Source organism: Pseudomonas sp. GW821-FHT09D08, assembly GCF_059416305.1.
In genome coordinates, this window is sequence record NZ_JBWKOX010000005.1 from 283,509 (window position 1) to 340,265 (window position 56,757).

The 56,757-nt window shown below is 61.0% G+C and carries 50 protein-coding genes (1 of these 50 cut by a window edge); 23 read left to right on the forward strand and 27 right to left on the reverse strand.

The window, feature by feature from the left end:
* Positions 1-402 precede the first annotated feature (402 nt).
* From tig to AC07OP_RS12785, 7 genes are all read left to right on the forward strand, one after another.
* Positions 403-1,713 (forward strand): trigger factor, encoded by a 1,311-nt coding sequence (gene tig / locus AC07OP_RS12755; protein ID WP_027606242.1) that lies wholly within the window; start codon positions 403-405, stop codon positions 1,711-1,713.
* A 91-nt stretch (positions 1,714-1,804) separates the two neighbouring features.
* Entirely contained in the window at positions 1,805-2,440 is a 636-nt protein-coding gene (gene clpP, locus AC07OP_RS12760) for an ATP-dependent Clp endopeptidase proteolytic subunit ClpP (RefSeq protein ID WP_003174822.1), read from the forward strand.
* 112 nt (positions 2,441-2,552) lie between these two features.
* A complete protein-coding gene (gene clpX / locus AC07OP_RS12765; protein ID WP_003238279.1) occupies positions 2,553-3,836 on the forward strand; it encodes an ATP-dependent Clp protease ATP-binding subunit ClpX in 1,284 nt (427 codons plus the stop codon).
* Positions 3,837-3,998: 162 nt separating this feature from the next.
* Positions 3,999-6,395: an endopeptidase La gene (gene lon / locus AC07OP_RS12770; protein WP_065940151.1), complete on the forward strand. Its 2,397-nt coding sequence runs from the start codon at positions 3,999-4,001 to the stop codon at positions 6,393-6,395.
* Positions 6,396-6,544: 149 nt separating this feature from the next.
* A complete protein-coding gene (locus AC07OP_RS12775; protein WP_003174819.1) occupies positions 6,545-6,817 on the forward strand; it encodes an HU family DNA-binding protein in 273 nt (90 codons plus the stop codon).
* A 230-nt stretch (positions 6,818-7,047) separates the two neighbouring features.
* Positions 7,048-8,922, forward strand: coding sequence for a SurA N-terminal domain-containing protein (locus tag AC07OP_RS12780; protein ID WP_115488533.1), 1,875 nt, complete (start codon positions 7,048-7,050; stop codon positions 8,920-8,922).
* 99 nt (positions 8,923-9,021) lie between these two features.
* On the forward strand, positions 9,022-9,546 hold the full coding sequence (locus AC07OP_RS12785; protein WP_495101731.1) for a GNAT family N-acetyltransferase: 525 nt from the start codon (positions 9,022-9,024) through the stop codon (positions 9,544-9,546).
* Here AC07OP_RS12785 and AC07OP_RS12790 read toward each other — a convergent pair.
* A complete protein-coding gene (locus AC07OP_RS12790; RefSeq protein ID WP_495101730.1) occupies positions 9,493-10,698 on the reverse strand; it encodes an MFS transporter in 1,206 nt (401 codons plus the stop codon). The two genes, AC07OP_RS12785 and AC07OP_RS12790, sit on opposite strands and share 54 nt — an antisense overlap.
* 118 nt (positions 10,699-10,816) lie before the next feature.
* On the opposite strand from AC07OP_RS12790, the gene AC07OP_RS12795 reads away from it, so the two are divergent.
* The 3 genes from AC07OP_RS12795 to AC07OP_RS12805 all read left to right on the forward strand — a co-directional run bounded on the left by AC07OP_RS12795 (position 10,817) and on the right by AC07OP_RS12805 (position 12,880).
* On the forward strand, positions 10,817-11,713 hold the full coding sequence (locus AC07OP_RS12795; RefSeq protein WP_495101729.1) for a LysR family transcriptional regulator: 897 nt from the start codon (positions 10,817-10,819) through the stop codon (positions 11,711-11,713).
* Positions 11,714-11,802: 89 nt separating this feature from the next.
* Complete coding sequence (locus AC07OP_RS12800) at positions 11,803-12,585, forward strand: DUF2242 domain-containing protein (protein WP_495101728.1); 783 nt, start codon at positions 11,803-11,805, stop codon at positions 12,583-12,585.
* Between the two features lie 100 nt (positions 12,586-12,685).
* Positions 12,686-12,880 (forward strand): hypothetical protein, encoded by a 195-nt coding sequence (locus AC07OP_RS12805; RefSeq protein ID WP_281112578.1) that lies wholly within the window; start codon positions 12,686-12,688, stop codon positions 12,878-12,880.
* Positions 12,881-12,888: 8 nt separating this feature from the next.
* Here AC07OP_RS12805 and AC07OP_RS12810 read toward each other — a convergent pair whose 3' ends face one another.
* Both AC07OP_RS12810 and AC07OP_RS12815 read right to left on the reverse strand, forming a co-directional pair.
* Positions 12,889-13,923: an AraC family transcriptional regulator gene (locus tag AC07OP_RS12810; protein ID WP_495101727.1), complete on the reverse strand. Its 1,035-nt coding sequence runs from the start codon at positions 13,921-13,923 to the stop codon at positions 12,889-12,891.
* Positions 13,924-13,927: 4 nt separating this feature from the next.
* On the reverse strand, positions 13,928-15,058 hold the full coding sequence (locus AC07OP_RS12815) for a carbon-nitrogen hydrolase family protein (protein ID WP_027606251.1): 1,131 nt from the start codon (positions 15,056-15,058) through the stop codon (positions 13,928-13,930).
* 211 nt (positions 15,059-15,269) lie between these two features.
* On the opposite strand from AC07OP_RS12815, the gene AC07OP_RS12820 reads away from it, so the two are divergent.
* Together AC07OP_RS12820 and AC07OP_RS12825 are read left to right on the forward strand one after the other, a co-directional pair.
* A complete protein-coding gene (locus tag AC07OP_RS12820; protein WP_495101726.1) occupies positions 15,270-17,309 on the forward strand; it encodes an oxidoreductase in 2,040 nt (679 codons plus the stop codon).
* 57 nt (positions 17,310-17,366) lie between these two features.
* Positions 17,367-18,251 carry a 1-aminocyclopropane-1-carboxylate deaminase/D-cysteine desulfhydrase gene (locus AC07OP_RS12825; RefSeq protein ID WP_115488525.1) on the forward strand — a complete coding sequence of 295 codons (885 nt, stop codon included), beginning with the start codon at positions 17,367-17,369 and terminating at the stop codon, positions 18,249-18,251.
* Here AC07OP_RS12825 and ispG read toward each other — a convergent pair.
* The 5 genes from ispG to idi all read right to left on the reverse strand — a co-directional run bounded on the left by ispG (position 18,248) and on the right by idi (position 24,281).
* Complete coding sequence (ispG, locus tag AC07OP_RS12830) at positions 18,248-19,531, reverse strand: flavodoxin-dependent (E)-4-hydroxy-3-methylbut-2-enyl-diphosphate synthase (RefSeq protein WP_495101725.1); 1,284 nt, start codon at positions 19,529-19,531, stop codon at positions 18,248-18,250. The two genes, AC07OP_RS12825 and ispG, sit on opposite strands and share 4 nt — an antisense overlap.
* A 210-nt stretch (positions 19,532-19,741) precedes the next feature.
* Entirely contained in the window at positions 19,742-20,854 is a 1,113-nt protein-coding gene (locus tag AC07OP_RS12835; protein WP_115488522.1) for a terpene synthase family protein, read from the reverse strand.
* A 41-nt stretch (positions 20,855-20,895) separates the two neighbouring features.
* Entirely contained in the window at positions 20,896-21,831 is a 936-nt protein-coding gene (locus tag AC07OP_RS12840) for an SAM-dependent methyltransferase (protein ID WP_115488521.1), read from the reverse strand.
* Between the two features lie 23 nt (positions 21,832-21,854).
* Positions 21,855-23,705, reverse strand: coding sequence for a 1-deoxy-D-xylulose-5-phosphate synthase (gene dxs, locus AC07OP_RS12845; RefSeq protein WP_495101724.1), 1,851 nt, complete (start codon positions 23,703-23,705; stop codon positions 21,855-21,857).
* A 30-nt stretch (positions 23,706-23,735) separates the two neighbouring features.
* The gene (gene idi / locus AC07OP_RS12850; protein WP_495101723.1) at positions 23,736-24,281 is read right to left on the reverse strand and encodes an isopentenyl-diphosphate Delta-isomerase; all 546 of its coding nucleotides are present in this window, start codon (positions 24,279-24,281) and stop codon (positions 23,736-23,738) included.
* 314 nt (positions 24,282-24,595) lie between these two features.
* On the opposite strand from idi, the gene ispC reads away from it, so the two are divergent.
* On the forward strand, positions 24,596-25,762 hold the full coding sequence (gene ispC, locus AC07OP_RS12855) for a 1-deoxy-D-xylulose-5-phosphate reductoisomerase (RefSeq protein WP_495101722.1): 1,167 nt from the start codon (positions 24,596-24,598) through the stop codon (positions 25,760-25,762).
* Between the two features lie 61 nt (positions 25,763-25,823).
* Here the strand turns inward: ispC and AC07OP_RS12860 are convergent, their stop codons facing one another.
* From AC07OP_RS12860 to AC07OP_RS12870, 3 genes are all read right to left on the reverse strand, one after another.
* Positions 25,824-26,399 (reverse strand): cytochrome b, encoded by a 576-nt coding sequence (locus AC07OP_RS12860; RefSeq protein ID WP_115488518.1) that lies wholly within the window; start codon positions 26,397-26,399, stop codon positions 25,824-25,826.
* Positions 26,400-26,512: 113 nt separating this feature from the next.
* Positions 26,513-27,340, reverse strand: a complete 828-nt coding sequence (gene phnX, locus AC07OP_RS12865) for a phosphonoacetaldehyde hydrolase (RefSeq protein WP_495101721.1) — start codon at positions 27,338-27,340, stop codon at positions 26,513-26,515.
* Between the two features lie 96 nt (positions 27,341-27,436).
* Complete coding sequence (locus AC07OP_RS12870) at positions 27,437-28,561, reverse strand: 2-aminoethylphosphonate--pyruvate transaminase (RefSeq protein WP_495101720.1); 1,125 nt, start codon at positions 28,559-28,561, stop codon at positions 27,437-27,439.
* 113 nt (positions 28,562-28,674) lie between these two features.
* On the opposite strand from AC07OP_RS12870, the gene AC07OP_RS12875 reads away from it, so the two are divergent.
* Positions 28,675-29,535, forward strand: coding sequence for a LysR substrate-binding domain-containing protein (locus AC07OP_RS12875; RefSeq protein ID WP_495101719.1), 861 nt, complete (start codon positions 28,675-28,677; stop codon positions 29,533-29,535).
* Here the strand turns inward: AC07OP_RS12875 and AC07OP_RS12880 are convergent.
* Complete coding sequence (locus tag AC07OP_RS12880) at positions 29,505-30,401, reverse strand: LysR substrate-binding domain-containing protein (protein ID WP_495101718.1); 897 nt, start codon at positions 30,399-30,401, stop codon at positions 29,505-29,507. The two genes, AC07OP_RS12875 and AC07OP_RS12880, sit on opposite strands and share 31 nt — an antisense overlap.
* A gap of 257 nt (positions 30,402-30,658) precedes the next feature.
* On the opposite strand from AC07OP_RS12880, the gene AC07OP_RS12885 reads away from it, so the two are divergent.
* Together AC07OP_RS12885 and AC07OP_RS12890 are read left to right on the forward strand one after the other, a co-directional pair.
* The gene (locus tag AC07OP_RS12885; RefSeq protein WP_495101717.1) at positions 30,659-31,984 is read left to right on the forward strand and encodes an MFS transporter; all 1,326 of its coding nucleotides are present in this window, start codon (positions 30,659-30,661) and stop codon (positions 31,982-31,984) included.
* A 109-nt stretch (positions 31,985-32,093) separates the two neighbouring features.
* Positions 32,094-32,801, forward strand: a complete 708-nt coding sequence (locus AC07OP_RS12890) for a YebC/PmpR family DNA-binding transcriptional regulator (RefSeq protein ID WP_027606258.1) — start codon at positions 32,094-32,096, stop codon at positions 32,799-32,801.
* Between the two features lie 226 nt (positions 32,802-33,027).
* On the opposite strand, the gene AC07OP_RS12895 is transcribed toward AC07OP_RS12890, so the two are convergent.
* The 4 genes from AC07OP_RS12895 to AC07OP_RS12910 form a co-directional block, all read right to left on the reverse strand.
* Positions 33,028-34,332, reverse strand: coding sequence for a protein kinase (locus tag AC07OP_RS12895; RefSeq protein WP_495101716.1), 1,305 nt, complete (start codon positions 34,330-34,332; stop codon positions 33,028-33,030).
* A 39-nt stretch (positions 34,333-34,371) separates the two neighbouring features.
* A complete protein-coding gene (gene zapE, locus AC07OP_RS12900) occupies positions 34,372-35,466 on the reverse strand; it encodes a cell division protein ZapE (RefSeq protein ID WP_495101715.1) in 1,095 nt (364 codons plus the stop codon).
* 62 nt (positions 35,467-35,528) lie between these two features.
* Positions 35,529-36,266 carry an anti-sigma factor family protein gene (locus AC07OP_RS12905; RefSeq protein WP_495101714.1) on the reverse strand — a complete coding sequence of 246 codons (738 nt, stop codon included), beginning with the start codon at positions 36,264-36,266 and terminating at the stop codon, positions 35,529-35,531.
* Positions 36,263-36,769 carry an RNA polymerase sigma factor gene (locus AC07OP_RS12910; protein WP_027606262.1) on the reverse strand — a complete coding sequence of 169 codons (507 nt, stop codon included), beginning with the start codon at positions 36,767-36,769 and terminating at the stop codon, positions 36,263-36,265. The genes AC07OP_RS12905 and AC07OP_RS12910 overlap by 4 nt, the downstream gene beginning before the upstream one ends.
* Before the next feature lie 169 nt (positions 36,770-36,938).
* Here AC07OP_RS12910 and AC07OP_RS12915 point away from each other — a divergent pair, with 169 nt between their 5' ends.
* Positions 36,939-38,021, forward strand: a complete 1,083-nt coding sequence (locus AC07OP_RS12915; protein ID WP_141155412.1) for a catalase family peroxidase — start codon at positions 36,939-36,941, stop codon at positions 38,019-38,021.
* Positions 38,018-38,557, forward strand: coding sequence for a cytochrome b (locus tag AC07OP_RS12920; RefSeq protein ID WP_065940125.1), 540 nt, complete (start codon positions 38,018-38,020; stop codon positions 38,555-38,557). Before AC07OP_RS12915 ends, AC07OP_RS12920 begins: the two co-directional genes overlap by 4 nt.
* An 18-nt stretch (positions 38,558-38,575) precedes the next feature.
* On the opposite strand, the gene AC07OP_RS12925 is transcribed toward AC07OP_RS12920, so the two are convergent.
* Positions 38,576-39,727 carry a M14 family metallopeptidase gene (locus AC07OP_RS12925; protein ID WP_027606265.1) on the reverse strand — a complete coding sequence of 384 codons (1,152 nt, stop codon included), beginning with the start codon at positions 39,725-39,727 and terminating at the stop codon, positions 38,576-38,578.
* A gap of 464 nt (positions 39,728-40,191) precedes the next feature.
* Positions 40,192-40,542, reverse strand: a complete 351-nt coding sequence (locus tag AC07OP_RS12930) for a DUF6124 family protein (RefSeq protein WP_495101713.1) — start codon at positions 40,540-40,542, stop codon at positions 40,192-40,194.
* 131 nt (positions 40,543-40,673) lie between these two features.
* Between AC07OP_RS12930 and AC07OP_RS12935 the strand changes: the two genes are divergently transcribed.
* The gene (locus AC07OP_RS12935; protein WP_115488507.1) at positions 40,674-41,309 is read left to right on the forward strand and encodes a LexA family protein; all 636 of its coding nucleotides are present in this window, start codon (positions 40,674-40,676) and stop codon (positions 41,307-41,309) included.
* On the opposite strand, the gene AC07OP_RS12940 is transcribed toward AC07OP_RS12935, so the two are convergent.
* From AC07OP_RS12940 to AC07OP_RS12955, 4 genes are all read right to left on the reverse strand, one after another.
* The gene (locus tag AC07OP_RS12940) at positions 41,306-43,231 is read right to left on the reverse strand and encodes an acetyl/propionyl/methylcrotonyl-CoA carboxylase subunit alpha (protein WP_495101712.1); all 1,926 of its coding nucleotides are present in this window, start codon (positions 43,229-43,231) and stop codon (positions 41,306-41,308) included. The genes AC07OP_RS12935 and AC07OP_RS12940 overlap by 4 nt on opposite strands.
* Positions 43,228-44,034: a gamma-carboxygeranoyl-CoA hydratase gene (locus AC07OP_RS12945; protein WP_253491157.1), complete on the reverse strand. Its 807-nt coding sequence runs from the start codon at positions 44,032-44,034 to the stop codon at positions 43,228-43,230. Before AC07OP_RS12945 ends, AC07OP_RS12940 begins: the two co-directional genes overlap by 4 nt.
* Positions 44,035-44,167: 133 nt before the next feature.
* Positions 44,168-45,775, reverse strand: a complete 1,608-nt coding sequence (locus AC07OP_RS12950; protein WP_495101711.1) for a carboxyl transferase domain-containing protein — start codon at positions 45,773-45,775, stop codon at positions 44,168-44,170.
* Positions 45,776-45,786: 11 nt separating this feature from the next.
* Positions 45,787-46,950 (reverse strand): isovaleryl-CoA dehydrogenase, encoded by a 1,164-nt coding sequence (locus AC07OP_RS12955; RefSeq protein WP_495101710.1) that lies wholly within the window; start codon positions 46,948-46,950, stop codon positions 45,787-45,789.
* Between the two features lie 151 nt (positions 46,951-47,101).
* On the opposite strand from AC07OP_RS12955, the gene AC07OP_RS12960 reads away from it, so the two are divergent.
* Positions 47,102-48,739: an AMP-binding protein gene (locus AC07OP_RS12960; RefSeq protein ID WP_495101709.1), complete on the forward strand. Its 1,638-nt coding sequence runs from the start codon at positions 47,102-47,104 to the stop codon at positions 48,737-48,739.
* Positions 48,740-49,281: 542 nt separating this feature from the next.
* On the opposite strand, the gene AC07OP_RS12965 is transcribed toward AC07OP_RS12960, so the two are convergent.
* The 3 genes from AC07OP_RS12965 to AC07OP_RS12975 form a co-directional block, all read right to left on the reverse strand.
* On the reverse strand, positions 49,282-50,181 hold the full coding sequence (locus AC07OP_RS12965) for a hydroxymethylglutaryl-CoA lyase (protein ID WP_115488501.1): 900 nt from the start codon (positions 50,179-50,181) through the stop codon (positions 49,282-49,284).
* Between the two features lie 16 nt (positions 50,182-50,197).
* A complete protein-coding gene (locus AC07OP_RS12970; RefSeq protein WP_027606274.1) occupies positions 50,198-50,590 on the reverse strand; it encodes a MerR family transcriptional regulator in 393 nt (130 codons plus the stop codon).
* A gap of 114 nt (positions 50,591-50,704) precedes the next feature.
* A complete protein-coding gene (locus AC07OP_RS12975) occupies positions 50,705-51,640 on the reverse strand; it encodes a LysR family transcriptional regulator (RefSeq protein ID WP_027606275.1) in 936 nt (311 codons plus the stop codon).
* 151 nt (positions 51,641-51,791) lie between these two features.
* On the opposite strand from AC07OP_RS12975, the gene AC07OP_RS12980 reads away from it, so the two are divergent.
* The gene (locus AC07OP_RS12980; protein WP_027606276.1) at positions 51,792-53,021 is read left to right on the forward strand and encodes an acyl-CoA dehydrogenase; all 1,230 of its coding nucleotides are present in this window, start codon (positions 51,792-51,794) and stop codon (positions 53,019-53,021) included.
* A gap of 120 nt (positions 53,022-53,141) precedes the next feature.
* On the opposite strand, the gene AC07OP_RS12985 is transcribed toward AC07OP_RS12980, so the two are convergent.
* Positions 53,142-54,476 carry a substrate-binding domain-containing protein gene (locus AC07OP_RS12985; RefSeq protein ID WP_495101708.1) on the reverse strand — a complete coding sequence of 445 codons (1,335 nt, stop codon included), beginning with the start codon at positions 54,474-54,476 and terminating at the stop codon, positions 53,142-53,144.
* A 149-nt stretch (positions 54,477-54,625) separates the two neighbouring features.
* On the reverse strand, positions 54,626-55,438 hold the full coding sequence (xthA, locus tag AC07OP_RS12990) for an exodeoxyribonuclease III (protein WP_027606278.1): 813 nt from the start codon (positions 55,436-55,438) through the stop codon (positions 54,626-54,628).
* A 168-nt stretch (positions 55,439-55,606) separates the two neighbouring features.
* On the opposite strand from xthA, the gene AC07OP_RS12995 reads away from it, so the two are divergent.
* The gene (locus AC07OP_RS12995) at positions 55,607-56,251 is read left to right on the forward strand and encodes a GNAT family N-acetyltransferase (RefSeq protein ID WP_495101707.1); all 645 of its coding nucleotides are present in this window, start codon (positions 55,607-55,609) and stop codon (positions 56,249-56,251) included.
* Positions 56,252-56,315: 64 nt separating this feature from the next.
* A protein-coding gene (locus tag AC07OP_RS13000) for an autotransporter assembly complex protein TamA (RefSeq protein ID WP_495101706.1) crosses the window boundary here: on the forward strand, positions 56,316-56,757 show its start. It continues 1,286 nt past the right edge of the window; only the first 442 of its 1,728 coding nucleotides appear in the window; it begins with the start codon at positions 56,316-56,318; the stop codon falls past the right edge of the window.

The following is a 56,757-nucleotide window of genomic DNA, read 5'->3' on the forward strand; positions in this document are numbered from 1 at the left end:
CCCCATATTCGAAAGGCGCCAGATTTAACAGTCTGGCGCCTTTTTTGGTTTTGGCGGTACGGTTTTTCGTGGCTGCGGGTTGTGGGTCGCGATGGCGATGCGTTTCATCGTATTTATGTGTCTCGATGATACTGCATTGTTATCTGCCTTCATTGCGAGGTAGGCCGTCAGGGGGATGGGCGACGATCCCTTCTATATATAGAGGGGCGGCGCAGAGCCCTGGCGTGATTGGCTTTATTTGTCACCGGGGCGGGGCGCGACAGTGCCTTCGTACCGATAAATTGCCGGCTGTTTACGGGCGTATTTCCAGTAGGGTGACTTCTTGAGTTTGACCCACTAGAATGCATGCCCTTGATTGGGGTCGGAAATGGCCGGCTAACGTCTGTGCAACGAGGAATATCCATGCAAGTTTCTGTTGAAAATACTACTGCTCTCGAGCGCCGCATGAGCATCACCGTGCCGGCTGAGCGCATCGAGACTGCGGTCAACAAGCGTCTGCAGCAGACTGCCCAAAAGGCCAAGATCGCTGGTTTCCGTCCAGGCAAAGTGCCAATGAGCGAAATCAAGCGCCGTTTTGGTGCTGATGCACGCAATGAAGCCGTCGGTGACGTGATCCAGGCTTCTTTTTACGAAGCAGTGGTTGAGCAAAAGCTGAACCCGGCTGGTTCGCCTTCGATCGAGCCTAAGTCCCTGGAAGCGGGCAAGGACCTGGAATACGTTGCCGTATTCGAAGTGTTCCCCGAGTTCGAAGTGGCCGGTTTCGACGGTATCGCTATCGAGCGCCTGAGCGCCGAAGTGGCTGATTCGGACCTGGACAACATGCTGGAAATCCTGCGCAAGCAGAACACCCGTTTCGAAGTGGTCGACCGTGCTGCCCAGAACGAAGACCAGCTGAACATCGATTTCGTTGGCAAAGTTGACGGCGAAGCATTCGCTGGCGGCTCCGCCAAGGGCACTCAGCTGGTGCTGGGTTCCAACCGCATGATTCCTGGCTTCGAAGACGGCCTGGTTGGCGCCAAAGCCGGCGAAGAGCGTGTCCTGAACCTGGAATTCCCTGCTGACTACCAGAACCTGGACCTGGCTGGCAAAGCCGCCGAGTTCACCGTGACCGTCAACAGTGTTTCCGAGCCTAAGCTGCCAGAACTGAACGAAGAATTCTTCAATCAGTTCGGCATCAAGGAAACCGGCATCGAAGGCTTCCGCACCGAAGTTCGCAAGAACATGGAGCGCGAGCTGCGCCAGGCTATCAAGTCCAAGGTCAAGAACCAGGTCATGGACGGTCTGCTGGCCTCCAACCCGATCGAAGTGCCTAAGGCCCTGCTGTCCAACGAAGTGGATCGCCTGCGCGTACAGGCTGTCCAGCAGTTCGGCGGCAACATCAAGCCAGACCAACTGCCGGCCGAGCTGTTCGAAGAGCAAGCCAAGCGCCGTGTGGTGCTGGGTCTGATCGTGGCTGAAGTGGTCAAGCAGTTCGACCTCAAGCCTGACGAAGATCGCGTCCGCGAAATGATCCAGGAAATGGCTTCGGCCTACCAGGAGCCTGAGCAGGTCGTGGCTTGGTACTACAAGAACGACCAGCAGCTGAACGAAGTACGTTCGGTTGTGCTGGAAGAACAAGTTGTGGATACTGTTCTGCAGAAGGCTAAGGTGACCGATAAAGCGGTCTCTTACGAAGAAGCAGTCAAGCCGGCGGAAGCAGCACAAGCCGACTGATTGTCCAACTCGTTGGAAATTCAACCATAAGCCAGCCTCGCGCTGGCTTATGCGTTTTCAAGACATGACTATTTGGGAGTAACTGCAGAGCATGTTCCGTAATTCCTATATTCAGCAGAACTCTGATATCCAGGCCGCAGGCGGCCTGGTCCCGATGGTTGTCGAGCAGTCCGCTCGTGGCGAACGCGCCTACGACATCTACTCGCGCCTGCTCAAGGAGCGAGTGATCTTTCTGGTGGGCCCGGTAGAGGACTACATGGCCAACCTGATCTGTGCGCAACTGCTGTTCCTTGAAGCGGAAAACCCGGACAAGGACATCCATCTCTACATCAACTCACCGGGCGGTTCGGTGACTGCGGGCATGTCGATCTACGACACCATGCAGTTCATCAAGCCGAACGTATCGACTACCTGCATTGGCCAGGCCTGCAGCATGGGCGCGTTCCTGCTGACCGCAGGTGCCGAGGGCAAGCGTTACTGCCTGCCGAACTCGCGCGTGATGATTCACCAGCCACTGGGCGGTTTCCAGGGCCAGGCGTCGGACATCGAAATTCACGCCAAGGAAATCCTCTTCATCCGCGAACGTCTCAACACGCTGATGGCCAAGCACAGCGGGCACACCCTGGAAGAAATCGAGCGCGACACCAACCGTGACAACTTCATGAGCGCCGAAGCCGCACGTGAATATGGGTTGATCGACGCAGTGATCGAAAAGCGCCCCGCTTAATATAAGCTGCTCAAAATAGGGCTGGTTGGGTTTCCCGATCACCTGCGGGCTTGAAAAAGCCCGCATAAGCCTTCATCTTGTGTTGCAAGCCTATCGGATTTGGATCGAACGAATGACTGACACCCGCAACGGCGAGGACAACGGCAAGCTGCTCTATTGCTCCTTCTGTGGCAAAAGCCAGCATGAAGTGCGCAAATTGATTGCCGGCCCCTCGGTCTTTATCTGCGACGAGTGCGTCGACCTGTGCAATGACATCATCCGTGAGGAGGTGCAGGAAGCCCAGGCCGAAAGCAGCGCGCATAAATTGCCTTCGCCTAAAGAAATCAGCGGCATCCTTGATCAGTATGTGATTGGTCAAGAGCGTGCAAAGAAGGTTCTGGCCGTAGCGGTATACAACCACTACAAGCGCTTGAACCAGCGTGACAAGAAAGGCGACGAAGTCGAACTCGGCAAGAGCAACATCTTGCTGATTGGTCCTACAGGCTCGGGTAAGACCCTGCTTGCAGAGACCCTCGCTCGCCTGCTGAACGTTCCGTTCACCATCGCCGACGCCACCACCCTCACCGAGGCTGGCTACGTGGGCGAAGATGTCGAGAACATCATTCAGAAATTGCTGCAGAAGTGCGACTATGACGTAGAGAAGGCCCAGATGGGTATTGTCTACATCGACGAAATCGACAAGATCTCGCGCAAGTCCGACAACCCGTCGATCACCCGGGACGTTTCCGGTGAAGGCGTGCAGCAGGCCCTGTTGAAACTGATCGAAGGCACGGTCGCTTCCGTACCGCCACAAGGCGGCCGCAAGCACCCGCAGCAGGAATTCCTTCAGGTTGATACGCGCAACATCCTGTTTATCTGTGGCGGTGCATTCTCCGGCCTGGAGAAGGTTATTCAGCAACGGTCTACCCGTGGCGGCATCGGTTTCAGTGCAGAAGTGCGCAGCAAGGAAGAAGGCAAGAAGGTGGGCGAGTCCCTGCGTGAAGTCGAGCCTGACGATCTGGTCAAGTTCGGTCTGATCCCGGAATTCGTTGGCCGTTTGCCGGTCTTGGCCACGTTGGACGAGTTGGATGAGGCGGCTCTGATTCAGATCCTCACCGAACCGAAAAACGCCCTGACCAAGCAATACGCCAAGCTGTTCGAGATGGAAGGTGTGGACCTCGAGTTCCGTACCGACGCGCTCAAATCGGTGGCTAAGCGGGCACTGGAGCGCAAGACCGGTGCACGTGGCCTGCGTTCGATCCTCGAAGGTGTATTGCTCGACACCATGTACGAAATCCCCTCGCAGTCCGAGGTGAGTAAAGTGGTGATCGACGAAAGCGTTATAGAAGGTAAGTCCAAGCCACTGTATATCTACGAAAACAGTGAGCCGACTGCCAAGGCTGCGCCAGACGCGTAAGCGTTTCGCGGTTTTGGTACACACAAAGGGGCCTCTAGGGGCTCCTTTGTTTTTCATAAGGATTTTTACTGCGTGTAACTGCCAGCATTGAGCTTGTTTTTTTTACACGCAGCCCCCATCTTGGTTTCAAGCTTATTTTTCAACTGTCATAGAGGCGAAATCATGAAGACAACCATCGAATTGCCTCTCCTGCCGTTGCGTGATGTCGTCGTCTATCCGCACATGGTTATCCCGCTGTTCGTGGGGCGCGAGAAGTCTATCGAAGCCCTCGAGGCCGCGATGACGGGCGACAAGCAGATCCTGCTGTTGGCCCAGAAAAATCCTGCCGATGATGATCCAGGCGAAGATGCACTGTATCGCGTCGGCACCATTGCCACGGTCCTGCAACTGCTCAAGCTGCCCGATGGCACCGTCAAGGTGCTGGTGGAAGGCGAGCAGCGCGGTGCGGTAGAGCGTTTCATGGAGGTGGACGGCCACCTGCGCGCCGAAGTGGTGCTGATCGACGAAGTCGAGGCCCCTGAGCGCGAGTCCGAAGTGTTTGTGCGCAGCCTGCTCTCGCAGTTCGAGCAGTACGTGCAGTTGGGCAAGAAAGTCCCGGCTGAAGTCCTGTCTTCCCTCAATAGCATCGATGAGCCAAGCCGCCTGGTCGACACCATGGCCGCGCACATGGCGCTGAAGATCGAGCAGAAGCAGGACATCCTCGAAATCATTGACCTGTCGGCCCGTGTCGAACACGTGCTGGCGTTGCTGGATGCCGAGATCGACCTGCTCCAGGTCGAGAAGCGCATCCGGGGTCGTGTCAAAAAACAAATGGAGCGCAGCCAGCGCGAGTACTACCTGAATGAGCAGATGAAGGCCATTCAGAAGGAGCTCGGCGACAGCGAGGAAGGCCACAACGAAATCGAAGAGCTGAAAAAGCGCATCGATGCTGCCGGCCTGCCTAAAGACGCCCTGACCAAAGCCACCGCCGAGTTGAACAAGCTCAAGCAGATGTCGCCGATGTCGGCCGAAGCCACCGTGGTGCGCTCGTACATCGACTGGCTGGTGCAGGTGCCGTGGAAGGCTCAGACCAAGGTACGCCTGGATCTGGCTCGTGCCGAAGATATCCTTGATGCCGACCACTATGGCCTTGAAGAGGTCAAAGAACGCATCCTCGAATACCTCGCCGTGCAGAAGCGCGTGAAGAAGATTCGTGGCCCGGTGCTGTGCCTGGTTGGCCCGCCTGGGGTAGGTAAAACCTCCCTGGCCGAGTCCATCGCCAATGCCACCAACCGTAAATTCGTGCGTATGGCCCTCGGTGGCGTGCGCGATGAGGCGGAAATTCGTGGCCATCGCCGGACTTACATCGGTTCGATGCCAGGAAGATTGATTCAAAAAATGACAAAGGTGGGTGTGCGCAACCCGCTGTTCCTGCTCGATGAAATCGACAAAATGGGCAGCGACATGCGCGGCGATCCGGCATCGGCCTTGCTGGAAGTGCTCGACCCTGAGCAGAACCACAATTTCAACGACCATTACCTGGAGGTCGACTACGACCTGTCCGACGTAATGTTCCTGTGCACCTCCAACTCCATGAATATTCCGCCGGCATTGCTGGACCGGATGGAGGTGATTCGTCTGCCGGGTTACACCGAAGACGAGAAGATCAATATCGCCGTCAAATACCTCGCGCCCAAGCAGATTTCAGCCAATGGCCTGAAGAAGGGCGAGATCGAATTCGACGTCGAGTCGATCCGCGACATCGTGCGCTACTACACTCGCGAGGCCGGTGTACGGGGACTTGAGCGCCAGATCGCGAAGATTTGCCGCAAGGCGGTCAAGGAGCACGCGCTGGAAAAACGCTTCTCGGTGAAAGTCACTGCCGATGCGCTTGAGCACTTCCTGGGCGTGCGTAAATTCCGTTACGGCCTGGCTGAGCAGCAGGACCAGGTAGGGCAGGTGACTGGCCTGGCGTGGACCCAGGTGGGCGGCGAATTGCTGACCATCGAAGCTGCGGTAATCCCCGGCAAGGGCCAGTTGATCAAGACCGGCTCCCTCGGTGACGTGATGGTCGAATCCATTACCGCCGCGCAGACCGTGGTGCGCAGCCGTGCCAGGAGCCTGGGGATCCCCCTGGACTTCCACGAGAAGCACGACACCCACATCCACATGCCGGAAGGGGCTACACCGAAGGATGGCCCCAGCGCCGGCGTAGGCATGTGCACGGCCCTGGTTTCGGCATTGACCGGCATACCGGTGCGCGCCGATGTCGCGATGACCGGCGAAATCACCCTGCGTGGCCAGGTATTGGCCATCGGTGGTCTGAAAGAGAAATTGCTGGCTGCACACCGCGGTGGCATCAAGACCGTGATCATTCCTGAAGAGAATGTTCGCGACTTGAAGGAAATTCCTGACAATATCAAGCAGGATCTTCAGATTAAACCGGTTAAATGGATTGACGAGGTCCTGCAAATTGCGCTGCAATACGCGCCGGAGCCCTTGCCGGATGTGGCTCCGGAGATAGTTGCAAAGGACGAAAAACGAGAGTCTGATTCCAAGGAAAGAATTAGCACGCATTAATGTGAATAAGCCTGGGGGCTTCCTTGACAGCTTTTTAGAGCCCTTGTTATAAAGCGGCTCTTAAGTGTCTGTAGGCCATTCAGCACTGGTTTTTGCTGTTTACCAAAAAACTTAGAATCATACTCAATAGATATATAAGGGGACTTAGAGTGAACAAGTCGGAACTGATTGATGCTATCGCTGCATCCGCTGATATCCCGAAAGCTGCTGCCGGCCGTGCGCTGGATGCAGTAATCGAATCCGTCACTGGCGCTCTGAAGGCCGGCGACTCCGTGGTACTGGTAGGCTTCGGTACTTTCTCTGTGACTGACCGCCCAGCTCGCACTGGCCGTAACCCACAGACTGGCAAAGCACTGCAAATCGCTGCTGCCAAGAAACCAGGTTTCAAAGCCGGTAAAGCCCTGAAAGAAGCGGTTAACTAAGCTTCGATCAAGCCTTTGCTACCCGGGTCGGACGCAGGTCTGGCCTGGCAGCGGAGCGACAGCTGACCCAAGTATCCATCGGGTCGCCAAGCCGGGGGTGTAGATTCAACCTCCCGTCCGCTCCGCCAGTTACGAGAAGGCGCATCCTCGGATGCGCCTTTCTTCTATCCGGACTCTACCCACGCTCCACGGTTGCCAATTTTTGAAGTTCAACCGTTTCTGGGGGACGCATGCTGCAAAATATCAGGGACAATTCACAAGGCTGGATTGCCAAGACCATTATCGGGATCATCGTCGCATTGATGGCGTTCACCGGTATCGAGGCCATTTTCCAGGCTTCGACCAACACCAAGCAGGACGTGGCCAAGGTCAACGGTGAAGAAATCACCCAGACTGAACTGAGCCAGGCCGTCGACATGCAACGTCGCCAGCTGATGCAACAGCTGGGCAAGGATTTCGATGCTTCACTGCTGGACGAAAAACTGCTGCGCGAAGCGGCCCTCAAGGGCCTGATCGATCGCAAGCTGCTGCTGCAAGGCGCCGCCGACTCCAAGTTTGGCTTCTCCGAAGCTGCACTGGACCAGGTGATCCTGCAGACCCCGGAATTCCAGGTGGACGGCAAGTTCAACGCCGAACGCTTTGACCAGGTGATCCGTCAGCTGGGCTACAGCCGTCTGCAGTTCCGTCAGATGCTGACCCAGGAAATGCTGATCGGCCAGGTGCGCGCAGGCATCGCCGGCAGCGGTTTCGTGACCGACGCCGAAGTGCTGGCATTCGCCCGTCTGGAAAAACAGACCCGTGATTTCGCTACCGTCAATATCAAGGCCAACCCTGCGGCGGTGAAACTCACCGACGACGAGGTCAAGGCTTACTATGACCAGCACGCCAAGGAGTTCATGACCCCGGACCAGGTGGTCATCGACTACCTGGAACTGAAGAAGTCTTCCTTCTTCGACCAGGTCAGCGTCAAGGACGATGAACTGCAGGCTGCCTATCAGAAAGAAACCGCCAACCTCGCTGAACAGCGTCGTGCGGCGCACATCCTGATTGAAGTCAACGACAAGGTCACCGACGCGCAAGCCAAGGCCAAGATCGAAGAAATCCAGGCGCGCCTGGCCAAGGGTGAGAAGTTCGAGGCCCTGGCCAAGGAGTTCTCCCAGGATCCAGGTTCGGCCAACAATGGCGGCGATCTGGGCTTTGCCGGCCCTGGCGTCTACGACCCTGACTTCGAAGCAGCCTTGTACGCCTTGAACAAGGACCAGGTATCTGCACCGGTGCGCAGCACCTTCGGTTGGCACTTGATCAAGCTGTTGGGCGTTGAAGCACCGCAAGTGCCGACGTTCGCCAGCCTGAAAGACAAGCTGACCCGCGAGCTCAAGACCCAACAGGTCGAGCAGCGTTTTGTCGAAGCAACCAAGCAATTGGAAGATGCGGCATTCGAAGCCTCCGACCTGGCCCAACCAGCATCGGACCTGAAGCTGACCGTACACACCTCCGCGCCGTTTGGCCGTGAAGGTGGTGACGGTGTTGCGGCCAACCGCGCCGTGGTCACCGCTGCGTTCAGCCCGGAAGTGCTGGATGAGGGGGCCAACAGCAGCGCCATCGAGCTGGACCCGGAAACCATCATCGTGCTGCGTGCCAAAGAGCACCGCAAACCGGCGCAATTGCCGCTGGAAAGCGTTGCTGCGGCGATTCGCGCACAGATGGCCAAGGAGCGCGCCAGCGCGGCTGCCAAGACTCACGCTGACGAGCTGATCGCCAGCCTGCGTGATGGCAAGACCCCGCTGAACCAGCCGGTCGACGGCCAGGCCTGGAAAGTCACTGAAGCGGCTACCCGTAGCCAGGAAGCGATTGACCCGGCCGTGCTGCAAGCCCTGTTCCGCATGCCCAAGCCTGCGGCCAAGGACAAGCCGACCTTCACCACCGTGACCCTGGCTGATGGCAGTCTGGTGATCGTGCGCTTGAACGGCGTCAACGAAGCGGCTGCCCCAACGGACGAAGAAAAGGCGCAATACCGCCGCTTCCTCGCCTCCCGTGTCGGCCAGCAGGACTTCGCGGCGTACCGCAAGCAGTTGGAAACCAAGGCTGATATCAAGAAGTACTGATGTCGCTTTGAACAAGAAGCCCCCGGCCTGAAAAGACCGGGGGCTTTTTTATGTGCGCTAGACTGGGTACTCGGTATCGTCGACCCAGGAGTTCCAAGCGTGTTGATTCAAGGAATGGATGGCTTGTTGATCCGCCGCGCCAGCGTGGCGGATGTTCCTGCCGTGCTGCAGGTGTTCGACGAGGTGATCGCTTGGTTCGTTGGCAGGGGCAATACCCATCAGTGGGGCACCGAGCCCTGGTCGGGGTCGCCCCGGCGGGTCGCGCAAGTGGATGAAGCCTGCGCGCTGCCCGGGGCCTGGGTTGTCGAGGACCCCGAGGGGCATCTCCGAGGAGCGCTGGTGTTGGGCGATCCCATGCCTTATGTACCGTCGGCGACTGAGCCCGAGGTGTATGTGCGCCTGTTGATAGCCGCGCGTGATCCCCGTGTTCGCGGCCTTGGCCGGCGCATGATGGCCTTTGCCGATGAGCAGGCCCGCGCAGCAGGAGTGACGCACTTGCGTGTGGACTGCTACGGCGGCGGGACAGGGGATCTGGTGCGTTTTTATGAGTCCTGTGGCTACCAGCGCATTTTAACGTTCGACTTGGCGGGGTGGCCGGGCCAACTGCTGGGGCGCCGTCTGTGATGCACCGGCCCAGGCCAGCAGCATCAGAAGCACAACCGCCCATGGAAAGGCCGTGACGCCCCAACCTTGAAGCAATACGCCACCCGCCAGGCCGCCACCGGCTATCCCCAGGTTCCACACGGTCACCAGCATGGATTGTGCGGCATCCGCCGACTTGCCCGCCGATTGGGCCAGTGCGGTTTGCAGCAATGCCGGCAAACCGCCGAACGCCAGGCCCCATAGCGCCACGACGATATAGATGACTGCCGGCACATTGATCCACAACGCCAGCGCCAGGGCGATCAGGCCAAACAGCGCACAGCTGATCAGCAGCAAGGCGCGCAGCCACCGGTCAATCAATACACCTGCCAGCCAGATGCTCAGCACTGCCGCGAGGCCGAACACCAGCAGCACTCGATCAACATCTGCGTTAATACCCGCTGGCACCAGCAAAGGGGCGATGTAGGTGTACAGAATGTTGTGGGCCAGCACGTAGGTAAACGTCACCCATAGCACCGGACGAATGCCCGGCAGGTTCAGCACCTGGCGCAGCCCCAGGCGTTTATCCGCCCGTTCGCCGGCAAAGTCCGGCAGTTGCCAGCGTGCCCAGGCGAGCAGCACCAGGGTCAGCCCGGTCATGATCGCAAAGCTCAAGCGCCAGCCAACGGCGGTGCCGAGGAAGGTGCCCGCGGGTACACCCAGCGACAGCGCCAGCGGTGCACCCAGCATCGCCACGGCAATGGCGCGACCTTGCAGGTGTGGCGCCACCATTCGGCTCGCATACCCCGCCAGCAACGCCCACAGCAACCCGGCGAAGACCCCGGCAAAAAAGCGCGCCACCAGGGTCAGCCCGTAATGGCTGGACAGCGCGGTTACGCTGTTGACCAAGGCAAACCCGCCAATGGCCAGCAGCAGCAAGGGCCGCCTGCGCCAGCCGCGGGTCAGCAGCGTCAGTGGGATGGCGGCCAGCAGGGAGCCCAGGGCGTAGAGGGTGACCAATTGGCCGACCAGGGCGGGCGACACGCCCAGGCCCTCGCCCATCTGCGGCAGAAGCCCGGCGGGCATGGCTTCGGTGAGGATGGTGATAAAGCCGGCGCTGGCCAGGGCCAGTAGACCGCTCAGGGGCAATGAGTCCTGCTGGGCTGATGCGCTGATTGAAGGGCTGCTGCTCATGAGGGTTTATCCAGGTAAAAGGGCAAGCAGGCAGAGTAGGGGGCTGTGACTGGCGGAAAAACAGGCTAAGGTTCCGAACTTATCGGACGCTGGTGTCCGTAATCGCTGGAGGCAGATCATGGACAGCTTGGGCAGCCTGTCGGTATTTGTGCAGGTGGCGCAGACGCTCAGCTTCACCGCCGCCGGCCGTGTGCTGGGGGTGTCGTCGTCGGCCGTGGGCAAAAGCATTGCGCGGATGGAAGAGCGCCTGGGCGTGCGGCTGTTTCACCGCAGCACGCGCAGTATCACCTTGACCAGTGAAGGCGCGCTGTTCCTTGAGCGGTCGCGGCGGATTCTCGCTGAGGTGGAAGCGGCCGAGCAGGAGCTGACAGACGCCGCTGCAACGCCACGGGGCAAGTTGCGCATCAGTGTGCCGCAGGTGCGCGGCTTGTTGATGCCGGTGCTCAGTGACTTTATGCGCGCCTACCCGGATATCGAGTTGGATGTGGATTTCTCCGACCGTATGGTGGACGTAATCGAGGAAGGTTTCGATGCGGTGATTCGCACCGGCAAGCCGGAAGATTCGCGCTTGATGGCGCGCCACCTGGGCCACTACCAGTTGGTACTCGTCGCCACACCGGGCTACTTCGCCCAACACGGCACGCCGCAGCAACCGCAGGACCTCAATGGCCACGCCTGCCTGCGCCACAAGTTCTGCGCCACGGGCAAGCTTGAGCCCTGGCCGTTGCGCCTTGCCCCGGGGGCTGCGGAACCGCTGTTGCGTACGCCGTTGGTCAGCACCACCATCGAGTCCCTCAAGCATGTGGTGCTCGAGGGGTTGGGCATGGCCTGCCTGCCGGACTACATGGTCAACCAGGCCGTGGACGAAGGGCGCTTGCAACGGGTGCTGGATGAATACCTGGAGCATCGGGGCAGTTTCTGGATGTTGTGGCCCGGTCGCCATACCTCGGCCAAGCTCCGCGTATTTATTGACCATATGTGTGCCGGGCTTTTCCCGGCAGGCCCGGGTGCGTAGCCCTGTGACGTTTTACCGACAGGAATGCGCGCGCCAAGGCCTCGTTCTGTTGCACAATACCGCCCAGACCGTTTTCCTCAGGATTATCAATGTCGACATCATTCCACTTGCGTAGCCTCGGGCTGGCGCTGGTGCTGGCGGGCGCCGCGGGCTGCTCGTCACCCAAGACCGCTATTTATGAACATGAGAACTTCGACGACTCCGGTACATTTTCCCGGGATTACCCGGTTACCGATGTAGCGGCGTGCGAGGCCGCGCGGCGCGCCTTGCTGAGCCAGGGCTACATCATCACCAGCAGCGATCCGAAACTGGTCGTGGGTAACAAGAGCTTCCAGCAGACCGGCGAAACGCACCTGCAGATCAGCTTCAACGTGGTCTGTGCCGATGATGGCAAAGGTAAAAAGCACTCGACGATGTTTGCCAATGCCCTGCAGGATCGCTATGCGCTGAAGAAGGTCAACAACTCCGCGAGCCTGGGCGTGGGCGTGCTGGGGTCGGTGTCGATGCCGATCGGCTCCACCGATGACTCGATGGTGAAGGTGGCCAGTGAGACGGTGTCCGCGCCGAAGTTCTACGAGCGTTACTTTGCGTTGGTGGATGTGTTCCTGCCACAGGAAGTGAAGAAGGCCGAGCATATCCCCGAGCAGCCCAAGCCCGACCTGGGTGTGCCGGAGCCGAAAGCCGCACCGGCTGCAGAGAAAGTCGAGGCGCCGAAGGAAGAGCCTGCCGCACCGGCTGCCTCGGAGCCGGTTGTGCCCGCGCCTGAGGCTGCACCGATTGCACCGCAGGCCGAGTCCGCACCTGCTGCCACCACGCCGGACCTGCCGCCGCCGACAGAAGCGATTCCGCCTTTGCCGACGCCCGCGCAGTAGCCCAGACCGCTACGGGGTTCGCCTTGTCATTGGCAATGACTGCAATAGCCCCTCAACGCGGTGGTGCTAAATCCGTATCGCGCTGCTACGTTTAATCCTTGTGCAGGAACGTCATGACGTCGACATTTTTTCGTCATCACGGCACTTTAGGCTGGCTGTGCAGGTCATTTATCTGCAGCCGCTTTTAATTCAAAACAAGGAGCCCACCATGGACGAATATCAGGAAGAACTGCTGGAGTACCAGGCCTTTGAACTGGATCCTCTGGATCCGGCCGATGACGCCACCGAGCTGTAAGACCGACTTCAGGCGGAATGCCGCTGACTGCGGCGAAATTCCCCTGGGGTCTGGTTGTTCCATCGCCTGAACGCCCGTTGAAACGCCTGGGCCGAGGCAAAACCGAGCAAGTAGGCGATTTCACCGAATGCCAGTTCCGTATCGCGAATGTAGGTCATGGCCAGGTCGCGGCGGGTATCGTTGAGAATCGCGCGAAACTGTGTGCCTTCTTCGGCCAGTTTACGGCGCAGTGTCCAGGTCGGTAGCTTCAAGCGCGCCGCCACTTCTTCCAGGTCGGGTTCCCGGCCGCCATTGAGCATCGGCCCGAGCAAGCGGGTAATGCGCTCGCGCAGGCTGCGGGTGCGGGTCAACTGCTCCAGCTCCCGTTCACACAGTTGCAACAACAGCTGCCAGGTACTCGGACAATGCTGCGGGTTGCGCAGGGCCAGGGTTTGCTGGCTCAGGCGCAGTTGATTGGCGTCGGCGCCGAACTGGATCGGGCCATCGCCCAGCACCGCGTACTGTTCGCTGTAGTCCGGCGCTGCAAATTCGATTTCAATCCGTTGCGCCTGTACCGTTTGCTGGGCCAGGCTCGAGAGTTGCTGCAGCCAGCCGGCGATGATCGAGTCCACCACGAAGCGGTTGTAGGCGTTATAGGGGCTGATGGAATAGAACCGCAGCCAGGCGCCTTCGGCGTCCTCGTGGAAACTCGATTGCCCACGATAGTTGGAGCCGTACAGCGCCTCGAAGCGGGTCAGGGTGCGCGCCGCCTCACGTACGTTGGGCGCCTGGGCGGCGGTGACCCCGGCCAACCCGGCCTGGCTCAGGCGGCTGAGCTGGCCCATGCGCAGGCCCAGGCCGGGGTCGCCGGTGAGTTGGATGGCCGCATGGCCCAGGCGCATATAACGGGGGATCGACAAGCGTGCACCCGCTTCGGCGAGGCGCGCGGGGTCGAGGCCGTATTGCAGCAGCAGCGGTTGCGGGTCGAGGCCGTGGCTGTGGATCGCGTCGGCCAGGGTATGCACGAAGCCCACCGACAGATCCCCCAGGCGCACCGGCTTCACGGGGTTACAGCCAGATATTCAGCAGGCGCGCGCCACGGGCGTCGCCGTCGGCGCTGATCTGCCCGTTGCTGCTGAGAAAACTGTGCCCGGCCGTGCCCAGGTCCCAGAACTGCCCACGCAGGAATACGCTCATGCCCGCGGTTGCCTGGCTGACGGGTTGCTGGCTGATCAGCGTGAGGCGCCGCCAGGCCTCACCTTCGCTGAGCTCTTCAGGCTTGAGGCTGATTTCCGGCGGCGTGGACACGCTCTTGAAGCCGCGCCATGGTCGATCCCAGGTATCGCGACCCAGCACAAAGGCCGGCACCGCAATCAATTGCGCACCTTGCTCGTTGAGCTTGCGATAGTTGTCCGGGTACCAGCTGTCACTGCCGACCAACACGCCGAGGCGCCCGGCCGGGGTGTCGACCACGCTGACGATGTTTTCGTCACCGGGTTCGATAAAACCGCGTTCATCGTAGATCGGATAAAGCTGGCGCTGGGGATCGCCGAGGGGCAAGCCGTCCGCCGCGAACACCACGCTGGCGTTGTACAAGGCGCCATGGCCGACCTGCAGTTGGCCCTGGCTGACGCTGGGGTTGGGCAGGGCGATGGAGCCGGCCACCAGCGTGACGCCAAACTCCTTGGCCAGGCCGCCGAACAGCACCTGGTAGTCCCGCGCCATGCCGGAGGCTTTCATACGCAGGTAGGCGTCATCGGTGCGGTTATCGCCGGTTGCGCTGATCCAGGCACGGGCAAACAGCAGCGGGTTGCTGACCGATAGCCAGTTCATCGCATCCTTCACGTGCAGCGCCTGGTACACCTCATTTTTTTCACCGGTCAACATCAGCCAGGTGCCGATATGTTCAGGCAGCACTACGATGGTTTTTTCGTTGATCAACCCCTGGTCCCGGGCCTTTTGTAGATAGGCCGCGAGCTTCAGGTGCAGGCGTTCGAGGCTCTGGTAATCGGCGGGAAACAGCTCCGGCTGGATGCCCAGCAAGTTGCCACGATCGGCGGGCAGGCCTTCGTTGACGGCGAGGGTGATGCGCAGGTCCGACAGGTAATGCGCCACGGGGCGCTCCTGGGTCCAGACCAGATACGCGGCGACGGCGGCAACCAGGGCCATGGAGACGGTAAAAGCGAGAAGTTTACGCATGGGGCAACAGACAACAGACCGGGTGCAGGGTTCGCGACTAGGGTAGGGCCCCGGCAGCGGCTTGCCAAGGGGCGCTGTGCATTTGGATCAATAACTTGTCAGTTTCAGTCATTGAGCCGTCGTCCACCGCCTCTTAGTCTGTGGGACATAAACCGATGGGGTGCCATTCGAGCCCTCCACGTCCCGTGATGATCCGTTGTGGAGCTGTACCATGACCGCTGCTGCCTACCCGCACCTGCTGGCCCCGTTGGACCTGGGTTTTACCACCTTGCGCAACCGCACCCTGATGGGCTCGATGCACACGGGCCTGGAAGAAAAGCCCGGTGGTTTCGAGCGCATGGCGGCGTACTTTGCCGAGCGCGCCCGTGGCGGCGTGGGCCTGATGGTCACCGGCGGCATTGGCCCGAATGATGAAGGCGGGGTGTATTCCGGCGCGGCCAAGCTCACCACCGAAGAGGAAGCGCAGAAGCACAGGATCGTCACGCAGGCCGTGCATGAGGCGGGCGGCAAGATCTGCATGCAGATCCTCCACGCCGGCCGTTACGCCTACAGCCCCAAACAGGTGGCGCCGAGTGCGATCCAGGCGCCGATCAACCCGTTCAAGCCCAAGGAGCTGGACGAGGAGGGCATCGAGAAGCAGATCCAGGATTTCGTCACCTGCTCGCTGCTGGCCCAGGTCGCCGAGTACGACGGCGTGGAAATCATGGGTTCCGAAGGCTACTTCATCAACCAGTTCCTCGCCGCCCACACCAACCACCGCACCGACCGTTGGGGCGGCAGCTACGAAAACCGCATGCGCCTGGCGGTAGAAATTGTGCGCCGGGTGCGTGAAGCGGTGGGCCCGAACTTCATCATTATCTTCCGCCTGTCGATGCTCGACCTGGTGGAAGGCGGCAGCACCTGGGAAGAAATCGTGCAGCTGGCCAAGGCCATCGAGCAGGCCGGCGCGACCATCATCAACACCGGCATCGGCTGGCACGAAGCGCGTATTCCGACCATCGCCACCAAAGTACCCCGTGGCGCGTTCAGCAAAGTCACGGCCAAATTGCGCGGTGCGGTGCAGATCCCGCTGATCACCACCAACCGCATCAACACACCGGAGATTGCCGAGCAGATCCTCGCCGAAGGCGATGCCGACATGGTCTCGATGGCGCGGCCGTTCCTCGCCGACCCCGAGTTCGTCAACAAGGCCGCCGCCGGCCGCGCCGATGAAATCAACACCTGCATCGGCTGCAACCAGGCCTGCCTGGACCACACCTTTGGCGGCAAGTTGACCACCTGCCTGGTCAACCCACGCGCGTGCTACGAGACCGAACTCAACTACCTGCCGGTCAAGCAGATCAAGAAAATCGCCGTGGTCGGCGCCGGCCCCGCAGGCCTGGCCGCCGCCACCGTGGCGGCTGAGCGCGGCCACCAGGTGACACTGTTCGATTCGGCCAGTGAGATCGGCGGCCAATTCAATATCGCCAAGCGCGTACCGGGCAAGGAAGAGTTTTTCGAGACCCTGCGCTACTTCAATCGCAAGTTGCAGACCACCCATGTCGAGCTGTGCCTCAACACCCGGGTCGACACCGCACAACTGGTGGCGGGCGGCTACGACGAGATCGTCCTGGCCACCGGCATTGCGCCGCGCACGCCGGCGATTGCGGGCATTGAGAACCCCAAGGTGCTGAGCTACCTGGACGTGATCCTCGAGCGCAAGCCGGTGGGCAAGCGCGTCGCGGTGATCGGCGCCGGCGGCATTGGTTTTGACGTGTCGGAATTCCTTGTGCACCAGGGCGTGTCCACCAGCCTCGACCGGGAAGCGTTCTGGAAGGAATGGGGCATCGACACCCAGTTGCAAGCCCGTGGCGGCGTGGCCGGGATCAAGCCGCAACCCCATGCACCGGCGCGTGAGGTGTTCCTGCTGCAACGCAAGACCTCCAAGGTCGGCGACGGCCTGGGCAAGACCACCGGCTGGATCCACCGTACCGGCTTGAAGAACAAGCGCGTGCAGATGCTCAACAGCGTTGAGTACCTGAAGATCGACGATGACGGCCTGCATATCCGCATCGGCGCCGAGGGTGAGCCGCAGCTGCTGGCCGTGGACAACATTGTCATCTGCGCCGGGCAAGACCCGCTGCGCGAGTTGCAGGACGGCCTGGTCGCCGCAGGGCAGAACGTGCACCTGATCGGCGGCGCCGATGTGGCGGCCGAGCTGGATGCCAAGCGCGCGATCAACCAAGGCTCGCGCCTCGCCGCCGAGCTGTAAGACGACGCAAGGGGCGGTGTTAGACTACCGCCCCTTTTTCCATGCAGATGCCGCCCGATGGGTCCCTTTGACTGGCTTCCCCACGCGCCCCTTGAAGCCATGCGGCTCGATTGGTTGAACGGCGTCGAACTGGCCGTGCTGCGCCTGGACCGCATCGACCCGCTGATCAGCGGCAACAAGTGGTTCAAGCTCACCAAACATCTGGCCCAGGCACGACAGGCCGGTGCCAGCGGCGTCATCAGCCTTGGCGGGGCGTACTCCAACCATCTTCACGCGCTGGCAGCGGCGGGCAAGCGTTTTGGTTTCCCCACTGTCGGCCTGCTGCGTGGTCATCCCCAGGACACCCCCACCGTCCTCGACCTGAAAGCCTTTGGCATGCACCTGCATTGGCTGGGCTACGGCGGTTATCGCGCGCGCCATGAGCCGGGTTTCTGGCTGCCGTGGCGCGAGCACTATCCCGATTTTTACCCCGTGCCCGAAGGCGGCGGCGGGATGGCCGGGGCGATGGGATGCGGGGTATTGCTCGAGCAGGTGCGCGGGCAATTGAACGACCTGGGCTGGGCCGATTACGACGCCTGGTGGCTGGCGGCGGGCACCGGTACGACGTTGGCGGGGTTGGCGCTGGCGGAGGCGGGCGCGCATCCGGTGTATGGCGCAATGGCGGTACCGGATGATCATGGTGTGGCACAGAACGTGAGTGCCCTGGTGCAGGGCGGTTATGAATTGCTGGACGCCAGCCGGGGTGGCTTTGGGAAGGTTGATCCGCTATTGCTCGAGTTTATCGAGAGCACTGAACAGGCCTGCGGTGTACCGCTGGAGCCGCTCTATACCGGCAAGGCGTTGCTGGCGTTGAAGCAGCAGATCGAGGCCGGGCGGTTCGTGCCCGGCACTCGCCTGATCTTTTTGCATACCGGCGGCTTGCAGGGCCGCCGAGGGTTTTAATCGTGCTTGATCAAATCGGATGGCTTCAACAGCTCCAGCAGTTTGGATCTGTCTTGGGGATTCTCACCGTATCGCGTCGCGACATACACCTCAAGGAGATGAGTGAATTCCGCGGCAATGCTGTTGCCCTTTAGCGTCGCTACCCGCTCGCCGTCGATATAGACCGGGGCGCTGGGGTGTTCTCCCGCGCCCGGAAGCGAGATGCCGATGTCGGCGAGGCGGCTCTCGCCTGGCCCATTCACAACACACCCCATGACGGCGACATGCAGGTGCTCCGCGCCGGGAAACCGGGCTTTCCAGTCCGGCATTCGAGTCAGAATAAAGCCCTCGATGTCTTGCGCCAGCGTCTGAAAGAAGCTGCTCGTTGTACGCCCGCAGCCAGGGCATGCGACTACCGTTGGAGTGAACGCCCGCAAGCCCATGGCCTGCAGGATGTGTTGTGCAACCAGCACTTCCCGTGTGCGCTCACCGTTGGGTTCTGGGGTAAGGGATATGCGCAGTGTGTCCCCGATACCCTCCTGCAACAGTACCGCCAATGCGGTGGAAGAGGCGACGATACCCTTGGAGCCCATGCCCGCTTCGGTCAGCCCCAAATGCAGCGGAAACTCGCAGCGCCCCGCCAGATCGCGATACACCGTGATCAAGTCCTGCACCTGACTGACCTTGGCCGACAACACGATGTGATTTGCCGGCAGGCCGACTTCAATCGCGCGCCGGGCGCTTTCCAATGCCGATTCCACCAAAGCCTCGCGCATCACCGCGTCGGCGCTCTGGGGTTGGGCGAGCGCCGCGTTGGTGTCCATCATGCGCGCCAGCAAGTCGGGATCGAGACTGCCCCAGTTGACCCCGATCCTTACAGGTTTGTCGTAGCGGCAGGCGATCTCGATCATCTGGCAAAACTGCTCGTCGCGCTTGGCGCCTTTGCCGACATTGCCTGGGTTGATTCGGTACTTGCCCAACGCCTCGGCGCACTCAGGATAGGTCGTGAGCAGGCGATGACCATTGAAATGGAAGTCGCCCACCAGCGGTACGCCGATGTTGCGGCGGTCCAGCAAGGCTCGAATGTGTGCCACTTGGGCAGCCGCGTCATGGCTGTTGACCGTGATTCGTACCAGCTCCGCACCGGCCGATGCCAGGCTTTCGATCTGACGCGCCGTCGCCTGTGCATCGGCGGTGTCGGTGTTGGTCATGGCCTGCACGACAATCGGGCTATCGCTGCCCAGTGTCACCGGGCCTACAGTGACTTGTGTGGTGCGGCGTCGGGGGCGTGCACTGTTCATCGATTCGGCTCCTCTGGCGATTCTGTACGGCATAACAGATGTCCCGGGTATCGGGACCGACGATCTGCGGGTTGCCCTGGGCGGCGTATTGAAGGCCGTGATTGTGCACCTTGGTCACCAGTGGGTTCCAAGACGTGGACAATGGGGCGCTGCCCGCAGCGAGTCGATCCGCTTCCGGCGGAGCCCAACTTTCCCGCCCAAGCATTGACGTCACTGTTTCGTACGAGTGGCCTGTTGTTCTGCAATATCTGCGGCGGCGATTTCATCGGTAGAGGGAAGCGGCCTGATGGTCACTTGCCCGCAGATAAATCGTTTTCCTTTGAAATCGCTCCCGTGGTAACGCGTGCTGACTGCATGGAACTCAGCATTGCCCGAGGCCAGATGCTCCAGTTCCGTGAGGTATTCTCGTACGTCGCTGCGATTGCCGAGCGGCCCGGCAAGCACTTTGTCGCGAGCTGCAATGAGTTTCTTCTCATTGTCCTGAACAATGCCAGCCAGTTTGTCGATCGCTTGCTGAAGCGTGAGCCCCTCAAGGTGCATGAACAACCAGACGGAATTGACAGAGTCCGTGATGTGTAATTCTTTGCGGAACGAATAGGGGTCGTTCACCAGTGTGATCGAGTCGATAGCGGCTGTTCTTACCGTAACGAGTGATTCATCGATTGCCAATGCTTCGGTCATGTCTACGTCGATAGCATATTCAGTCATCATGGCTGCCCACTCACCATAATTATCAACGCGTCGTAGTTCCAGATAACGTTCGAAGGTGAGTGTGTTCATCTCTAACGCCAGCGAGTGGGTCTGTCGGCTAATGAGGGTATTGAGCGAGTCCTCCATGCGTTTCCATACTTGTGGTTTGGATAACAGCTGTTTCTTGATGGGGATCAGCCCCTCATACAGCAGTTGAGCGATAGGAAATTTTGCGGGAGGCTTAATGCCGGCAATTGCGTCGAAGTAATGTTGGCGAAGTTCAGCTTGCAGTGCATGGTTACCAAGGATTTCAGGCCGTGTGGTCGTGTCGTCGATGAGTGTGGTGATACTCATCATTCTTTCCAGATTATAGATCCTGTCGTTTTTAGTATGCGGGTACGCGAGACCGCCATAGGCCGTCATTTCCATAGATAAATAGTGGTCAACGGCTTTCTGGCTACCGTAGTGGGCCAGCATATAGGGGCTATCTGTGAGGGCGACCAGCCTATCCGTTTCCGCATGAGCCGGATGCCACATAGGCTTGAGGGTTAAGTTGAAGTCAGGGTGATAAAGGGTGTCTCCCAGTTTCGGGAGGTTGGCTAAGTGGGATACGAAGTTGGGCGAGCGCTGCATGATTCACTCCTCTATAGCCGTTGTTGGGTGATATGGCTGTACTAGAACCGCTTTGCGATCGTGCTATAGATTGAAAGTTTGTTTTTGACGAGGGCAACCGCCAGGCTCTCGCACATCACGTGTAGCTCTTCCAGCGCACCGGTGATTCCGTTCGGAAAGTGCTGTTCGATATTTGACTTTATATCGAGCAGCCAATGTACGGCGTCAGCATTGCTGGGCAGTACGCGTATGTCCTGGATGGTGAATTTGCTGCGCTCCATTACGCTCGAAAAATAATCAGCTGTTTTGCGGTGTTGGCAGGCGAGCCTGTCAACCAGATCAGGTATGTCAGAGGTATATTTATCCAATGCTACGTTGTAGAGGTTGTCGGAAATAATGATCGTGCCGCCCGTGGCCATGCGCTGCCATAACTTTTTCATGACGGTTTCGTATAAATCATTGGGGAAGTGAGAGATAACACCACGCATAATCACCACGTCATAGAGGCTATCCAAATCGGGTAATAAATCGATGTCATGTGCGTTGCATTGATATAAATGAATACGCTTGGATAATCCCTGTTTTGTATGCAGTTTGGCACTGTGCTGCAGCTGGCGCCCGCTGATATTGACGCCGTCCAAGTGCTGGCAATCGGGGAAGTGTTCAGCCATATACCTCAAGGCAGTACCCCAGCCGCAGCCAACATCGAGAATACGGTTGATAGTCGGTTTTTCAGTTGGTGCAAGGCCGGCCAGTTTCAATTGTCTTTCGAAGTACCGTTTGCCTGACTCATCAAGCGTAAGAGGTGGCGCGGAACATGTGTCATCGTAGACGCCAAACTGGAACCACAAGGCATTGCCAATCGCCTTGCGCCAATCATCAGGACTGTCGCCATAGGCGCGTACGACTCGCTCTTGATAGGGATTGATACTGGGGCCCCGTATGATTTTATAAGGGCGCTCAGCCTCGGCTAGGGTACTTGCTGTGTGCTTGTTCACAGGGTGCCTCCTGGGGCAGGCGTTCAGGCTGTTGCCAAGACTGAAACGTCGCCTGTTATCGCGCGGTTGTTGGAAAACGCTATTCCGTGCGGCTTCAGAAACGCCTCTACCGCATGGATGATCCCGGGCGTATCCAGTCCGCATAGGCCAAGCACTTTTTCGGGGGGGCCATGCTCGATGAAGTGATCGTGGAGCCCTAATTGCAGCACGGGGGGTGAGTGGCCCGCGCTCACCCATTGCTCAATACACGCCGAGCCGGCCCCCCCTGTCACGCAACCTTCTTCAAGGGTTACAAGCCAGTCATGGGTAAACGCCAGGCGTTTAATCAGGTCAGTGTCAATGGGCTTGATAAAACGCATGTTGGCCACCGTCGCATCGAACGTATCGGCGGCTTCAAGAGCCGGCGACAACAGTGAGCCGAACGTCAGGAAAGCGATGCGGTACCCCTCTGGTTGAGTGGATGTTCTGCGGATCTCACCTTTCCCCACCGGCACTGTCTGCAGTGCTATTGCCGCAGTCGCACCGCAACCAGTTCCTCGTGGATAGCGCACAGCACTCGGCCCCTTCAGGAGCAACGCGGTATGCAACATCTGTCGACATTCATTTTCATCGGCAGGCGCCATGATCGTCAGGTTGGGCACACAGCGCAGGTAGGCAATATCAAAGGCCCCGTTGTGGGTGGCGCCGTCGGCACCGACGATACCTGCCCGGTCGATGGCGAATACCACCGGCAGATTTTGAATGGCGATGTCGTGAATCAACTGGTCATAGGCGCGTTGCAGGAAGGTCGAGTAGATCGCGACTACTGGCTTCATGCCTTCGGCAGCAAGCCCGGCGGCGAAGGTCAGGGCGTGTTGCTCGGCGATGCCGACATCGAAGTAGCGATCCGGGAAACGTCGTTCAAATTCAACCAGCCCCGAACCTTCGCGCATGGCGGGAGTAATGGCGACGACGCGCGGATCGTTTTGCGCCTCATCACACAGCCATTGGCCAAATACCTGTGTATAGGTGGGGTTGCCTGGCGTGCCGGGAAGGAGGCCTTGAGCCGGTTCGAACTTTCCGGGGCCATGATAGAGCACCGGGTCAGTGGCGGCCGGTGAATAGCCGTGGCCCTTTTCCGTGATGATATGCAGCAGTTGCGGCCCGCGCAGGTTACGCATGGCTGACAGGGCGGGCAGCAATTCGTCCAGATCATGCCCGTTGATGGGACCGTGATACTGGAATCCCAGCGCCTCGAACATCGGTGCCGGAGCAGCGAGCCCTTCGAGCTTGATGGCGCAGCGGTTGAACCGGAGTTGGCCCAGGTGAGAACACAGGGCGCCGACGGCAGGTGAAATCGACATGGCGTTGTCATTGAGGATCACCAGTAACGGCAAGTCCCTGTAAAGCCCGGCATTGTTCATGGCTTCGAACGCCATGCCGCCCGACAGGGCGCCGTCGCCGATCACTGCAATGCAGTGGTGAGGCTCGCCTTTGAGGCGGGCGGCCAATGCCATGCCCAGGGCCGCCGAAATCGAAGTGCTGGAATGTGCGGTGCCAAAGGCGTCATAGCGCGATTCGCTGCGCCTCGGGAACCCCGAGATGCCACCCGACTGACGGATGCCGGCCATGGCTTCACGGCGACCAGTGAGGATTTTATGCGCGTAGGCCTGATGGCCCACATCCCATACGAGCCGGTCCGTGGGGGTGTCGAACACATAATGCAAGGCGATGCTCAATTCGACGGTGCCCAGATTCGCGGACAGATGGCCGCCGGTCTTTGCAACGCTATGCAGTATGAAGGCCCGCAGCTCATCGGCAAGAGGCCCAAGCGCATTGGGGTGCAGCGCCCGTAAATCCTCGGGTATGTCGATGGTATTGAGTAGTTCGAACATGGTGAACACTCCGGTTGGCGCCAGTTAGGCCTAACGATTGGCGGGCGCCAGCTCTTTCCAGGCGTGCACGCCCGCCAGTCCAATGGACTCGAATATCCGTCGGAACCAGACAGTGAAGGTGCCGGGAGCGGCGTTGATGCGTGCATGGATCTGTGCAGGCGTCGTCCATTGCCACGCATGGGCTTCGTTGGGATTGGCAATTGGATCACCAGGGTTGACGCCAACAAAGATGTGGTCGAACTCATGCTCAATGAGCTGGTTTGAAACCGGCTCGCGATAAAGCAGTGTGGAGACTTTGCGCAGGGAACAGGTTATTCCCATCTCTTCCCGGAGGCGGCGTTCTGCCGCCGCCTTTGTCCGTTCGCCGGGGCGGGGATGACCGCAACAGGTGTTGGTCCACAAGCCTTGAGAGTGGTATTTACCGAATGCCCGTTGTTGCAGCAATAAACGGCCCGCGTCATCGAAGATGAACACCGAAAACGCTCGATGCAGTTGGCCTGTGCGATGGGCCTCCAATTTAGAGGCACAGCCTTTTTTACGGTCGTGTCGATCGACCAGAATCAGTAACTCGCTCATAACGAAGGCTCCATCCATTGTGTCTTCGCTACAGGGTTACGGCGAGAAAGATAATGTAGTGAACAGCAGACAGGTACACGGGTAGGGCGAAACTTAGTGGGTGGGGTTTTACTTTTCAAGCGTTTTTTTAGAATGGATTTGCTGTGTTTTTCTTAAGTAATTGCGAGTTGTTATATATGGTGTTGTGCGCGTTGAGTGACGGGTTTATTGTTTTTTATATGAGAATATATAGCTAAATTTTATAGGCGGTTAAGGTGCAGGTGCCAAAATCGAAAGGGTAAGTTTTGCGTGTAAAGAGGCTAGAGGGTGGAGCTATGTTGCAGCGCCTTTGTATTCTCGGTTCTACCGGGGCCATTGGCGACAGTACTTTAGAGGTGGTCGCAGGTAATCCGGATGCATTTGTCGTGTATGCGTTAAGTGCGCATCGCAATATCGAAAAGTTGTTTAAACAGTGTTTGAGGTATAAGCCCGCGCTGGCAATTGTCAGTGAGCCGCATCACGCCATTGAGCTTCAGGCCCATCTTCAAGCGGCGCAATTGCCCACAGAGGTGGGATGTGGCCTGGACGCCTTATGTGCCGCCAGCGCCGGAGAGTGCGATACGGTGGTCGCTGCGATTGTCGGGGCGGCCGGGCTCCTGCCCACATTGAGTGCGGCCAGGGCCGGTAAAAAAATACTGCTGGCGAACAAGGAAGCGCTGGTTATGTCAGGCGCATTGTTCATGGACACGTCCCGTGAGTCAGGCGCGCTTATCTTGCCAATCGACAGCGAACACAATGCAATTTTCCAATGCCTGCAAGGCAGCCGTGATGGCCTGGTCGGGGTGGATCGTTTGATACTCACGGCGTCGGGAGGCCCGTTCAGGACGCGCTCCGTTGCCTCTCTGAAGGACGTCACGCCAAAAGAAGCCTGTGCGCATCCCAATTGGGTGATGGGCCGTAAGATTTCCGTTGATTCGGCGACGATGATTAACAAAGGCCTGGAGATCATTGAGGCTCGTTGGCTGTTTGACATTGCGCCATCCCGCATAGAAGCCGTGATACACCCCCAGAGTATCGTTCACTCCATGGTGGTATTTCGAGATCAGTCCGTGTTGGCTCAGTTGGGTCGCCCGGATATGCGCACTCCCATTGCCCATGCATTGGGCTATCCCCATCGCGTGCTGTCTGGCGTGCCCTCGTTGGATTTGACCCAATTATCCGAGTTGACGTTTGAACAGCCTGATCTGCAACGGTTTCCCTGTCTTGAGTTGGCAATGGCGGTGATTAATGAGCATCCAGAGGCCAGCGTTATATTAAATGCTTCCAATGAAGTAGCGGTGGACGCCTTTTTGTCTTCACGCATTCGTTTTACGGATATCGAAAGGGTTATTCGCCGTACCTTGCAGCGCGTTACTGCGACAACGCTTGATTCACTGGAGGATATTCTGGACAAGGACGAACAGGCACGCGCCGTCAGCCGTGAGTCAATTGCTTTGTTATAGACCGTGGCGCATCCGCAGCCCGCATGGAAGACCCTGCGGGCTTTGGCTATTTGCTAAAGGATCAGTCAGCCGACTGGGTGAAGGATCCGCCACGCCTGCCCGGCATCATCCGCAGCGCCGTGTTATCACGCATCACATAATGATGAAAGATCCCCGCCAACGCATGCAGCCCGATCAGCCAGTAACCGACCTTGCCGAACCACACATGCCAGCCCTCGATCTGCTTGGCCAGCGCCTTGTTTTCAGCAATCAGCGGCGGCAGCTCGATCCCATAGAACATCACCGAATGCCCCTCGGCACTGACGATCAGCCAACCGGCAATCGGCATGCCGATCATCAAGGCGTACAGCGCGACGTGCATCAGCGTGGCCAGCAGGCTTTGCCATTGTGGCGGGGCGGGGACGATCTTGGGGGCAACCCCCAGGCTGCGCGCGAACAGGCGCAGCCACACCAGCACAAACACGGTGAGGCCGAACATAAAATGCATCTCGACGATCAACGTCCGTGCACCGCTGCCTTTGGGGAACTGGCCGCGTAACTCAATGCAGGCGTAGACCACCGCCAGCAGCACCACCATCAACCAGTGCAGCGCAATCGACATGGTGCTGTAGCGCGTATCGGAATTTTTCCACGGCATCGCTGGGTTCCTCACTCATCAGGGCGAACCTTCGTTCTTTGGCGACGAAGTCCTTTTACTGTAAGCCTGTTTTGCGCGGTTTGCCCGGTGCGATGTCGTTGTCTTGACCTCTATCAGTTGGTTTGCGGCATTTCGCCACGGGCCAGGCGCAGGTTGATGTCGGCGATGACGGCCGGCAGGTCGGTAATGGTGTCGATCAGGTAATGGGGGCGCGAGCCTTCGAACATCGCTTCGATACGCGTGCGTTCGCTGGCCAGCGTCGCGGCGTCGAGGGCGCGGAACTGCGCGTAGGTCAGGCCCAGGGCATTGCCGGAGCAGGTCAGGGCCACGGTCCACATCCCGGCGCGGCGGCCTTCGAGGATACCCGGCACGGTGTCGTCGACCTTGACGCACGCCGCCACATCGTCGATGCCCAGGGCGATCACGTTGGCGAGTGCCTGGGCCGGCCATGGGCGGCCGTTGGGCACTTCGTCGGTGGCGACCACGTGATCGGCGACGTAGCCGTTGGTGGCGGCCAAGGCGACCACCTTGTCCATGACTTGCTTGGGATAGCCCGAGCAGGAGCCGATCTTGATGCCTTGCCCGCGCAGCTGGCCGATGGTCTCGAGGGCACCGGGGATCAGCGCCGAGTGCTCGGCGATTTTCTCGATCTGCAACGGCATGAAGCGCTGGTAGATCGCGGTCACGTCGTCATCGGTGGGCGTGCGGCCGAACGCCTGGCGGTAGCGCTCGGCGACTTGCGGCTGGTCGCACAGGGTGCGGATATGGTCCCACTTGCCCATGCCCATCGGGCCACGGGCTTCTTCGATGGAAACCTGCACATCGAATTCGGCGAAGGCCTCGACAAAAATCTGCGTGGGGGCGAAGGAGCCGAAGTCGACCACGGTGCCGGCCCAGTCGAGGATGACGGCCTGGAGGGTGTTGGGGTTTTGATAGTTCATGGTTCAGATCCTGTGGCTCAAATTGGGGCTGTAGGCGCGAGCTTGCTCGCGAAAAAGCAGAGGTCACCGTGGGGCATCAGGCACCCCGCGTTATCGTTAAGCATTTTCGCGAGCAAGCTCGCTCCTACACATTTCTTCCAGCACCTCGGCGATCGCCTTGACCGCTGCGCGCATCCCTTGCGCATCGACATGGCCGATGCAGCCCACGCGGAACGTCTCCACCTGGGTCAATTTGCCGGGGTACAGAATGAAACCCTTGGCCTTGACCCGTTCGTAGAAGTCCTTGAACTGGTAGCGCGGGTCTGTCGGGGCATGAAAGGTCACGATGATCGGTGCCTGGATCGCCGCCGGCAGGAAGCTGCGCAGGCCCAGTGCGGCCATGCCGTCGAGCAAGGCCTGGCAGTTGTCGGCATAGCGTCGGTGGCGCGCGGGCAGGCCGCCTTCTTCCTGATATTGCAGCAGCGCTTCGTGCAGGGCGGCGACCACATGGGTCGGCGGGGTAAAGCGCCATTGGCCGGTCTTGGTCATGTAGCTGTGCTGGTCGAACAGGTCCATCGCCAGGGAATGGCAGTTGCCCTGGGCGGCGGCCAGCGCCTGTTTGTTCGCGAAAACGAAGCCCATGCCCGGCACGCCTTCCAGGCACTTGCCGGAGGCGGCGATCAGCGCGTCGAACGGCACTTCGCGGGCATCGATCGGCAGCGCACCGAAGGAGCTCATGGCGTCGATGATCAGGCGCTTGCCATGGTGTTTGACGACCTCGGCGATCTGCGGCAGCGGGTTGAGGATGCCGGTGCTGGTTTCGCAGTGGATCAACGCAACGTGGGTGATGGCGCTGTCTGCCGCCAGCAGGCGTTCCACATCGGCGGCGGTGGTGGGCTGGTCCTCGGCGGTTTCAAAGGTGCTGAAATCACGGCCGAGCACTTCGCAGATCCTGGCCAGGCGCTTGCCGTAGGCGCCGTTGATCAGCACCAGCACCTTGCCGTCACGCGGTACCAGGGTGCCGATGGCGGCCTCGACCGCAAAGGTGCCGCTGCCTTGCAACGGCACGCAATGGTGGCTGCCTTCGCCGTGGAGGATCGCCAGCAATTGCGCGCAGACGCTGGCGGTGAGTTGGTTGAAACGGTCATCCCATGAACCCCAGTCCACCATCATGGCCCGGCGGGTGCGGTTCGATGTGGTCAGGGGGCCAGGGGTCAGCAGGATCGGCGCGGCAGTGGTCATCTCAAGTCCTCGCAAGGCATCGGGGGTTGAAGCTACGGCGCCTAAATTGCAGTTTGGCTTGTCATCAATCAAATTGTTTGTTGTTATGCGAGCTATCAGTGAGGCCGATAGATATGAACCTGTTCCAACTGCGCGCGTTCGACGCCGTGGCCCGTGAGGGCAGTTTTACCCGTGCTGCCGCGCGGCTGTTCATCAGCCAACCGGCGGTGACCGGGCATATCAAGGCCTTGGAGGAGTACTACCAGATCCCGTTGCTGCGCCGCACCGCGCGGCGGGTGGAGTTGACCGAAGAGGGCGCGCGGCTGGCGGCGATCACACGGGCGATCTTTGGCCTGGTGGACGAAGCCCAGACCATGCTGGAGGCCAACCGCCAACTGCTGAGCGGGCGCCTGGAAGTGGCGGCGGACGGCCCGCACCTGGTGATGCCGATGATTGCCAGCCTGCGCGCGCGCTACCCCGGGATTACCGTGAACCTGCGCCTGGGCAATGCCCAGGAAACCCTCGCCGCGCTGTTATCCGAGCATGCGGATGTGGCGGTGCTCACCGAAGTGGAACCGCGCAACGGTCTGCACCTGCAACCGTTGAGCGAGTCGCGGCTGTGCGCATTGGTGCCGGCCAGCCATGCGTGGGCGCAGCAACCCGAGGGTATTCGCCTCGAGCAACTCAACGAGGTGATCATGGTGCTGCGCGAGCCCAGCTCCATCACCCGGCGTACCTTCGATGAGGCCTGCATGGCCGCGAATGTGCAGCCCAAGGTGCTGCTGGAACTGGACAGCCGCGAGGCGGTGACCGAAGCCGTCGCCGCTGAGTTGGGGGTGGGCGTGGTCTCGTCCATGGAAGTCAGCCCCGACCCGCGGGTGCAGGCGGTGCCGATTCAGGGCGAGGGGCTGGTCAACCGGCACCTGCTCGGTTGCATGGAGCGGCGCCGCTCGTTGCGCCTGATTCAGGCGTTCTTCGAGTTGGCGCCGGGCTGAAGGCTGTCGCGCACGATCTCCAGGAATGTCGCCACCACCCGGCGTGAACTCTGTTCCTTGAGGCACACCAGGGTTTCTTTCATGCGCTGGCTGCAATCGCGGATCGGCATGGCGTATACCCGCGAGTCGGCGCCGAACTCCGCCGCCGAGACCACGCCCACGCCGATGCCCACCACCACCGCTTCACGGGCGGCCTCGCGGCCCTCCACCTGGATCGCCGGGCGAATGCGCAAGCCTGCCTGGCTCATTTCCTGCTCCAGGGTCTGGCGGGTGACCGAGCCGATTTCACGCAATACCAGCGGCGTGTCGTCCAGGTCGGCCAGGCAGATGGACGCGCGTCCGGCCCACGGGTGGTTGCGCGCGACAAAGGCGAGCAATTGGTCGTCGGGCAACGGCAGCGACAGTAGGCGCTCATCGTCGACGTCGCGGCCCAGCAAGGCCAGGTCGGCCTGGTAGTTGTACAGGCGAAACAGCGATTCGTCGGTGTTGCCGGTTTCGATCTTCACGCTGATCCCCGGGTACAGCTGGCAAAACCGCGCGATCTGCGGCAGCACGTGCACGGGGGCATCCACGGCGAGGGTGAGGGTGCCGGTGAGCAGCGCGCGGGAGTCCTGCAACAGTTCCTCGGCTTCGGCTTCGATCACAAACAGGCGCTGGGTGATGCTCAGCAGGCGTTCGCCCAGGTCGGTCAGGCGCACCGAGCGCTTGTTGCGATGAAACAACAGCACGCCGAAGCGCTCTTCGAGTTTGCGCACCTGGTCGGAAATCGCCGGTTGCGTCAGGAACAACCGTTCGGCGGCCTGGGTGAAACTGCCGTGGACGGCGACGGCGTGGAACGCTTTGAGCTGTGTGTGGGACACCGACATCGCGAATCCTCTTACAAGCTGAACTTATATTTGAAATACGATAAATCGATTTTACCTATTAGTCAGCCATTGCTTTGATACGCCTCAACCCCCGTAGGTTGAGTCCTACAACCTACGGGGCCATGGGCTCCTGGACACCGGACCCATCTGACCAATGCCGCGCCATCCACGGCTCGGCATTGCAGTGCGCAAGCATAAAAACAACAGGCATTCGCTTCTCGATTCTGCCGGCACACTCACCTGAGGTCAGAACCACCATGAATATCCCTATGGGTAGCATCAAGCGTTGGCGCGTGCAGATTTTCGCCATCACCTGGCTGGCGTACGCCGCGTTCTATTTCACTCGCAAAGCGTTTTCCGTGGCGAAGCTGGGGATCGTCGACGACCCGAGTTTCCCCCTCGACAAAATGATGATGGCCAACCTGGATGGCATTTACCTGGCGGCCTATGCCGTCGGGCAGTTCACCTGGGGCATGCTGGCTGACCGCTTCGGGCCGCGTGTCGTGGTGCTCGGCGGGTTACTGATTTCTGCCGCTGCGGCGCTGGTGATGGGCACATTCGCCACCTTGCCGATCTTTATCAGCTGCATGTTGATCCAGGGGTTGGCGCAGTCCACCGGCTGGTCGGGATTGTGCAAGAACCTCGGCAGTTTCTTCCCGGCGCAGCAGCGCGGGCGAGTGTTGGGGCTATGGAGTTCGTGCTACGCCTTCGGCGGCCTGGTGGCGTCGCCCTTTGCCGGGTGGTGGGCCTACACCCTGATCGGCAGCTGGCATGCGGCGTTTATCTCCAGTGCGGCGGTGGTGGCGTGTGTGGCGCTGCTGTTCTTTATCTTCCAGCGCAACACGCCCCAGGACGTGGGCTTGCCGGCCGTGGAACCGGAGCCGCTGTTGAGCGCCGAGGAGGCCGCCGCCGAGAAGCGCATCAGCGTGCTGGAACCGCTGCGGGCGATTTTGCGTAACCGCACTGTCTTGACCCTGGGGCTGGCGTACTTCCTGCTGAAACCGGCGCGCTACGCAATCCTGTTGTGGGGGCCGGTGATTGTGTATGAGCAGATGCCGTCGGTGGGCAAGGTCGGCGCGGCCATCGTGCCGACGGCGTTCGAACTGGCCGGTTTGCTGGGGCCAGTGCTGATCGGGCTGGCGTCCGACAAACTGTTCGGCGCCCGCCGCATGCCGGCCTGCGTGCTCAGCCTGCTGGCCCTGACCGTGGCCCTGGCGCTGTTCATGGGCGCACTGCACACCGGCAGCGTGGTGCTGGTGATGGCGTTGCTGTTTGTCATGGGCCTGACCCTCTACGGGCCGGACTCGATGATCAGCAGCACCGCCGCCATCGACTTCGGCACCGCCAAGGCGGGGGCGACTGCCGCAGGCTTTGTGAACGGTTGCGGTTCGGTGGGGGCGATCCTCGGCGGGTTGCTGCCGGGTTACTTCGATACGGTGACGGTGTTTATCGTGTTTGCCGGTGCCGCGCTGTTTTCCTCGCTGGTGCTGATGCCCTACTGGAACGCCAGGCCGGCCGTGCTGGCCCAGGTCGGGGATTTCGTGCCGGACTGCCGTGGGGCGATCAAACCCTTGCGAACCTGAGGGGTATGGCCGGTTTTTTGGTGGATCAGAGCGTTTTTGCCCTATAAACTCTGCCCCCAAAGCGCCGGCCAGTAGACGTTTCGGCGCGATGTATAGAAGAGAGTGAGTCATGGGCGCACAGTGGAAAGTCAAACATAAAGAAGCGGCATCCAATGCCAAGGGCAAGATCTTCGGCAAGCTGGTGAAAGAAATCACCATCGCCGCCCGCAACGGTGCCGACACCGCGACCAACGCCCACCTGCGTCTGGTGGTGGAACAGGCCAAAAAGGCCTCGATGCCCAAGGAAACCCTGGAACGCGCGATCAAGAAGGGCGCCGGTCTGCTCGGTGAAACCGTGCAATACCACCGCGTGACCTACGAAGGGTTCGCCCCGCACCAGGTGCCGTTGATCGTCGAGTGTGTGACCGACAATATCAACCGCACCGTGGCGGAAATCCGCGTGGCGTTCCGCAAGGGGCAGTTGGGTGCTTCCGGCTCCGTGGCCTGGGATTTCAACCATGTCGGCCTGATCGAAGCCTCGCCGGACACCCCGGATGCCGATGCGGAAATGGCCGCGATCGAAGCCGGTGCGCAGGACTTTGAAGACGGCGAAGAAGAAGGCACCACCCTGTTCATCACCGAGACCACCGACCTGGACGCCGTGCAAAAGGCCCTGCCGGAACAGGGTTTCACCGTGCTGTCGGCCAAGTTGGGCTACATCTCGAAGAACCCGGTAAGCGGCCTGACCGATGAGCAGATGGCTGAAGTCGAAGCCTTCCTCGAAGGCTTGGACAACCACGACGACGTGCAGGACATGTTCGTCGGCCTGGCCGGCTGATTTATCAACTGAAGAAACGCATTCAAAATGTGGGAGGGGCAAGCCTTAATGCCAGTCAGTTAAGGCTTTTTGTAGGAGCGAGCTTGCTCGCGAAAAACTCACAGGCGCCGCGCTCATTCAGGAAGCACGCGTTATCGTTGACGTTTTTTGCGAGCAAGCTCGCTCCTACAGGAGGCGATGTACGCTTAACTGACTGGCATTAGGGCAAACCCCCTCCCACATTTGTTTAGCGGTGTTGGATGGATTGCAGCAGGGCGTTGATTTCTTCGAAGCTCGGCCGTGCCAACACGTCGGGCTGGCAACAGCTTTTCTGCAACGCTACCAGCGCCTCGTCAATCAACCCCGCCTCAACCCGCTCCAGCAATTCCCCCAGCAACACCCCGAACGCGCGCACTTCAATGCGTTGCAAGGCTCGTGTTTCCAAGGTGTTTGCCTTGGCATGAAACGACGCCGCGCCAAAGTCCCCGAGCAAGCAATCGCCCGCTTCATTCCACAGGATATTGTGCCCGTACAGGTCGCCATGGGTGATGCCGTGCCGGTGCAAATGCGCGGCCACGGAGGCGATGCCCCGGGCCATGCGCAAGGCTGTGTCGAGGCTGAAGCGGGTGGCGGGGTCGTAGACGTCGCGGGTGCAGGAGGCCAGGCTCGGCAGGGCGGCGAGGTTGCGGTAGCTCGGGTCGATCAGGTCCATGACCAATGCGGCCTGGTCCTCGGGGGCACCCACCACGCGGCCTTGCACCTTGATCAGGTTAGGGTGCAACCCGGCGGCGATGCAGGCCTGCATTTCGTGCAGCGGCGAGCCGTCGCTGGTGATCGTGCCTTTGTACAGCTTGACGGCGACGGGCTTGGCCATGGGGGTCCACAGGGCCTTGCGAATCACCCCCGAGGCACCTTCGCCCAGCACCTCGGCCAGTTCCAGTTCCGTCCAGGGAATAGCCGCTGTCGCGTCGTCTACCGTCACATCCACGGCCATTTCCACCGGGTTGCCCGCATAGGCCAGCCACGTCAGGCTCGGCAGCGTCAACAGCCACTCGGGCAGGTGCGTGAGGCGGTTGGAGGCAATGCGGATCAGCTCCAGGTTGCTGCAGTTGGCCAGGCTCTGCGGCAACTGCGTCAGTTGGTTCCCGGCGAGCATCAGTTTCTGCAGCAGCGGCCGCTCGCCCAACTCGCTGGGCAACTGGCTGATGCGGTTGTCGGTGAGGATCAGCCAGCGCAGCAACGGCGGCAGCGCGGCGGCGGGCACGTGGCTGATCTGGTTGGCCTTGAAGCCGATCATGCTCAGTTTGGCGCATTGGCCCAGGCATTCCGGCAGTTCGGTAAAGGCGTTGTCCGAGCAGAACAGCACGCGCAGGTGCGGCAGGCGGTGCAGGTCGTCGGGCAGGCGGCTCAGGGCATTGCCGCTGAGGTTGAGGATTTCCAGGGAGTCGGCCAGCCCGAAGATTTCCTCAGGAAATTCGGTGAGCCCGCAGGACAGGTCCAGGCGCGTAATGCCGGCCAAGTGGCCGGCCTTGAGTTGTGCGAGGGTATTCATGAACGGCGCGGTCACTCGGCAAGGGGGCGTAAATGGCGCTCATGATACCGGGTCGCGCACCCGTTGCGGGTTGGCCTGTTGCAATTGGTTCAGGCGGCTGGCGGTGCGCGCCAGGTCGATGGCCTGGCCGCTCATGGCCTGTGCCAGCGGTTGTTCGCCGATCAGGATCAGGTGCTTGTCCTTGTCGTAAAGCACGTCCACCAGGTTGATAAACCGCTGCTGCACGGCGATCGGGCAGTCTGCCAGGCGGGGCAGGCCGTCGATGACCCAGTGATCGAACGCCTCGCACAGCAACAGGTAGTCCATCACCGCCGTCAGCTGTTCGCACAGGTCGTTGAAGGCGAATACGATGGTGCGGGCCTGATGCCGGCGGCAGATCAATGTGCGGTGGCCCACCGTCAGCGTCTGCGGCGGGCCGCCGCTGACCGGCAGGCCGAGCGCCGTACGCTGGGCCTGTGTGCCCGGCCACAGGTAACAACCGGTGGTGAAGCGCTGCGCGGCATGGGCCTGGGGCAGGCTGCGAAAGTCCTCGGGCGAACTGACTTCCAGCACGTCCATACGCGCGGCAATCAAGTCGATCACCGGCTTGAAACGCTCGTGGTACAGCGGGTTGGGCAACAGCCCTTCGGGTGGATAGTTGGAGGTGACCAGCACCCACACGCCACGCTGGAACAGGGCCTTGAACAGCCGGGTAATCAGCATGGCATCGCCGATGTCGTGCACGTGGAACTCGTCGAAACACAGCACGCGGCAGCCGTCGAGCAACTCGTCCAGGGTCATGGCCAAGGCATCGTCCGTCGCCTGGTGCGTGAACATACCGCGGTGCAGTCGGGCGAAAAACTCATGGAAATGCACGCGTTGTTTCTCGGCGATGGGCAGCGCCTGGAAGAAACCGTCCAGCAGCCAGCTTTTGCCGCGCCCCACCGGGCCGTGCAGGTACAGGCTGCGGGTCGGCTGGCTGGCGAGCAGGTGCCGGGTCTGGCGCGCCATCGCGGTGATGGCCTGGGCTTGGCCAGCACTGAGGGTGTAACCCAGTTGCCGGGCTTTGTCCTGAAAGAACGTTTGGATGGGCGTGTCGTCCAGTGTGTCGGTTTTTTTACCGAGCAAACGACGGATAAGGGGGAGCACGGCCAATGCGAGTCACTCTGTAGTGCGGTGGTCGCTTACTTTAGGGCGCCGGTGGCGATTTGACCAATCTAGAACGGCTGCAGGGGCGGCGTCGGCTGGTCCGTCGGGCTGACCACCGCATAGTTGTAGCCGCCGCCGGACCAGTATTGCGCTTGCAACCCATCCGCCGTGCGCTCGCCACGGGGCAGGAAACCGTTGTCCGGGCCAGGTGGGCGGATGTAGAAGCTGAGGCGTCGACCTTGTGCGTCCTGGTACAGCACCATGGCGGCGGCGCCTTGATCGGTAGTGAGCAGTCGCCCGCTGACGGGTGTGAAGCCCTCCTGGCTCAAGTCCGGCAGGCGATGGGCTTGATTGAAGTAGCGGTCGAGCCACGCCTGCATCGTGCCGCGGTCCTGGCCGTTGTAGTCGGCGGGCATGATGCCCTCCTGGGCAAACAGGCGGAACGCTTGCATCGCATCGGCCATCGGCAGCAGCGGTGGTTGTGTGGCTTCACGGGCTTGCCAGCCGCCGAGGCCACCGAGGCTGACGGCCATCAGCAGCACTGCGGCGGTGGCAAAGCGGCGGCGCGTCTGGTGCTTGAGGCGCTGGCGAATCAGCGCCGGGTCCAGCGCCGGGTTGGCCGGTTGTTGCAGGGCGCCGCTCAAGGACGCGCGCAGCAATTGCGCGTCCTGCTGCCACGCCTGCACTTGGGCCGCGACCTCGGGGTGGGCGGCCAGATAGGTTTCGAGCACACGGCGATCACTGTCCAGGAGTTGGTGATCGACGTAGGCATGCAGGTCGCGTTCGCTGGGGGGCAGGCTGATCATTTGAGTATCCGCAGGGAAGGGCTGGCGATGTCGCCATCGCTGAGTTGACGCAACGCTTGGCGCGCCCGGGACAGGCGCGACATCACGGTGCCGATCGGCACCTCGAGTATTTGCGCGACTTCCTTATAGCTCAAGCCCTCCACCGACACCCACAACAGCAGTGCGCGTTGTTCGGTGTTGAGTTGGTCGAAGGCTTGCAGGGTCGCCTGGGCGATGACGGTGCGCTCCACCGACGGCTGCGCATCATCGCGGCCGGTAAAGAATTCCAGCATGCGTGCATAGCGCCGGGTGCGGCGGTGGGCATCGAGGAACTGCCGGTAGAGGATCGAGAACAGCCACGCGCGCAGATCGCCCTCGATGCGTTTGTCGGCCCAACGGGTGATCGCCCGCTCCAGGGTCGCCTGCACCAGGTCGTCGGCACTGCTGGCGTTACGGGTCAGGGACACAGCGAAACGCCGCAGCCTGGGGATGAGTTCACGTAACGGTTCGTCGAGTTCATGCATGGGTGTCTGGCTGGTCACTACGCTGGGACTAGAGAGACGTCCGGCGTGAACGGTTATTCCCGGCCGTGGAAAATAAATCCAGGGCCTGGGAATAGAGCGGATCGGTGTTCGTCTTAATGTTCCGACCTTATGGTTACCCCCAAAGGCCTTCAGGCCCTGGAGTCTGTTCATGGTAGATCACTCATCACCGCCACGTCCCCCGTTAAGCACGGCGAGCCTGATCGCACGACTTGCGGGTATTGGCGCCGTGGTTGCAGTTATGGCCGGGGCATTTGCCTACGTCAACGGCAGCCTCGACCCACAACGCCTGCGTCCGAAAACCCTGGTCAATGCCCTGGAAACCAACAACGGCGTGCACCCTGGATTCCGGCGTAACCATGCCAAGGGCGTGTGCGTGGCCGGGTATTTCGAAAGCAGTGCCGAGGCGCGTGCCTACTCCAGCGCCCAGGTGTTCAGCGCGGCCAGGACGCCGTTGATCGGCCGCTTCGCCCTGCCCAGCGGCAACCCCTATGCGCCGGACAGCAGTGTGCCGATCCGCAGCTTTGCCGTGCAGTTCAGCCTGGCCAACGGCCAGCAATGGCGTACCGGCATGAACAGTATGCCGGTATTTCCGGTGGGCACGCCCGAGGCGTTCTATCAGATGCTCAAGGCCGGCGCGCCGGACCCGGCCACCGGCAAGCCGAACCCGGCGAATATGCCGGCGTTTTTTGCCGCACACCCTGAGGCGGCGCCATTCCTGGCGTGGGTCAAGACGGCCAGGCCATCGGCCAGTTATGCGACCGAAACCTATAACGGTATCAACGCGTTTTACCTGGTGAGTGCCGAGGGCAAGCGCCAGGCCGTGCGCTGGGGCGTAGTGCCCCAGATTCAGGATGCAGCGGGGGAGACCGCACCAGCGGGCGCCGACTTTCTGGAGAAAGACCTGGTGCAACGCCTGGCCTCAGGGCCGTTGCGTTGGCAATTGAACATGACCCTGGCCAACCCCGGCGACCCGCTGGATGATGCGAGCAAACCCTGGAGCGGTGAGCACAAGGTGCTGAATGCCGGCACCCTGGTGCTGCAAAGCAGCCAGCCCCAGGCCGACGGCGATTGTCGCGACATTAATTTCGATCCGTTGATTTTGCCCAGCGGCATCGAAGCCTCCAATGATCCGCTGCTGGCTGCACGTTCGGCGGCGTATGCCAGTTCGTACCTGCGCCGTGCCGGTGAAGTCAGCCCCTTGCACAGTGCCCCAGCGGAGTCGAAGCCATGAATGCCCAACCACGGTTTTTTGCGCCCCTGGCGCGCCTGCTGCACTGGTTGATGGCGCTGATGGTCATCGCCATGTTGTTTATCGGCGCAGGCCTGGCGGCGTCAGTGTCGGAGCGGCATGAGTGGTTGATCCACCTGCACAAGCCGCTGGGGATCGCGATCCTGGTGCTGGTGATCGTGCGCCTGGCGGTGCGCTTCTCCACCCGCCAGCCGCCGTTGCCGTCTGACTTGCCGTTGTGGCAAGTGCTGGCGGCCAAGGCGTCCCATCTGGTCTTGTATGGGTTGATGCTGGTATTGCCGCTGCTGGGCTGGGCGATGATTTCGGCGGCGGGCGATCCGGTGATGCTCAGCAGTTCGGTGCAGTTGCCGGCGCTGGTGGCGGCGGATGCACCGCTGTTTGCGCTATTGCGCAAGGCCCATGGGTATCTGGCCTACCTGCTGTTCCTGACGGTACTGCTGCACCTGGCGGCGGCGCTGTTCCATGGGTTGATTCGGCGCGATGGTGTGTTGCAGAGCATGACCGGCACCAAGGACTGATGCCGGGGGCCAGGGGCGTTAGCGCAGGACCGTGACGATATCGGCCACGCTGCTCAAGACGTCCTTGGCCAGCTGTTTGGAACGTTCGCCTGACCAACCGGTTTTCGGGTTGGGGGCGTCGTCGTTGTCCTTGAACGGCATTTCCAGGGTCAGGGACAGGCAGTCGTACTGCTCGCCGACGGCATTGCAGGCCAGGGTCATATTGGCTTCGCCCGGCAAGTCGCGGGTGTAGCCGTGGGTGGTTTGGAAGTCACGGGTCAGGGAGCTCAAATGGCTGCGGAAGCGTTTTTCCAGCGCTTCGATACGCGGGGTGTAGCCGGGGTTGCCTTCGCAGGCCGCAGTGAACACATAGGGAATTTCTTCGTCGCCGTGAATATCGAGGAACAGGTCGACACCGTATTGCTGCATTTGCTGTTGCACGAACAGCACTTCCGGGCTGATCTCCTGGCTGGCGCTTTGCCAGGCGCGATTGAGGTCCTGGCCCATGGCGTTGGTGCGCAGGTGACCGTGGAAGGCGCCGTCGGGGTTCATGTTCGGCACCAGGTACAGGTCGGCAACGGCCAGGAGCTTTTTCATCTCGGCATCGCCATCCTGTTGCAGGCGTTCGATGATCCCCTCCATGAACCATTCGGCCATGTGTTCGCCGGGGTGCTGCTGGGCAATGATCCAGACATTGCGTCGGCCTTCGCCGCCTTTGCCACGTCGCAACAGTTGAATATCGCGGCCCTCGACACTTTTGCCGGTGGCCAGCAGTTGGGTGCCGGCGTACTTCAGGGCCTGGTCGATCAGCCAGTCGTGGCGTTCGCGGCTGTAGGGCTCGAAGTAGGCCAACCAGGCATGTTTCTCACGGGTTTCGAGGCTGATGTGCAGGATCTCGCCGTCGAAGCGCGTAGGGACTCGGAACCAGTTGACGTGATCATAAGACGCGACAGCGTTGTAGCCGCTCCAGGCGTGCTTATACGAAGAGCCACCGGCGTTGCTCAGACGAAAGTTATGGGTGTGGCCCACGTGCATGCCTTCGGCTTTGAAGTGGAACCATTGGTAATGGTGGCTGCGGGTATCGGGTTGGATGGCCAGCAGCAACTGGTAGGCGTCGCTGGCGTCGAGCACCTGGATATTGCCACTGTCGAAGTCGGTGCTGATCTTGATGGAGGTCAAGGCCACGGTCATAGTCTGGTTGCCTGAATATGAGTGTTGTGGCGGCTATATTACACAGGAGCCTGGTAAAGCCTGGATGCAAAATTGTTGCGGGGGAGGGGGGCGTCGTCCGTGACGCCGCCGCAGCTTAGAATCTATGAGATTGATTCTCAAGCGCTATTTCGCAGAGATGTGCGCTGCAGCACTGGACTGGCTTTCTTTTGGCGATGGTCTTTTGCTACCATGCGCGCCATCAAGCAACACAAAGTCTTCATTAGCCTGAAGCCATGCCAGGGAAACTGGCAAAAAAAAGACCCGGCCAAAGAGCCGGGTCAAAAACCGTGATTAGCCTGATGAGGAGATATTCCAAGAGTCCGACCTAAGGTCCCTTGGTCTATCGACTGATCTCGCGATCAGCTGAGCCCAATAATAATCATTATCATTTGCAAGTCAAATGTTTTTATCCATGGGATAGAAATATTTTTCTTTCGCGGCTGTTATCCGTTCGCCTGAACCTCCGGTACCTGCAACGACCGCTCGACCATCGCCTTCGCCATATCAATCAAATACACCACTGAAAACGCCAGGTCGCGCTGGTTGCCCTGATGGCTGCTCGCTGATTCGTAGGCCGTGGCGGCGGCACTGCGCAACAGGTCCGAGGCGTGCACCAGGGCTTCCTCCTGGCTGATGCCGGGCTTGATGGCGAAAAAGCTGTCATTCGGGACGGGTGCTGACATATTTTCTTTCAAGTAGAAGTCCAAGGCACGCTGGGCAGCACCGCTGCTGCGCAGGTTTTGCACGTCATCGTTTTCGGGTGTTTCAGGCAGGAGATACGGGCTCGTTGTCATAAGGGGCGGTACTCTGGGTGGGTGTCGAAAACCTTATGCTCGATGATAGTACGTATCGTATTTATGTCGTTTTATGGATTACTACAAACTGTTTATTGCCCTGGAAACTGGCTGACGTATTGTCGGCGGCCATGGATAAATGGATAGCGTTGGTCAAGGCCAACATGAAAGACCGCAAGGTCACCCAGGGTGAGTTGGCTGAACGCTTGGGCATGTCCCAGGGGGGCGTTGGCCACTGGCTCAACAAGCGCCGCGTGCCGAGCCTGGCGGATATGAACCGGGTGCTGGCAGAGTTGGGGCTGGGCGACCTGGAAGTAGTGCAGGAGCTGCGTGAGAAGGCCGACGAGGTCGTAGACCCGGCAAGACAGTACACGGCGTATTTTCGCTACCCGGTCAGCGAGTGGAAAGGCTTGGGCGAAACGCGCGAAGAGCGCCCGGCCTATGGTACCGCGCGCTTCGAACCGACGGATTACCACGCCCGGGGCGACGCCTACTGGCTGCCGGTGACGAGCGACGCCATGACCGCGCTCAGCGGCCCGAGCATCGCAGCGGGGATGATGATCCTGGTAGATCCGGCCATCGCCGCCGAACCGGGCAAACTGGTAGTCGCCCAACGGGCCGGCAGTACCCAGGCGACCTTCCGGCAGTTGCTGGAAGAGAGCGGCCAGCTCTACCTGGTGCCGCTCAACCCCACCTACCCGAAACTGCTGTTCACCGTTGATTGCCGCATCCTCGGCGTCGTCGTGCAGGCCACGGTGAAGTTCTAGTCCGCCGTTTCGAGCTCCACCAACGCGCACCCTTCGGCAACCATTTCGCCCTCCTGGCAGAACAGCGCCTTGACTACCCCGGCCTGGGGCGCGCGGATGCTGTGCTCCATCTTCATCGCTTCGAGCACCACCAACTGGGTGCCGGCCTCGACCGTTTGGCCGACGTCCACCAGTACCCGCACGATGCTGCCGTTCATTGGTGCCGTGAGGCCGCCCTGGTGCGACTGGTTGGCCTCGACAGCGGCAATCGGATCGAACAGGCTCACGCCCTGCATCTCGCCGTCCCAACGCAGGAAAACCGTGTGCTCGTTGCGCACCGCCAGATGTGAACGACGGACGCCCTGGTGTTCGATCACTAACTGTTCGCCCTGCAATGTCGCGGCGCCGGCGGCCAGTGTCACCAGGCGGTCCTGGCCATTGCAGCTCAAGTGCAGCGAGACCTCGGCGGGCAATCCTGCACGGAATCCACCGGTGTCCGCCCATGGCCCGTCACCTGGGGGCAAGCTCTGCATGAAGGCAGAACCCGCAGCTTGCCAGAACGCATCGCTCAACGTCCCGGCCACCGGCAGAAGTTCGTCCTGGTAGCGCGGAATAAATCCGGTATCCAGCTCAGCTGCCGCAAATGCCGGATGACCAATAATGCGCCGCAGGAAGCCCAGATTGGTCTTCAACCCACCCACGGCAAACTCATCGAGCATGCTCAGCAAGCGCAGGCGTGCCTGTTCACGGTCTTCACCCCAGGCAATCAGCTTGCCGAGCATCGGGTCATAGAACGGCGACACGTCGTCTCCTTGCTCGACACCACTGTCCACGCGACGCCCCGGGCCCGGCGCGGACTCGCGATACAGCGCCAGGTGCCCGGTGGCGGGCAGGAAGTCGTTGGCCGGGTCTTCGGCGTACAAACGCACTTCAATCGCATGGCCGATCAGTGGCACCTGCTCCTGGGTGATCGGCAGCGCCTCGCCCTGGGCGACGCGAATCTGCCAGGCCACCAGGTCCAGGCCGGTAATCGCTTCGGTGACCGGGTGTTCCACCTGCAGCCGGGTGTTCATCTCCATGAAGAAAAACTCGCCGCGCGCATCCAGCAAGAACTCCACCGTGCCCGCACCGACATAACCGATGGCCTGGGCCGCACGCACCGCCGCTTCGCCCATGGCCTTGCGCTGTGCAACGCTCAGCCCTGGTGCCGGGGCTTCCTCGACGACCTTTTGGTGTCGACGCTGGATCGAGCAATCCCGCTCATTGAGGTACAGGCAATGCCCGTGCTGATCGGCAAATACCTGGATCTCTACGTGGCGTGGCTTGAGCAGGTATTTCTCCACCAGCATCTGCCCATTGCCGAAGGACGACAGCGCCTCACGTTGGGCCGAGGCCAGGGCGTCGGCGAGTTGGCTGACATCCTCCACCACCTTCATGCCCTTGCCGCCGCCCCCGGCCGTGGCCTTGAGCAACACCGGATAGCCAATGCGCTCACAGGCGTCGCGGAAGGTTTCCAGGTCCTGTTCCGTACCGTGATACCCCGGCACCAGGGGCACGCCGGCGGTTTCCATCAGGGCCTTGGCGGCGGACTTACTGCCCATGGCGTCGATGGCCGAGGCGGGCGGCCCGAGGAAGATCAGGCCCGCTGCCTCGATCGCACGGGCAAACCCGGCGTTTTCCGACAGGAAGCCGTAGCCTGGGTGAATGGCCTGGGCACCGCTGGCCTGGGCGGCGGCGATCAATTTGTCGATTTGCAGGTAGCTCTCGGTGGCTTTGCTGCCCCCCAGGTCGACGCGAATATCCGCCTCGCGGCTGTGTCGCGCATCACGGTCGACGGCGCTGTGCACCGCCACGGTGGTCAGGCCCATGGCCTTGGCGGTGCGCATCACCCGGCAGGCAATCTCGCCGCGGTTGGCCACCAGTACGGTGGTGAGCGTGCTCATGAACGCGGCTCCTGGGGTTGCCAGCTGGGTGGGCGTTTTTGCAGGAACGCGCGCAAGCCCTCCTGGCCTTCGGCGCTGACACGGATGCGCGCGATGGCATTTTCGCAATAGCGGCGCAGGGCAGGGGTGAGCGCGCCGTTACCGACTTCGCGCAGCAGGTCCTTGCTGGCGCGCATCGCCGCCGGGCTGTTTTGCAGCAGGTTAGTGACCCACTGTTCCACCTGTTGGTCCAGTTCGCCAATCGGGTAGCTTTCCGCCAGCAGGCCGATTTCCCGGGCACGCTGGCCGCCAAACCGCTCGGCGGTCAGGGCGTAGCGCCGCGCCGCCCGCTCGCCGATGGCCTGCACCACGAACGGGCTGATCACGGCCGGGGCCAGGCCGATGCGCACTTCCGACAGGCAGAACTGCGCGTCATCGGCGCCGATGGCCATGTCGCAGCAACTGATCAGGCCCAGCGCGCCACCGTAGGCCGCGCCTTGCACCACTGCCAGGGTGGGGATTTTCAGCTTGGCCAGGTTGTACATCAGCTCCGCCAGTTCGCGGGCGTCGTCCAGGTTGGTGTGGTAATCCAGCTCGGCCGACTGCTGCATCCAGGCCAGGTCGGCACCGGCGCTGAAGTGCCTGCCACGCCCCCGCAGGACCAGGAAACGCAGGGACGCATCACCTTGCACATGGTCGAGGGCGATGATCAGTTCGCGGATCATCTCGGCGTTGAACGCGTTGTTCTTGGCTTCTCGGCTGAGCCACAGCGTGGCAAAGCCACGGCTGTCGGTGATCAGTTCGAGGGTATTGAAATCGCTCATGCAAGGAGCTCCATGATGATGAGAGGTCTCCTGTAGGAGCGAGCTTGCTCGCGAAAAACGTCCAGGCAACGCGTTCATCCAGAATGCTCGCGTTATCGTTAACGACCTTCGCGAGCAAGCTCGCTCCTACAGGTTACATGCGGAACACGCCGAAGCGGCTCGGCTCGATGGGGGCATTCAGCGCGGCGGACAAGGCCAGGGCCAGCACATCGCGGGTCTGCATCGGGTCGATGACGCCGTCGTCCCACAGGCGTGCGCTGGAGTAATAAGGGTGACCCTGGGTTTCGTACTGGTCGAGGATCGGCTGCTTGATCGCCGCTTCCTCTTCAACGCTGAAGCCGACGCCTGCCCGTTCAGCCTGTTCACGCTTGACCTGCACCAGCACGCCTGCGGCCTGTTCGGCGCCCATCACACCAATCCGCGCGTTGGGCCACATCCACAAAAAACGTGGGTCATAGGCGCGGCCGCACATGCCGTAGTTGCCGGCGCCGAAGCTGCCGCCGATGATCACCGTGAATTTCGGCACCTTGGCGCACGCCACAGCAGTCACCAGCTTGGCGCCGTGCTTGGCGATGCCACCGGCTTCGTATTTCTGGCCGACCATAAAGCCGGTGATGTTCTGCAGGAACAGCAGCGGAATCCCCCGTTGGCAGGCCAGCTCGATAAAGTGCGCGCCTTTTTGCGCGGCCTCGGCGAACAGAATCCCGTTGTTCGCCAGGATCGCGATCGGGTAGCCGTGCACATGCGCGAAGCCGCACACCAGGGTGGTGCCGAACAGCGCCTTGAACTCATCGAACACCGAGCCATCCACCAGCCGTGCGATCACTTCGCGCACATCGAACGGCTGCTTGGCATCGGCCGGGATCACGCCGTAGAGCTCTTCGCTGCTGTACAACGGCGCCACGGGCGCGCGTTGCAGCAATTGGCCTTGCTTGCGCCAATTGAGGTTGGCCACGCTGCGGCGGGCCAGGGCCAGGGCGTGTTCATCACTGTCGGCATAGTGGTCGGCCACGCCGGATATCCTGCAGTGCACGTCGGCACCGCCGAGGTCTTCGGCGCTCACCACTTCACCGGTAGCCGCCTTTACCAACGGCGGGCCGGCCAGGAAGATGGTGGCTTGGTTGCGCACCATGATCGCTTCGTCGGCCATGGCCGGCACGTAGGCGCCACCGGCGGTGCACGAGCCCATCACCACGGCGATCTGCGGGATGCCCTGGGCACTCATGTTGGCCTGGTTGAAGAAGATCCGCCCGAAGTGTTCGCGGTCGGGAAATACTTCATCCTGGCGCGGCAGGTTGGCGCCGCCGGAATCCACCAGGTAGATGCACGGCAGGCGGTTCTGTTCGGCGATGGTCTGGGCGCGCAGGTGTTTTTTCACCGTGAGTGGGTAGTAGGAGCCGCCTTTGACCGTGGCGTCGTTGGCGACGATCATGCATTCGACGCCTTCCACGCGGCCGATCCCGGCGATCACCCCGGCGGCCGGTACGTCTTCGCCGTACACCTGATGGGCGGCCAGTTGGCTGAGTTCGAGGAACGGCGAGCCCGGGTCCAGCAGGCGATTGATGCGCTCGCGCGGCAGCAGTTTGCCGCGTGAGGTGTGGCGCTCCTGGGCCTTGGCGCCGCCGCCTTGCTGCACGTGGGCGAGCAGAGTGTGCAGGGCGTCGACCTGTTGGCGCATCGCCGCGCTGTTGCTGGCGAACTCCGCCGAGCGTGGGTTGAGCTGGGTGTGCAAGGTGGCCATGGGACGCTCCTTCAGCGGGTTTCGTTGAAGAGTTCGCGACCGATCAGCATCCGCCGAATCTCACTGGTGCCGGCGCCGATTTCATACAGCTTGGCGTCCCGCAGCAGGCGCCCGGCGGGGAATTCATTGATGTAGCCATTGCCGCCGAGGATCTGGATCGCGTCGAGGGCCATTTGCGTGGCGCGTTCGGCGCTGTACAGGATCACCCCGGCCGCATCCTTGCGCGTGGTTTCGCCGCGCTCGCAGGCCTGGGCCACCGCGTAGAGGTAGGCGCGGCTGGCGTTGAGCTGGGTGTACATGTCGGCGACCTTGCCCTGGATCAGCTGGAACTCGCCGATGCTTTGACCGAACTGCTTGCGATCGTGGATGTACGGCACGATCAGGTCCATGCACGCCTGCATGATCCCGGTGGGGCCGCCGGACAACACCACACGCTCGTAATCGAGGCCGCTCATCAGCACTTTCACGCCGCCGTTGAGCACGCCGAGGATGTTTTCTTCCGGCACTTCGACGTCATCGAAAAACAGCTCGCAGGTGTTGGAGCCACGCATGCCGAGCTTGTCGAACTTGTTGCTGCGGCTGAAGCCTTTCCAGTCGCGCTCGACGATAAACGCGGTGATGCCGTGGGGGCCCTTTTCCAGGTCGGTCTTGGCGTAGATCACATAGGTGCTGGCGTCGGGGCCGTTGGTGATCCAGGTCTTGCTGCCGTTGAGCACATAGTGGTCGCCGTGTTTGTCGGCGCGCAGTTTCATCGAGACCACGTCGGAACCGGCGTTGGGTTCGCTCATGGCCAGGGCGCCGACGTGCTCGCCGCTGATCAGTTTGGGCAGGTACTTGAGTTTCTGATCGTGAGTACCGTTGCGGTTGATCTGGTTCACACACAGGTTGGAGTGGGCGCCGTAGGACAACGCCACCGAGGCCGAGCCACGGCTGATTTCTTCCATGCTCACCACGTGGGCCAGGTAGCCCAGGCCGGCGCCGCCGTATTCTTCCGGTACGGTGACGCCCAGCAGGCCCATGTCCCCGAACTTACGCCACAGGTCGGCGGGGAACAGGTTGTCGATGTCGATCTGTGCCGCACGGGGTGCGATTTCCTTGGCCACGAAGGACTGCACCTGGTCGCGCAGCATGTCGATGGTTTCACCGAGGGCGAAGTTCAGGGACGGGTAACTCATGGACAGGCACCTTAATGTAAGCGTTGTTGTTGTGTGGAGGGCGCGTCAGGGAAAGGGCGCTCACCTTTACGTTAACGTAAGCTTGCGTTACGGCGCTGTCAATCGTAGTTTACGTTTACGTCAACCTACAAAAAAGACAACAGGGGTCGTTATGGATCAACCGCATCCGAGCTACAGCCGTGGCTCCCAGGACAAGAGCCTGCTGGCCATGACCATTGGCCAGGCCTTCGATCACACCGTGGCGCAATACCCCGATGGCGAAGCCCTTGTGGTGCGCCATCAGCAGCGTCGCTACACCTGGCGGCAACTGGCCGAGACCGTCGAGGTGCACGCTCGCGCGTTCCTGGCCTTGGGTATGCAGACCGGCGACCGCCTGGGTATCTGGGCGCCCAATTGCGCCGAGTGGTGCATCAGCCAGATCGCCAGCGCCAAGATTGGCGTGATCCTGGTCAATATCAACCCGGCGTATCGCAGCAGTGAACTGGACTACGTGCTCAAGCAGTCCGGCTGCGAGTGGCTGGTGTGCGCCGGCGCGTTCAAGACCTCCGACTACCACGCGATGTTGCAGGCATTGCAGCCTGAGCTGCGCGGCATGATCAGCCTCGACCCCAGCCCGCCCCCGGGCTTCCTGCCCTGGTCGGAACTGGCGGCCCTCGGTGCGGGCCTGCCGCCCGAGCAGTTGCACAGCCGCCAGGCCAGCCTGCACTTCGATCAAGCCGTCAATATCCAGTACACCTCCGGCACCACCGGTTTCCCCAAGGGCGCCACCCTCAGTCATCACAACATCCTCAACAACGGCTATATGGTCGGCGAAAGCCTGGGCCTCACCGCGCAGGACCGCCTGGTGATCCCGGTGCCGCTGTACCACTGCTTCGGCATGGTGATGGGCAACCTGGGCTGCATCACCCATGGCACCACCATGATCTACCCGAATGACGGCTTCGATCCGCTGCTGACCCTCACCGCCGTCGCCGAAGAACGTGCCACCGGGCTGTACGGCGTGCCCACCATGTTTATTGCCCTGCTCGATCACCCGCGCCGGGGCGAGTTCGAGCTGTCCACCCTGCGCACCGGCATCATGGCCGGCGCCACGTGCCCCATTGAGGTGATGCGCCGGGTCATCGGCGAATTGCACATGGGCGAGGTGCAGATTGCCTACGGCATGACCGAGACCAGCCCCGTGTCCCTGCAAACCGGTGCGGATGATGACCTGGAGCGCCGCGTGACCACCGTCGGCCGCACCCAGCCGCAACTGGAAAGCAAGATCATCGATGAAACCGGTAACACGCTGCCCCGTGGCCAGGTCGGCGAACTCTGCACCCGTGGCTACAGCGTGATGCTCGGCTACTGGAACAACCCCGACGGCACCCGCGAGGCCATCGACGCTGCGGGCTGGATGCACACCGGCGACCTGGCCACCATGGATGCCCACGGCTATGTGTGCATCGCCGGGCGCAACAAGGACATGATCATTCGCGGTGGCGAAAACGTGTACCCGCGCGAGGTGGAAGAGTTTTTCTTCACCCACCCGGCGGTGGCCGATGTGCAGGTCATCGGCATTCCGGACGAGCGCTACGGCGAGGAGATCGTGGCCTGGGTCAAGTTGCATCCCGGTCATGTGGCCAGCGAACTGGAACTGCAGGCCTGGTGCAAGGGCCGCATCGCGCACTTCAAGACGCCCCGGTACTTCAAGTTCGTGGAGGAGTTTCCAATGACGGTGACGGGCAAGATCCAGAAATTCCGCATGCGCGAGATCTCGATCGAAGAGCTGGGGGCAGGGCAGGGTTAAAGGCCAGAAAGCACAAAGGGGACCCGAAGGTCCCCTTTAATTTGTCGTTGCGTGCTCTTTTTTTATTATTGAGGGGCGGTCTATTGTTGTTTTTGGCAACCGTTACCCTTTACCGCTGTTTTTGGCGACCCCCATCCGGGGTCAAGAGCAAACGTATTTTTTTGAGCGCTGACCTGCTTCTTCGTTAACGATCCAACCAGTGGGTAGCTACCTGAGGTAGTTTTATTTTTCTCTAACCGGTTGCGGGTTTCGGCATGCCGTACCCTGCGAAGCACATCTTCTCCAAAAAAATCTGTTAGCTGCGTCTCTGCCGTGTTGTTTTTGTTATGTCAGAGTCGTTTCGTCTTATTTTTATTAGGTTTGGCGCTTTTTATTCTTGTTATGCCATAGAGATAGCAGAAGGCGTGCCAACTTTTTAAATCCCTTTAAAATCAATAAGTTAATTTTTCTGTAGGTCTTGACCTACAGAAAATACGACAAAATATGTTCCCGTGTTACTCGATGTGTAGCCGTGCGGTAACACATTGTCACGGCTACGCTACTCAACCGGCTGTCCGTGCCTTGGCTACGCGCGAGCCCGTGGGGCGGCCGAGGACATGGCTGATGTGCAGGCCCGCGCGAATCAATGCGTCCAGGTCGATGCCGGTGTCGATCCCGAGGCCATTGAGCAGGTACAGCACATCTTCGGTGGCGACGTTACCGCTGGCGCCCTTGGCATAGGGGCAGCCGCCGAGGCCTGCAATAGAGCTGTCGAATACCGTGATGCCTTCCAGCAGGCCGGCATAGATATTGGCGATGGCCTGGCCATAGGTGTCATGGAAGTGGCCCGCCAGTTTGTCCCGTGGCACCTGCGCGCCGACCACCTCGAACAGCCGCCGCGTGGTGCCCGCCGTGCCGGTGCCGATGGTGTCGCCCAAGGAGACCTCGTAGCAGCCCATGGCATACAGCTCCCGCGCGACCGCCGCCACCTGTTCCGGCGCAATCTCACCTTCGTAAGGGCAACCCAGCACACAGGACACATAGCCGCGCACGCTGATGCCGTGCTGCCTCGCCGCCGCCATGATCGGCGCAAAACGCTCCAGGCTTTCGCTGATGGAACAGTTGATATTGCGCTGGGAAAACGCCTCGGAGGCTGCGGCAAACACCGCCACCTCCTTCACGCCCGCCGCCAGCGCGTCCTCGAAACCGCGCAGGTTTGGCGCCAGTGCGCCGTAGGTCACGCCGGGCTTGCGCTGGATCTGCGCGAACACGTCGGCGGAACCGGCCATTTGCGGCACCCACTTGGGCGAGACAAAACTGCCGACTTCGATATAGCTCAGGCCCGCCGCGCTGAGGGCATCCACCAATTGGACCTTCTCGGCCACGCTGATGGGCTGGGCTTCGTTCTGCAAACCGTCGCGCGGGCCGACTTCCACCAGGCGCACATGGGAGGGGAGGGACATGGCAGCTACCTTCTGATCAATGGCCAACCTGGCCCATGGTTTGCGCCAGGGCCTGGGTGCAACGCTCTTCGGCGGTGTCCAGTTCCAGCTTCATTTGTTCGATATCCAGCAGTTGCTGTTCCAACTGCTCACGGCGCTCGGCGATCTTGGCCAGCATGCTGTTGAGTTGGATCTGGTTGCCGCCGGTGGGGTCGTAGAGTTCGATCAGCTCACGGCACTCGGCCAGGGAAAAACCGATGCGCTTGCCCCGCAGGATCAGCTTGAGGCTGACCTTGTCCCGCGCCGAATAAATGCGCTCCTGGCCCCGGCGTTCCGGGGCCAGCAGGCCTTGTTCCTCATAGAAACGAATGGCGCGGGTGGTGATGTCGAGCTCACGGGCGAGGTCGGAGATGCTGTAGGTCGTGCTCATGGGGGCGCTCAAGAAGGTCTTGGCGCTAAGCTAATGGCAGGTTGACGTAAACGTCAAGGGGCGCTGCGCAGCCCATCGGGGCAAGCCCCCTGCCACAGGGGGCGCTCTTCAGCCTCAGGCCTGTTGCTTATCCAGCTTCTTCTCATGGGCGGTGACTTGCTGGCACAACTCGATCATCTGCTCGCGCATCCAGCGGTTGGCCGGGTCCTGGTCGGTGCTTTCGTGCCAGTACAGGTGGGTTTCCACCGGTGGCACGTCATTGACCGGCAGGTTGAACCAATGCAGTTCATGGCGGCGGGCGAAACGTTCGGGCACGGTCATGACCATGTCGGTCTGCTGCAACACTTGCGAGGCCATCAGGTAATGCTGGGAGCGCAGGGCGATCTTGCGCTGGATGCCCATCTTGCCCAGGGCCAGGTCGACATGGCCCAAGCCGTTGCGGCGGCTGGAGATATGGATATGGGTCAGTGACAGATAGTCATCCAGGGTGAACTTGTCCTTGCCCGCCATGGGATGGCCCTTGCGCATGGCGCACACGTAGCGGTCTTCCATCAGCTTGACGTGGCGCACCTGCGGGTCGGTGTTGAGCGGCGCATCCACGGCAAAATCCAGGCGCCCGGCCGCCAGTTCCTTGGTGGTCTCGCGGCGTTTGGACAGGAAACTCTCGATCACCACGGTGGGCGCCAGGCGGCGCAGGCGTTGGAACAGCAGCGGCAGAATCACCGCTTCGGTGAGGTCGGTCATGCTGATGCGGTAGGTCTTGGCCGCCTGCTGCGGGTTGAAGATGCGGCTTTCCTGCACCGACACCCGCAGCAACGACAGCGCATTGCGCACCGGGCCGATGATGTTCTGCGCCATCGGCGTAGGCACCATGCCTTGGGCGGTGCGCACGAACAGCGGGTCGTTGAACGTCTCGCGCAGGCGCGCCAGGGCGTTGGACACCGCCGGCTGGGTGATGCCGACAATCTGCCCGGCGCGGGTCAGGTTGGCTTCGGTGTAGATCGCGTCGAAGACGATAAAGAGGTTGAGGTCGACCTTGCTCAGATTCATTTCGTTGCGCTCTTATTGTTAGTTGGCCATACGTCGATCATATATCGGTGATGAATGTTAATACACGCCGAGAATAGGCTAGGTAAATTATCAACGCTGTTCTAGCATCGATTGCATGACCTAAACAACCTCTCAAAGAAGGGAGCTGCTCATGGATTTCGCCTATTCGCCCAAGGTTCAGGAACTGCGTGAACGCGTCACCGCGTTCATGGACGCTTACGTTTACCCGGCCGAGCCGGTGTTCGAACGCCAGGTCAGCGAAGGCGACCGCTGGCAGCCCACCGCCATCATGGAAGAGCTGAAGGCCCGGGCGAAAGCCGAAGGCCTGTGGAACCTGTTCCTGCCCGAGTCCGAACTGGGCGCCGGCCTGACCAACCTTGAATACGCCCCCCTGGCCGAGATCATGGGCCGCTCGCTGCTGGGTCCGGAACCGTTCAACTGCTCCGCCCCCGACACCGGCAACATGGAAGTGCTGGTGCGCTACGCCAACGAAGAGCAGAAACAACGCTGGCTCGAACCGCTGCTGCGCGGCGAGATCCGTTCGGCCTTCGCCATGACCGAGCCCGATGTCGCCTCTTCGGACGCCACCAACATGGCCGCCCGTGCCGAGCGCCAGGGCGACGAGTGGGTGATCAACGGCAAGAAGTGGTGGACCTCCGGCGCCTGCGACCCGCGCTGCAAGATCCTGATCTTCATGGGCCTGAGCAACCCGGATGCACCGCGCCACCAGCAGCACTCGATGATCCTGGTGCCGGTGGATGCCCCCGGGGTAAAAATCGTACGCCCGCTGCCGGTGTTCGGCTACGACGACGCGCCCCACGGCCACGCCGAAGTGCTATTCGACAATGTCCGCGTGCCGTACGAAAACGTACTGCTGGGTGAAGGCCGAGGCTTCGAGATTGCCCAAGGCCGCCTCGGCCCGGGCCGTATCCACCACTGCATGCGCTCCATCGGCATGGCCGAGCGCGCGCTGGAACTGATGTGCAAACGCTCCGTCAGCCGCACCGCGTTCGGCAAGCCTTTGGCACGCCTGGGCGGCAATATCGACAAGATCGCCGACTCACGGATGGAAATCGACATGGCGCGCCTGCTGACCTTGAAAGCGGCGTACATGATGGACACCGTGGGCAATAAAGTGGCGAAAAGTGAAATCGCCCAGATCAAGGTGGTGGCGCCGAACGTGGCGTTGAAGGTGATCGACCGTGCGATCCAGATCCACGGCGGCGCCGGCGTCTCCAACGACTTCCCGCTGGCCTACATGTACGCCATGCAACGCACCCTGCGCCTGGCCGACGGCCCGGACGAAGTGCACCGCGCGGCCATCGGCAAGTTCGAGATCGGCAAGTATGTGCCTAAAGAGTTGATGCGCGGCGGGCAGTAACACCGCGTCGCCTGCATCGGGGGCAAGCCCCCTCCCACACTTTGAATGTATTCCCAAATCAAAATGTGGGAGGGGGCTTGCCCCCGATGAGGCCATTCCGAACACCGCAAGGCTAAGGCCTCAGTACACCCACACCTCCACCCGCCGATTCTTGATCCGCCCCTCATCCGCCGTATTCGCCGCCACCGGCATCTGTGCGCCAAACCCACGAATATCGCGCAATACCACGCCGTTCTTGACCAACTCCCGGCGCACCGCCATCGCCCGCAGTTTGGACAGTAGCGCGGCCCGTTGCGGGTCATTCTTGGCATCGCCGAATCCCACCAGCGTTACCTGCTTGTCGAGTTGGTTGTGGCGCTTTATATAGGCCACGACGCGCTGCACGTCCTGGCGCGCCTTGTTGTCCAGGCTGGCGCTGCCTTCCTCGAAGCGAAAATTCACGCTCAAACGCTGGGCGTCGCGGGCAATCGCCTGGTAGTCGTCGGGCATCGAAGGGCGCGGCTCCACCGTCATCGCCTGCACCTGCTGCGCAATAAACCCATTGGCCGCCACAATCGCCTGGCCTTTGCTGCTCTGGGCAAAATCCACCAGCGCCTTGGCCCACGGGTTGCTGGAGGAGGGCGGCAGGTAGAAGAACAGCCGGCGTGACAGCGGGTAATCCTCGGTGGCAATCAGGCTGTTCAACGGCAGCATCGGTTGCGAGTCGCCATCGACAATCGCCACCTCCTTGGCCTGGCGCACGTAAGGCAAGCCGATAAAACCGATGCCCTGGGGATCCCGGCTCACCGCATCGGACAACGCTTCGCTGGACTCGAAGCGCTTGGCGCCAGCGGCCAGGGGCTTGCCGCGCAGGCGCAGCACCAGGTCCTTGAAGGTGTCATAGGTGCCGGATTGATCATCCCGCGCATAAAGGTGAATGGCGCCGCCGATACCGCCCAATGCTTCCCAGGTGTTGATTTCGCCGTTGAAAATCTGCGCCAGTTGCTCGGTGTTCAACGTATTCAACGGGTTGCGCGGGTTGAGGATAATGGCCAGGCCGTCGATGGCGATCACCTGTTCGGCCTCGGGGCTTTTCAGGTCGCCGAGCGGTTCGAGGTCCACCAGTTCACTGTCTTTTATCGGCCGGGACGAGGCGGCCAGGTCGGCGCTGGCGTTTTTCAGCGCGGCAAACCCCGTGCTGGAACCATGGGCCGCCACCTCGACGGTCACCGTCCTGCCCTGGCGCGTCTTGCCGATCACGCGCTGTTCATTGGCGCCCTCGGCCGGTTCGCTGTGCACCGCCTGCAGGCCCTGATGCTCCATCAACCCCTTGACCAGCGCGGGCCCCAGCGCCGCGCCAATGGTGTTGGAACCCTGGATGCGCAAAGCCGGGCCTTGGTCGGGAACGGGGAGGGGGGCAGCCACGACGCAGAGGGACAACGCGCTACACAACAGGAACAGAACGCGCAGCATCATGCCGGCACCTTCTCAAGCCAAAGGGAGTGCGGCGAGATTAAGTCACTTGGATTTCAATAATGTGACTGACAGTCAGCTTATCTGTTACTGATACACCGCGATCGGGGGCAAGCCCCCTCCCACATTTGGCCCGAGTACAGTCAGCGTGATCAGCTCAGTTCAAGCCAGATCGGCGCATGGTCAGACGGTTTCTCCAAGCCCCGCAGGTCGTAATCCACCCCGGCATCCTTGACTCGTGGCAACAAGCCATTGGAGGCCATGATCACGTCAATGCGCAGCCCACGCTTGGGCTCATCCTCGAACCCACGGCTGCGGTAGTCGAACCAGCTGAAACGGTCGGCCACCTCGGGGTTGAGGTGGCGGAAACTGTCCACCAGGCCCCAGTTCTTCAGGCGTGCCATCCACTCGCGCTCTTCGGGCAGGAAGCTGCACTTGCCGGTTTTCAGCCAGCGCTTGGCGTTGTCGGCGCCGATGCCGATGTCGCAGTCCTCCGGGGAAATGTTCACATCGCCCATCACCACGAGGGCCTGGTCGTTGCTGAACTGGCTTTCCAGCAGGTGCTGCAAATCTGCGTAGAAGCGCTGCTTGGCGGGGAACTTGGTCGGATGGTCGCGGCTTTCACCTTGTGGGAAATAGCCGTTCATGATGGTCACCGGCTGGCCGTTTTCATCGGCGAATGTGCCCCAGATAAAGCGGCGCTGGGCGTCTTCTTCATCGCTGGCAAAGCCCTTGTGCACGCTCAAGGCTTCTTTTCGCGAGAGCAGTGCCACGCCGTAGTGGCCTTTTTGCCCGTGGTAGTACACGTGATAGCCCAGGGCCTGCACTTCGGCCAGGGGGAACTGGTCGTCGTGGACCTTGGTTTCCTGCAGGCCGATCACGTCGGGTTGGTGTTTTTCAATCAGTGCCGCCAGCTGATGAGGGCGGGCGCGCAGCCCGTTGATATTGAAGGAGACGATTTTCATGGTCGGCGGTCCAGTCTGGCAAAAGGGCGATGCTAGCGGACAAGTCGGACGGGGGCCAGCGTGGCGGTAGGACAGATGCACTGCTAATGTCTGGGAACGACTGGTGCTGCGTAGGTTCGTACCCATAAGAACGCCATCTATTGAGTGGCGCCCAGGGAGATTGACTGTATGACTGACACTGCCATTGGCGAAGTTCGCCTGCTCAACAGCGGCTACTCCCGCGAAGCACGCTCGCTGCTGTACCAGGCCTATCGGCATGAGCCGACGTTTTCCTACATCTTCGAGGCGGAACGCGCAGGCTATGAACAACGGGTGCGTGCCACCGTGCGCGAACTGGTCAAGCAGCATTTCTTCCAGAAACTTCCCGCCATCGGCCTGTTCGTCAACGACCGCCTGATCGGTATCGCGCTGATCGCGCCACCGCAGCGGCGCCTGGGGATTACCGAAAGCTGGGCCTGGCAATTGCGCATGTGGCTGAGCACCGGCGTGCGCGGCACCCGGCGCTACCTGGACTACCACTATGCGGTGATGGCCTGCCTGCCCAACGAGTCGGTGCATGTGTTGCCGCTGCTGGGCATTCATCCGCAATTCCAGGGCAAGCACTACGGTGAACAGCTGCTGGAGGCGGTACATAATTGGTGCGCTGAAGACCCGCACTCGTCCGGTGTGGTGTTGGACACGGGGAATTCGCGCTATCTGGAGTTCTACAAACGCCAGGGCTATGAGGAGATCGGCGAAGTGGCGGTAGGACCGATTCTGGAGCACGTATTTTTCCACCCCAATCCGCAGGTGTTACATGCTGCAACGGCTTAGCGCAGAATTTTTCAGAATCCTCTGAGTTCTAAGTTTCTCCCCAGCTCGTGTAGCATCCGCGCCTATGAAGTTTCCAGGAAGATTTACCAGCGGCTTGGTTCTGCTGTTCACAAGCTGCGGCGCATTCGCGCAAAGCGAATTGGACGTGCGGATCAAGCCAAAAAACGACGCGTTGAAAGCCAACATCGAAGGCTATATCGGCGGGGTGGGCGAGCGTGACGAAGACGCCTTGCTGCGGTTCAGCCGTGGGGCCGAAGAGCAGGCGCGCAAAGCCGCCCAGGCTTTAGGTTTCTATCAGCCCCGGATCGAAAGTGATGTGAAGGGCGGTAAGAACCCGCGCCTGATCCTCACCATCGACCCCGGCGAACCGGTGCATCTGCGCAACGTGACCATTCGGGTCGACGGCCCGGCCGCGGACCTCAAGGCCTTTCGCGTGCCCGCCAGCGACGACCTCAAATCCGGCGCCGTGCTCAACCACGGCCACTACGAAGACGCCAAGCGTCTGA

What these genes read in the sequence shown, in the direction of transcription:
- tig (WP_027606242.1), top strand. Translation starts at nt 403, where the DNA reads ATGCAAGTTTCTGTTGAAAATACTACTGCTCTCGAGCGCCGCATGAGC.
- clpP (WP_003174822.1), top strand. Translation starts at nt 1,805, where the DNA reads ATGTTCCGTAATTCCTATATTCAGCAGAACTCTGATATCCAGGCCGCA.
- clpX (WP_003238279.1), top strand. Translation starts at nt 2,553, where the DNA reads ATGACTGACACCCGCAACGGCGAGGACAACGGCAAGCTGCTCTATTGC.
- lon (WP_065940151.1), top strand. Translation starts at nt 3,999, where the DNA reads ATGAAGACAACCATCGAATTGCCTCTCCTGCCGTTGCGTGATGTCGTC.
- AC07OP_RS12780 (WP_115488533.1), top strand. Translation starts at nt 7,048, where the DNA reads ATGCTGCAAAATATCAGGGACAATTCACAAGGCTGGATTGCCAAGACC.
- AC07OP_RS12790 (WP_495101730.1), bottom strand. Translation starts at nt 10,698, where the DNA reads ATGAGCAGCAGCCCTTCAATCAGCGCATCAGCCCAGCAGGACTCATTG.
- AC07OP_RS12795 (WP_495101729.1), top strand. Translation starts at nt 10,817, where the DNA reads ATGGACAGCTTGGGCAGCCTGTCGGTATTTGTGCAGGTGGCGCAGACG.
- AC07OP_RS12800 (WP_495101728.1), top strand. Translation starts at nt 11,803, where the DNA reads ATGTCGACATCATTCCACTTGCGTAGCCTCGGGCTGGCGCTGGTGCTG.
- AC07OP_RS12815 (WP_027606251.1), bottom strand. Translation starts at nt 15,058, where the DNA reads ATGCGTAAACTTCTCGCTTTTACCGTCTCCATGGCCCTGGTTGCCGCC.
- AC07OP_RS12820 (WP_495101726.1), top strand. Translation starts at nt 15,270, where the DNA reads ATGACCGCTGCTGCCTACCCGCACCTGCTGGCCCCGTTGGACCTGGGT.
- AC07OP_RS12825 (WP_115488525.1), top strand. Translation starts at nt 17,367, where the DNA reads ATGGGTCCCTTTGACTGGCTTCCCCACGCGCCCCTTGAAGCCATGCGG.
- ispG (WP_495101725.1), bottom strand. Translation starts at nt 19,531, where the DNA reads ATGAACAGTGCACGCCCCCGACGCCGCACCACACAAGTCACTGTAGGC.
- AC07OP_RS12835 (WP_115488522.1), bottom strand. Translation starts at nt 20,854, where the DNA reads ATGCAGCGCTCGCCCAACTTCGTATCCCACTTAGCCAACCTCCCGAAA.
- dxs (WP_495101724.1), bottom strand. Translation starts at nt 23,705, where the DNA reads ATGTTCGAACTACTCAATACCATCGACATACCCGAGGATTTACGGGCG.
- idi (WP_495101723.1), bottom strand. Translation starts at nt 24,281, where the DNA reads ATGAGCGAGTTACTGATTCTGGTCGATCGACACGACCGTAAAAAAGGC.
- ispC (WP_495101722.1), top strand. Translation starts at nt 24,596, where the DNA reads ATGTTGCAGCGCCTTTGTATTCTCGGTTCTACCGGGGCCATTGGCGAC.
- AC07OP_RS12860 (WP_115488518.1), bottom strand. Translation starts at nt 26,399, where the DNA reads ATGCCGTGGAAAAATTCCGATACGCGCTACAGCACCATGTCGATTGCG.
- phnX (WP_495101721.1), bottom strand. Translation starts at nt 27,340, where the DNA reads ATGAACTATCAAAACCCCAACACCCTCCAGGCCGTCATCCTCGACTGG.
- AC07OP_RS12870 (WP_495101720.1), bottom strand. Translation starts at nt 28,561, where the DNA reads ATGACCACTGCCGCGCCGATCCTGCTGACCCCTGGCCCCCTGACCACA.
- AC07OP_RS12875 (WP_495101719.1), top strand. Translation starts at nt 28,675, where the DNA reads ATGAACCTGTTCCAACTGCGCGCGTTCGACGCCGTGGCCCGTGAGGGC.
- AC07OP_RS12880 (WP_495101718.1), bottom strand. Translation starts at nt 30,401, where the DNA reads ATGTCGGTGTCCCACACACAGCTCAAAGCGTTCCACGCCGTCGCCGTC.
- AC07OP_RS12885 (WP_495101717.1), top strand. Translation starts at nt 30,659, where the DNA reads ATGAATATCCCTATGGGTAGCATCAAGCGTTGGCGCGTGCAGATTTTC.
- AC07OP_RS12890 (WP_027606258.1), top strand. Translation starts at nt 32,094, where the DNA reads ATGGGCGCACAGTGGAAAGTCAAACATAAAGAAGCGGCATCCAATGCC.
- AC07OP_RS12895 (WP_495101716.1), bottom strand. Translation starts at nt 34,332, where the DNA reads ATGAATACCCTCGCACAACTCAAGGCCGGCCACTTGGCCGGCATTACG.
- AC07OP_RS12905 (WP_495101714.1), bottom strand. Translation starts at nt 36,266, where the DNA reads ATGATCAGCCTGCCCCCCAGCGAACGCGACCTGCATGCCTACGTCGAT.
- AC07OP_RS12910 (WP_027606262.1), bottom strand. Translation starts at nt 36,769, where the DNA reads ATGCATGAACTCGACGAACCGTTACGTGAACTCATCCCCAGGCTGCGG.
- AC07OP_RS12915 (WP_141155412.1), top strand. Translation starts at nt 36,939, where the DNA reads ATGGTAGATCACTCATCACCGCCACGTCCCCCGTTAAGCACGGCGAGC.
- AC07OP_RS12920 (WP_065940125.1), top strand. Translation starts at nt 38,018, where the DNA reads ATGAATGCCCAACCACGGTTTTTTGCGCCCCTGGCGCGCCTGCTGCAC.
- AC07OP_RS12925 (WP_027606265.1), bottom strand. Translation starts at nt 39,727, where the DNA reads ATGACCGTGGCCTTGACCTCCATCAAGATCAGCACCGACTTCGACAGT.
- AC07OP_RS12930 (WP_495101713.1), bottom strand. Translation starts at nt 40,542, where the DNA reads ATGACAACGAGCCCGTATCTCCTGCCTGAAACACCCGAAAACGATGAC.
- AC07OP_RS12935 (WP_115488507.1), top strand. Translation starts at nt 40,674, where the DNA reads ATGGATAAATGGATAGCGTTGGTCAAGGCCAACATGAAAGACCGCAAG.
- AC07OP_RS12940 (WP_495101712.1), bottom strand. Translation starts at nt 43,231, where the DNA reads ATGAGCACGCTCACCACCGTACTGGTGGCCAACCGCGGCGAGATTGCC.
- AC07OP_RS12945 (WP_253491157.1), bottom strand. Translation starts at nt 44,034, where the DNA reads ATGAGCGATTTCAATACCCTCGAACTGATCACCGACAGCCGTGGCTTT.
- AC07OP_RS12950 (WP_495101711.1), bottom strand. Translation starts at nt 45,775, where the DNA reads ATGGCCACCTTGCACACCCAGCTCAACCCACGCTCGGCGGAGTTCGCC.
- AC07OP_RS12955 (WP_495101710.1), bottom strand. Translation starts at nt 46,950, where the DNA reads ATGAGTTACCCGTCCCTGAACTTCGCCCTCGGTGAAACCATCGACATG.
- AC07OP_RS12960 (WP_495101709.1), top strand. Translation starts at nt 47,102, where the DNA reads ATGGATCAACCGCATCCGAGCTACAGCCGTGGCTCCCAGGACAAGAGC.
- AC07OP_RS12965 (WP_115488501.1), bottom strand. Translation starts at nt 50,181, where the DNA reads ATGTCCCTCCCCTCCCATGTGCGCCTGGTGGAAGTCGGCCCGCGCGAC.
- AC07OP_RS12970 (WP_027606274.1), bottom strand. Translation starts at nt 50,590, where the DNA reads ATGAGCACGACCTACAGCATCTCCGACCTCGCCCGTGAGCTCGACATC.
- AC07OP_RS12975 (WP_027606275.1), bottom strand. Translation starts at nt 51,640, where the DNA reads ATGAATCTGAGCAAGGTCGACCTCAACCTCTTTATCGTCTTCGACGCG.
- AC07OP_RS12980 (WP_027606276.1), top strand. Translation starts at nt 51,792, where the DNA reads ATGGATTTCGCCTATTCGCCCAAGGTTCAGGAACTGCGTGAACGCGTC.
- AC07OP_RS12985 (WP_495101708.1), bottom strand. Translation starts at nt 54,476, where the DNA reads ATGATGCTGCGCGTTCTGTTCCTGTTGTGTAGCGCGTTGTCCCTCTGC.
- xthA (WP_027606278.1), bottom strand. Translation starts at nt 55,438, where the DNA reads ATGAAAATCGTCTCCTTCAATATCAACGGGCTGCGCGCCCGCCCTCAT.
- AC07OP_RS12995 (WP_495101707.1), top strand. Translation starts at nt 55,607, where the DNA reads ATGACTGACACTGCCATTGGCGAAGTTCGCCTGCTCAACAGCGGCTAC.